At 65.5% G+C, this 56,963-nt stretch carries 57 protein-coding genes, 1 tRNA gene and 1 pseudogene (1 of these 59 only partly in view); 26 read left to right on the top strand and 33 right to left on the bottom strand.

The genetic code is table 11. From position 1 onward, the window contains the following. Positions 1-422, bottom strand: partial view of a hypothetical protein gene (locus ACGFH6_RS30375; RefSeq protein ID WP_393390827.1) — the 5' portion only. Its footprint begins 28 nt before the window's first position; only the first 422 of its 450 coding nucleotides appear in the window; the start codon lies at positions 420-422; its stop codon lies beyond the left edge, outside the window. 400 nt (positions 423-822) lie between these two features. Here ACGFH6_RS30375 and ACGFH6_RS30370 point away from each other — a divergent pair, with 400 nt between their 5' ends. Beyond that, positions 823-972 (top strand): hypothetical protein, encoded by a 150-nt coding sequence (locus ACGFH6_RS30370; protein WP_393390825.1) that lies wholly within the window; start codon positions 823-825, stop codon positions 970-972. 559 nt (positions 973-1,531) lie between these two features. Here the strand turns inward: ACGFH6_RS30370 and ACGFH6_RS30365 are convergent. From ACGFH6_RS30365 to ACGFH6_RS30350, 4 genes are all read right to left on the bottom strand, one after another. Continuing rightward, positions 1,532-1,861, bottom strand: coding sequence for an Lsr2 family protein (locus ACGFH6_RS30365; protein WP_393390823.1), 330 nt, complete (start codon positions 1,859-1,861; stop codon positions 1,532-1,534). A 104-nt stretch (positions 1,862-1,965) separates the two neighbouring features. Then, positions 1,966-2,604, bottom strand: a complete 639-nt coding sequence (locus tag ACGFH6_RS30360) for a hypothetical protein (RefSeq protein ID WP_393390821.1) — start codon at positions 2,602-2,604, stop codon at positions 1,966-1,968. A 560-nt stretch (positions 2,605-3,164) separates the two neighbouring features. Then, on the bottom strand, positions 3,165-3,413 hold the full coding sequence (locus tag ACGFH6_RS30355; RefSeq protein ID WP_393390820.1) for a hypothetical protein: 249 nt from the start codon (positions 3,411-3,413) through the stop codon (positions 3,165-3,167). 195 nt (positions 3,414-3,608) lie between these two features. Next, a complete protein-coding gene (locus tag ACGFH6_RS30350; RefSeq protein WP_393390819.1) occupies positions 3,609-3,815 on the bottom strand; it encodes a hypothetical protein in 207 nt (68 codons plus the stop codon). A gap of 378 nt (positions 3,816-4,193) precedes the next feature. On the opposite strand from ACGFH6_RS30350, the gene ACGFH6_RS30345 reads away from it, so the two are divergent. Then, the gene (locus ACGFH6_RS30345; RefSeq protein ID WP_393390818.1) at positions 4,194-4,826 is read left to right on the top strand and encodes a helix-turn-helix domain-containing protein; all 633 of its coding nucleotides are present in this window, start codon (positions 4,194-4,196) and stop codon (positions 4,824-4,826) included. A gap of 735 nt (positions 4,827-5,561) precedes the next feature. On the opposite strand, the gene ACGFH6_RS30340 is transcribed toward ACGFH6_RS30345, so the two are convergent. Beyond that, a complete protein-coding gene (locus tag ACGFH6_RS30340; protein WP_393390816.1) occupies positions 5,562-6,713 on the bottom strand; it encodes a hypothetical protein in 1,152 nt (383 codons plus the stop codon). Positions 6,714-6,872: 159 nt separating this feature from the next. After that, complete coding sequence (locus ACGFH6_RS30335; RefSeq protein ID WP_393390815.1) at positions 6,873-7,901, bottom strand: hypothetical protein; 1,029 nt, start codon at positions 7,899-7,901, stop codon at positions 6,873-6,875. A gap of 239 nt (positions 7,902-8,140) precedes the next feature. Here ACGFH6_RS30335 and ACGFH6_RS30330 point away from each other — a divergent pair, with 239 nt between their 5' ends. Further along, complete coding sequence (locus ACGFH6_RS30330) at positions 8,141-8,284, top strand: hypothetical protein (protein WP_393390813.1); 144 nt, start codon at positions 8,141-8,143, stop codon at positions 8,282-8,284. Positions 8,285-8,356: 72 nt separating this feature from the next. Here ACGFH6_RS30330 and ACGFH6_RS30325 read toward each other — a convergent pair whose 3' ends face one another. The 3 genes from ACGFH6_RS30325 to ACGFH6_RS30315 all read right to left on the bottom strand — a co-directional run bounded on the left by ACGFH6_RS30325 (position 8,357) and on the right by ACGFH6_RS30315 (position 11,296). Beyond that, positions 8,357-9,292, bottom strand: a complete 936-nt coding sequence (locus ACGFH6_RS30325) for a hypothetical protein (protein WP_393390811.1) — start codon at positions 9,290-9,292, stop codon at positions 8,357-8,359. A 115-nt stretch (positions 9,293-9,407) separates the two neighbouring features. Further along, positions 9,408-10,157, bottom strand: a complete 750-nt coding sequence (locus ACGFH6_RS30320; RefSeq protein ID WP_393390810.1) for an SOS response-associated peptidase — start codon at positions 10,155-10,157, stop codon at positions 9,408-9,410. A gap of 848 nt (positions 10,158-11,005) precedes the next feature. Then, entirely contained in the window at positions 11,006-11,296 is a 291-nt protein-coding gene (locus tag ACGFH6_RS30315) for a hypothetical protein (RefSeq protein WP_393390809.1), read from the bottom strand. Positions 11,297-11,513: 217 nt separating this feature from the next. Here ACGFH6_RS30315 and ACGFH6_RS30310 point away from each other — a divergent pair, with 217 nt between their 5' ends. The 3 genes from ACGFH6_RS30310 to ACGFH6_RS30300 all read left to right on the top strand — a co-directional run bounded on the left by ACGFH6_RS30310 (position 11,514) and on the right by ACGFH6_RS30300 (position 12,779). Next, complete coding sequence (locus tag ACGFH6_RS30310; protein ID WP_393390808.1) at positions 11,514-11,864, top strand: hypothetical protein; 351 nt, start codon at positions 11,514-11,516, stop codon at positions 11,862-11,864. Further along, positions 11,861-12,031, top strand: coding sequence for a hypothetical protein (locus ACGFH6_RS30305; protein WP_393390806.1), 171 nt, complete (start codon positions 11,861-11,863; stop codon positions 12,029-12,031). The genes ACGFH6_RS30310 and ACGFH6_RS30305 overlap by 4 nt, the downstream gene beginning before the upstream one ends. 442 nt (positions 12,032-12,473) lie before the next feature. Then, positions 12,474-12,779, top strand: coding sequence for a hypothetical protein (locus ACGFH6_RS30300; RefSeq protein WP_393390805.1), 306 nt, complete (start codon positions 12,474-12,476; stop codon positions 12,777-12,779). 431 nt (positions 12,780-13,210) lie between these two features. Here ACGFH6_RS30300 and ACGFH6_RS30295 read toward each other — a convergent pair whose 3' ends face one another. After that, entirely contained in the window at positions 13,211-14,593 is a 1,383-nt protein-coding gene (locus tag ACGFH6_RS30295; protein WP_393390803.1) for a cytochrome bc complex cytochrome b subunit, read from the bottom strand. A 628-nt stretch (positions 14,594-15,221) separates the two neighbouring features. Here ACGFH6_RS30295 and ACGFH6_RS30290 point away from each other — a divergent pair. After that, positions 15,222-16,163: a hypothetical protein gene (locus ACGFH6_RS30290; RefSeq protein ID WP_393390801.1), complete on the top strand. Its 942-nt coding sequence runs from the start codon at positions 15,222-15,224 to the stop codon at positions 16,161-16,163. 191 nt (positions 16,164-16,354) lie between these two features. Next, entirely contained in the window at positions 16,355-16,777 is a 423-nt protein-coding gene (locus ACGFH6_RS30285) for a hypothetical protein (protein ID WP_393390799.1), read from the top strand. Here ACGFH6_RS30285 and ACGFH6_RS30280 read toward each other — a convergent pair. Both ACGFH6_RS30280 and ACGFH6_RS30275 read right to left on the bottom strand, forming a co-directional pair. Continuing rightward, positions 16,725-16,964 carry a hypothetical protein gene (locus ACGFH6_RS30280; RefSeq protein ID WP_393390798.1) on the bottom strand — a complete coding sequence of 80 codons (240 nt, stop codon included), beginning with the start codon at positions 16,962-16,964 and terminating at the stop codon, positions 16,725-16,727. The genes ACGFH6_RS30285 and ACGFH6_RS30280 overlap by 53 nt on opposite strands. Then, a complete protein-coding gene (locus ACGFH6_RS30275) occupies positions 16,964-17,170 on the bottom strand; it encodes a hypothetical protein (RefSeq protein WP_393390797.1) in 207 nt (68 codons plus the stop codon). Before ACGFH6_RS30275 ends, ACGFH6_RS30280 begins: the two co-directional genes overlap by 1 nt. 154 nt (positions 17,171-17,324) lie before the next feature. Between ACGFH6_RS30275 and ACGFH6_RS30270 the strand changes: the two genes are divergently transcribed. Further along, positions 17,325-17,660 carry a hypothetical protein gene (locus ACGFH6_RS30270; protein ID WP_393390795.1) on the top strand — a complete coding sequence of 112 codons (336 nt, stop codon included), beginning with the start codon at positions 17,325-17,327 and terminating at the stop codon, positions 17,658-17,660. 13 nt (positions 17,661-17,673) lie between these two features. Here ACGFH6_RS30270 and ACGFH6_RS30265 read toward each other — a convergent pair whose 3' ends face one another. From ACGFH6_RS30265 to ACGFH6_RS30250, 4 genes are all read right to left on the bottom strand, one after another. Next, positions 17,674-18,600, bottom strand: coding sequence for a hypothetical protein (locus ACGFH6_RS30265; RefSeq protein ID WP_393390793.1), 927 nt, complete (start codon positions 18,598-18,600; stop codon positions 17,674-17,676). 73 nt (positions 18,601-18,673) lie between these two features. Continuing rightward, positions 18,674-19,138, bottom strand: coding sequence for a PPC domain-containing DNA-binding protein (locus ACGFH6_RS30260; RefSeq protein ID WP_393390792.1), 465 nt, complete (start codon positions 19,136-19,138; stop codon positions 18,674-18,676). Beyond that, positions 19,125-20,543, bottom strand: a complete 1,419-nt coding sequence (locus tag ACGFH6_RS30255) for a hypothetical protein (protein WP_393390790.1) — start codon at positions 20,541-20,543, stop codon at positions 19,125-19,127. The genes ACGFH6_RS30260 and ACGFH6_RS30255 overlap by 14 nt, the downstream gene beginning before the upstream one ends. Positions 20,544-20,553: 10 nt before the next feature. Continuing rightward, positions 20,554-20,931, bottom strand: coding sequence for a hypothetical protein (locus ACGFH6_RS30250; protein WP_393390788.1), 378 nt, complete (start codon positions 20,929-20,931; stop codon positions 20,554-20,556). A 127-nt stretch (positions 20,932-21,058) separates the two neighbouring features. On the opposite strand from ACGFH6_RS30250, the gene ACGFH6_RS30245 reads away from it, so the two are divergent. Beyond that, the gene (locus ACGFH6_RS30245; RefSeq protein ID WP_393390786.1) at positions 21,059-21,802 is read left to right on the top strand and encodes a multiprotein-bridging factor 1 family protein; all 744 of its coding nucleotides are present in this window, start codon (positions 21,059-21,061) and stop codon (positions 21,800-21,802) included. Continuing rightward, positions 21,802-22,278: an NUDIX hydrolase gene (locus ACGFH6_RS30240; protein ID WP_393390784.1), complete on the top strand. Its 477-nt coding sequence runs from the start codon at positions 21,802-21,804 to the stop codon at positions 22,276-22,278. Before ACGFH6_RS30245 ends, ACGFH6_RS30240 begins: the two co-directional genes overlap by 1 nt. Here ACGFH6_RS30240 and ACGFH6_RS30235 read toward each other — a convergent pair. Both ACGFH6_RS30235 and ACGFH6_RS30230 read right to left on the bottom strand, forming a co-directional pair. Next, the gene (locus tag ACGFH6_RS30235) at positions 22,275-22,823 is read right to left on the bottom strand and encodes an HD domain-containing protein (protein WP_393390782.1); all 549 of its coding nucleotides are present in this window, start codon (positions 22,821-22,823) and stop codon (positions 22,275-22,277) included. The two genes, ACGFH6_RS30240 and ACGFH6_RS30235, sit on opposite strands and share 4 nt — an antisense overlap. Before the next feature lie 483 nt (positions 22,824-23,306). Beyond that, positions 23,307-23,888, bottom strand: coding sequence for a helix-turn-helix domain-containing protein (locus ACGFH6_RS30230; RefSeq protein ID WP_393390780.1), 582 nt, complete (start codon positions 23,886-23,888; stop codon positions 23,307-23,309). Positions 23,889-24,233: 345 nt separating this feature from the next. On the opposite strand from ACGFH6_RS30230, the gene ACGFH6_RS30225 reads away from it, so the two are divergent. The 9 genes and pseudogenes from ACGFH6_RS30225 to ACGFH6_RS30185 all read left to right on the top strand — a co-directional run bounded on the left by ACGFH6_RS30225 (position 24,234) and on the right by ACGFH6_RS30185 (position 33,092). Further along, positions 24,234-25,271 carry an ATP-dependent DNA ligase gene (locus ACGFH6_RS30225; RefSeq protein ID WP_393390779.1) on the top strand — a complete coding sequence of 346 codons (1,038 nt, stop codon included), beginning with the start codon at positions 24,234-24,236 and terminating at the stop codon, positions 25,269-25,271. Between the two features lie 188 nt (positions 25,272-25,459). Next, positions 25,460-26,332, top strand: a pseudogene (locus ACGFH6_RS30220) (integrase core domain-containing protein); the annotation flags it as partial. 543 nt (positions 26,333-26,875) lie between these two features. Continuing rightward, positions 26,876-27,979, top strand: a complete 1,104-nt coding sequence (locus ACGFH6_RS30215; protein WP_393390777.1) for a tyrosine-type recombinase/integrase — start codon at positions 26,876-26,878, stop codon at positions 27,977-27,979. Positions 27,980-28,041: 62 nt separating this feature from the next. Continuing rightward, the gene (locus ACGFH6_RS30210) at positions 28,042-29,919 is read left to right on the top strand and encodes a tyrosine-type recombinase/integrase (protein WP_393390776.1); all 1,878 of its coding nucleotides are present in this window, start codon (positions 28,042-28,044) and stop codon (positions 29,917-29,919) included. Next, complete coding sequence (locus ACGFH6_RS30205) at positions 29,909-30,310, top strand: DUF6262 family protein (protein ID WP_393390775.1); 402 nt, start codon at positions 29,909-29,911, stop codon at positions 30,308-30,310. The genes ACGFH6_RS30210 and ACGFH6_RS30205 overlap by 11 nt, the downstream gene beginning before the upstream one ends. Before the next feature lie 3 nt (positions 30,311-30,313). Continuing rightward, positions 30,314-30,940: an NUDIX domain-containing protein gene (locus ACGFH6_RS30200; protein WP_393390773.1), complete on the top strand. Its 627-nt coding sequence runs from the start codon at positions 30,314-30,316 to the stop codon at positions 30,938-30,940. Positions 30,941-31,059: 119 nt separating this feature from the next. Further along, positions 31,060-31,503 (top strand): NUDIX domain-containing protein, encoded by a 444-nt coding sequence (locus ACGFH6_RS30195; protein WP_393390772.1) that lies wholly within the window; start codon positions 31,060-31,062, stop codon positions 31,501-31,503. A 155-nt stretch (positions 31,504-31,658) separates the two neighbouring features. Beyond that, entirely contained in the window at positions 31,659-31,997 is a 339-nt protein-coding gene (locus ACGFH6_RS30190; RefSeq protein ID WP_393390771.1) for a hypothetical protein, read from the top strand. Between the two features lie 957 nt (positions 31,998-32,954). Further along, entirely contained in the window at positions 32,955-33,092 is a 138-nt protein-coding gene (locus ACGFH6_RS30185; RefSeq protein WP_393390770.1) for a hypothetical protein, read from the top strand. A 553-nt stretch (positions 33,093-33,645) separates the two neighbouring features. Here ACGFH6_RS30185 and ACGFH6_RS30180 read toward each other — a convergent pair. From ACGFH6_RS30180 to ACGFH6_RS30170, 3 genes are all read right to left on the bottom strand, one after another. Next, positions 33,646-34,323, bottom strand: a complete 678-nt coding sequence (locus ACGFH6_RS30180; RefSeq protein ID WP_393390769.1) for a hypothetical protein — start codon at positions 34,321-34,323, stop codon at positions 33,646-33,648. Between the two features lie 581 nt (positions 34,324-34,904). Beyond that, a tRNA-Ser gene (locus tag ACGFH6_RS30175) sits at positions 34,905-35,009 on the bottom strand. A gap of 475 nt (positions 35,010-35,484) precedes the next feature. Next, entirely contained in the window at positions 35,485-36,192 is a 708-nt protein-coding gene (locus ACGFH6_RS30170) for an XRE family transcriptional regulator (protein WP_393390767.1), read from the bottom strand. Positions 36,193-36,396: 204 nt separating this feature from the next. Here ACGFH6_RS30170 and ACGFH6_RS30165 point away from each other — a divergent pair, with 204 nt between their 5' ends. Together ACGFH6_RS30165 and ACGFH6_RS30160 are read left to right on the top strand one after the other, a co-directional pair. Continuing rightward, positions 36,397-36,588 carry a hypothetical protein gene (locus ACGFH6_RS30165; protein ID WP_393390765.1) on the top strand — a complete coding sequence of 64 codons (192 nt, stop codon included), beginning with the start codon at positions 36,397-36,399 and terminating at the stop codon, positions 36,586-36,588. A 50-nt stretch (positions 36,589-36,638) separates the two neighbouring features. After that, positions 36,639-36,905: a hypothetical protein gene (locus ACGFH6_RS30160; RefSeq protein WP_393390763.1), complete on the top strand. Its 267-nt coding sequence runs from the start codon at positions 36,639-36,641 to the stop codon at positions 36,903-36,905. A 336-nt stretch (positions 36,906-37,241) separates the two neighbouring features. Here ACGFH6_RS30160 and ACGFH6_RS30155 read toward each other — a convergent pair whose 3' ends face one another. The 6 genes from ACGFH6_RS30155 to ACGFH6_RS30130 form a co-directional block, all read right to left on the bottom strand. Then, positions 37,242-37,772, bottom strand: a complete 531-nt coding sequence (locus ACGFH6_RS30155) for a hypothetical protein (RefSeq protein ID WP_393390761.1) — start codon at positions 37,770-37,772, stop codon at positions 37,242-37,244. A gap of 76 nt (positions 37,773-37,848) precedes the next feature. After that, on the bottom strand, positions 37,849-38,766 hold the full coding sequence (locus tag ACGFH6_RS30150; RefSeq protein ID WP_393390759.1) for a DUF3560 domain-containing protein: 918 nt from the start codon (positions 38,764-38,766) through the stop codon (positions 37,849-37,851). Between the two features lie 48 nt (positions 38,767-38,814). Continuing rightward, positions 38,815-38,943, bottom strand: coding sequence for a hypothetical protein (locus tag ACGFH6_RS30145; protein ID WP_393390757.1), 129 nt, complete (start codon positions 38,941-38,943; stop codon positions 38,815-38,817). Further along, on the bottom strand, positions 38,940-39,155 hold the full coding sequence (locus ACGFH6_RS30140; protein WP_393390755.1) for a helix-turn-helix transcriptional regulator: 216 nt from the start codon (positions 39,153-39,155) through the stop codon (positions 38,940-38,942). Before ACGFH6_RS30140 ends, ACGFH6_RS30145 begins: the two co-directional genes overlap by 4 nt. A gap of 376 nt (positions 39,156-39,531) precedes the next feature. After that, a complete protein-coding gene (locus ACGFH6_RS30135) occupies positions 39,532-40,410 on the bottom strand; it encodes a hypothetical protein (protein WP_393390754.1) in 879 nt (292 codons plus the stop codon). Positions 40,411-41,817: 1,407 nt separating this feature from the next. After that, positions 41,818-42,048, bottom strand: coding sequence for a hypothetical protein (locus ACGFH6_RS30130; protein ID WP_393390752.1), 231 nt, complete (start codon positions 42,046-42,048; stop codon positions 41,818-41,820). 1,064 nt (positions 42,049-43,112) lie between these two features. On the opposite strand from ACGFH6_RS30130, the gene ACGFH6_RS30125 reads away from it, so the two are divergent. Further along, positions 43,113-44,024 (top strand): hypothetical protein, encoded by a 912-nt coding sequence (locus ACGFH6_RS30125; protein ID WP_393390751.1) that lies wholly within the window; start codon positions 43,113-43,115, stop codon positions 44,022-44,024. Between the two features lie 745 nt (positions 44,025-44,769). Next, positions 44,770-45,252, top strand: a complete 483-nt coding sequence (locus ACGFH6_RS30120; protein ID WP_393390749.1) for a DUF6650 family protein — start codon at positions 44,770-44,772, stop codon at positions 45,250-45,252. 227 nt (positions 45,253-45,479) lie between these two features. On the opposite strand, the gene ACGFH6_RS30115 is transcribed toward ACGFH6_RS30120, so the two are convergent. The 5 genes from ACGFH6_RS30115 to ACGFH6_RS30095 form a co-directional block, all read right to left on the bottom strand. Then, positions 45,480-46,844 (bottom strand): SAVED domain-containing protein, encoded by a 1,365-nt coding sequence (locus tag ACGFH6_RS30115; protein ID WP_393390747.1) that lies wholly within the window; start codon positions 46,842-46,844, stop codon positions 45,480-45,482. A gap of 85 nt (positions 46,845-46,929) precedes the next feature. Beyond that, entirely contained in the window at positions 46,930-47,433 is a 504-nt protein-coding gene (locus ACGFH6_RS30110) for a Mov34/MPN/PAD-1 family protein (RefSeq protein ID WP_393390745.1), read from the bottom strand. Next, positions 47,430-48,962 carry a ThiF family adenylyltransferase gene (locus ACGFH6_RS30105; protein WP_393390744.1) on the bottom strand — a complete coding sequence of 511 codons (1,533 nt, stop codon included), beginning with the start codon at positions 48,960-48,962 and terminating at the stop codon, positions 47,430-47,432. Before ACGFH6_RS30105 ends, ACGFH6_RS30110 begins: the two co-directional genes overlap by 4 nt. Beyond that, the gene (locus ACGFH6_RS30100) at positions 48,962-50,008 is read right to left on the bottom strand and encodes a hypothetical protein (protein ID WP_393390742.1); all 1,047 of its coding nucleotides are present in this window, start codon (positions 50,006-50,008) and stop codon (positions 48,962-48,964) included. The genes ACGFH6_RS30105 and ACGFH6_RS30100 overlap by 1 nt, the downstream gene beginning before the upstream one ends. Positions 50,009-50,579: 571 nt before the next feature. Beyond that, a complete protein-coding gene (locus ACGFH6_RS30095; RefSeq protein WP_393390741.1) occupies positions 50,580-51,815 on the bottom strand; it encodes an IS110 family transposase in 1,236 nt (411 codons plus the stop codon). A gap of 354 nt (positions 51,816-52,169) precedes the next feature. Here ACGFH6_RS30095 and mobF point away from each other — a divergent pair, with 354 nt between their 5' ends. Next, complete coding sequence (gene mobF, locus ACGFH6_RS30090; protein ID WP_393390739.1) at positions 52,170-55,790, top strand: MobF family relaxase; 3,621 nt, start codon at positions 52,170-52,172, stop codon at positions 55,788-55,790. Positions 55,791-55,967: 177 nt separating this feature from the next. Beyond that, on the top strand, positions 55,968-56,963 hold a 996-nt coding region (locus tag ACGFH6_RS30085), incomplete at its 3' end, for a trypsin-like peptidase domain-containing protein (protein WP_393390737.1).

The following is a 56,963-nucleotide window of genomic DNA, read 5'->3' as shown; positions in this document are numbered from 1 at the left end:
CTGCTCGACTCGGTCGAGATGACCACGAGCGAACCTTCTAGCTCACCGAGCTCCAAGTTGCCGAACAGCTTGCCGCCAGTGGCGATATCTAGTCGACCGCCCGGCAGGTTGCGTAGGGAGCGGTTCGTCTTCGGATCGTCGCCTGGCTCTGCGCTGTGCTCTTCATCGAAGAGAGCCTCGTCCAGGTGCTCGAGAGCGTTCCTAACATTTCGAAGCAACGGATCTTCGTCGGGGATGGGTTTACCACGCTCTTTCGCGAGGCGGCGTGCCCATCGGTCGAGTTGATGGATCGACCACACAAGGGTGTGATCTTCTGTCCACCGCTGCCGCCAGACCCGACTTGCCACCTCACCGAGGTCTCGATCCCATTCACGGTCGAGCTGTCGGTTGAGCCTCGCCGATTCCCGGCCTACCTCTCGCACCCGATCTACTTGGCGCAGAACGGACTCACTCCAGGAGTGCACCATGAGCACAACAACGTCATCCGCGTTAGACACCACGGAAGCCTCTCATTTAAGAGTGGTCTCTCGTCGCTCGGCCGCAGGCCAGCGGGTGGGGTCGTACGGCTGGCACGACCCACCTCGCTGCTAGCCACTGCAGTAGCGCTGAACCGCAGGGTGAGGTACGTGCTTGCCGTCACTGCGGCGCAATGAGGGCGACCGCGCCAACCCGTGCGCTCACGTAGTGGACCCCGACCACCACCTGTCTGCGACGCCAGCGGCTGGGAGTCGTATCAGGAGCCAGGTATCTCGCTCTGAAGATCATGGCGGCCATCGGCCGCGACGTCGCGTGCTGCATTCGGGTGTGTCTGGGGAGGAAGCTTTGAAGAAGGTGCTGGTCGGTCTGGCCGTCATCGCGATCGGTGTGGTGCTCCTCGTGGTCAAGATCAACTACGAGCAGGGCAAATCGAGTCGCCAGCAGGAGCAGATCGACAACCAGAACATGTGCCAGATCGTGGGCTGCAGTAAGTGACGAGGGGGGACTGGCACTGGCTGTCTATCGGCTGGTGTGCTCTGGTGTCAGTCGCGATCGCAGCGGTGTTTGGGCACAAGGTCCACTGGGCGAAGGACACGCTCTGGCATGAGCGGCTCCGGCACTACGTGGTGATGGCTCTGGCCGGGACCGCTGTGGGGTGGGCGTACTTCTACGTCGCCCTGCCGCTCGGGGCAGCCGGGGTAGGGGTCATGGTCGTCCCGCTCGGGGGTGGATCCTCGGGCTGTTCATCCTCTGCTTCGTGGTCTGCCTGCCGTTCACCGGGACCGCCTGGCTGCATATATGGATGTTCGAGCACATCCTCCAGCCGAAGATCCGCCAGCGGTGGGACGATCAGCGCAAGGTCGAGCGACGGATACGCCGTGCACAGCTTGGGATCCCGCCGGAGGACAACTGATTTGGGCCCCTGGCCCGACCTCGCCCAGGTAAGTGAACGGCGGGGACTATCGGAGGCGGCAAGGCGTTCGTGGCCTCACGTGTCCAGTCCACGCGCACAGTCTGCCCTCCACCAGTGGGCCGATCATGCCCTGGCTCGAAGTCAGGACGCGGCGCTGTAGGCGTCGCGGATATGGCCCGGCACGCGGCCGCGGTCTGCGACCTCGTACCCGTTCTCGCGTGCCCAGGCCTTGATCTGGCGGGCCTCCGGGTCTCCAGCTCGTTGTGCACTCCTGCCCCGCTGGGCCTTCACAGACCGGGCTGCTGCGATGTACGGCGCAAGAGTCTTCCGCAGTTTCGCCGCGTTCTTTGCCTTGAGGTCGATCTCGTACGACGTGCCATCGAGCGCGAAGCGGATCGTTTCGCCTTTGCCCCTGGCGATGTCGGAGCCGTCCAGGTCGTCGATTAGCTGGATTTCGGTTCGTCGGACCATCCTGGTTCTCCTGCCGGGCTGAAGCGGATGCTGCACACAGCATCGGGCATTGTGGGCTCCGCCAAAGATCAGGCGCGCGAGCCAGCGCCGAGGCGGAGCAAACCTCAGCCGTTGTCCTCCTCCGATGGCTCCTCGTACTGCTCAGTGAAGTACTCGTAGAAGGCGGCGTTGTCCCACGTCGCCGGAACGAGCTCGGGCGTTGGCCCAATGGTCATTGCCGCGCGTGGCTCGCTGAACCGAAGCAGATCGAGCAGGTATTGGTAGTTGCGGTTGACGAGGGCTGGATCGGTTGACCAGAGGCCAAACTCGATGTGCTGCCGTGCGGCATAGGTCCAGTTCGCCGAACCCATCCAGGTACGGGTGGGGGTGAATCGCATGATGTCGCCGGCAAACTCTTCGTCGTCCTCGTAGTAGGTAGTAACGCCCAGCACGAGCAGCTTTGAATGGAGCAGCGGCCGCGGCCGCTCGCCTTGCCCGGGTGCCTTCCATCCTGCAACTCGCACTGGTCCGAGATCGACGGGGTCGAGTGGGCCGCTGTATGGGTGGATGATCGGGCCGGCGCCGTGCTGGTCCGGTAGGGCGAGCTCTTCGAAGCCCTCGAGGTACGCACTGGACAGAGGCACTCCGGTCTGCGCGAGCAGCTCAACGGCGTCGCGGCGGGGTTGTTGCTTGTCGACGACGACGCAACAACGCCCTAGACCTCCAAGCGCCGTGGCAACCTGCCTGTCGGTGAAGTAGGGCACGCACCCGATGCCTGCTGGCGTGGGCAGGAGCCGAGACCAATACCCGCTGGCAGCTGAGGCTCGATGCTCATCGATTCCTCTGATCAGATCTTCGACGACGCCTGACCCGTGCGAGACGCTGCAACCAGGCGTTGTTCCCCAGTCTCCCGCTGGCATCGTCGGAAACATGTCGAACGTACCTGGGAGCTCCGATTCCATATCGCTGACGCTACCGGCGCCCGCAGTGTCGCTGTATCCACATCTTCGCAAGTCACCGTACCCGGGCGGCTGCAGCTCGCCGCTCACGCGCTACCGACCCGGAGGGCCCGGACCGGCGGGCTCTACGCTCTACCCCCGCGGTCTATTCAACGAAGCTCGGAGCGACCATGCCGACGATCAACTGGGACACCGTAGTCACCTCTGGCGCTACGGCCGTCTTTGTCGCTCTGGCGATCGAGTACCTCGTGAAACCGCGGCTGGAGGCGCGCAAGGACCGATTCCTCGGAGTGCTGCTGGCACGCCGGGAGCTCCTGGCGGTGATCACCAAGCTGACGCTGGAGGCAAAGATGTATGGCGAGGAACTACCCGCCACCGCACCGCCGGACCTTCAACGAGCGTGGCGAGACGAACGCACGCGGCACTACGAGGCCCTGCAGAGCGAGTCCCGACAACTGCTCGACAACGTCGCCCGCTACGCACACGCCTGCCCCCGCCAGCTCGACGACGTCCTGATCGGGTACGTCACGACCGTCCACCGGCATCATGATCTCGATGCGGCCGCGCCACCGAAAGGCCGCGCACGTCGCCGCCCTGGGGATCCCGATAGCCATGGCTCTCGAGGTGCCACCGGGGTGGAGAATTTGGTCTCTCGTGCGGATGGGCCTTGCACAGCAGGAAGTACGGCGGATGCTCACCAAGATCCAGGACGACTCGGTCGCACCGAGGTCGACACCGGCCGAGGACGCCAGCCGCCCGGCTCCCCGAGCGAGTTCATGACGCCGCACACCAACTCTCGACACGACCCGCTAGCCCTCGTTGCGACGGGTCAAGGACGCCAGCGGAGCCGCCTGGCAGTCCTTAGGAGCGAGCGCGGTCGCCCACTCGATGCCGTCCGGCCCGAACTGTTCAACCACCCAACGCATGGTGCGCAGGTATGCCAGGTACCGCAGATAGCCGAACAGGCCTGCGGAGAAGATGGTGACCGCTGTGACGATCAGCATGAGTGTGGGCATGGGAAACCACCCCTCGGGGGTCGTTCCCGGTTCCCAACTCCGGGGAGCTGCAGCGTAGTGCCGGATCGGCACATACACACGCCTGAGGCAGCAGGGGGTCAATCTGAAGTTGCGCCGCAGACTCTACCAGCGCGGCCCTATTTTCCCCGCCAGCGTCGGGGGTCGGGGTGAAAGTTGCGCGAGCTGATCTACAAGCAGGAACGGGTCGCATCGGCCCGGCAGTCGGGGAAGACCGCGCACCGGCCCCGAAAGCTCACGCCCTAACTCGAGGAGGACCTGGCCGGCGAGTTCGCCACTGGTCAGGCGCCGGTCGAGGAACTCGCCACGACGTACGGCGTCTCCAGGGCCACGGTGTACCGGATCGCTCGCGACCACCAGGTGAAAAACAATGCCCGCCGCACGTTCACCCCGACCGGCCGGGGCAAGTCACTCACGCCCGGCCAGATCGGCACCGCGCGGCGGCTGAAGGCCGACGGGCTGTCCATCCGGGCGATCGCCGAAGCGATCGGCTCCAGTCGCGCCACCGTGCACCGCGCCCTCACCGACACCAACGGCCCCATGGCAGTGATCACCACCGATCTGGCGGCAACCCTGGCCAGCACAACCGCGGAAGGCCCCGCCGGTCAAGGACGCCTCGTATGTCCGGGCTGTGGCAGCGTTCCGGACGGAGAGATCGCCGCCGCGCGGCTGCGAGACGAATTACAGACTGAGTCGTGGTCAACCGCGGGAACCGATCCCGGCCGGGTCGAGGTCACGCGGCACTGCGGCCGGTGCCAGCCCCACACCGTCTACGCAATCGCTTGCCTGGCCTGCGGCGACGGCCCACTCCTGACCGGCGAACTCGTCGAGCTCGCCCGCGAAACCGAACCCCAGCGACCACCCGAAACAGTCGTCGACCAGCTCACCGCGACCGGCTGGCGCTGGGCCACGACGACGTCCGGCGACGGCTGGGTCTGCCCAGAACACACCGGGTCGCCGATGGCTGACCGGATTGGATGGACTGGGCCATGAGCACCGACTCCGACGCCGAACAGCACTACTGGCACATCAACGACGGACGCGGTCGCGGCCGCCGGTGCCCCTACGAAGGAGAGGGCCGATAAACTCAACACGGGGCGTCTACGCGTTCGTGTGCGCCAGGTGCGAACCTTGCCAGCGAACACGGCCTGCGACCCGACGCCCCCGAGCGTCGCCGGACCGTACCGCTGCCAGCGGTGCGGCTGCGAGATCCAGCAACCCTCAACACGCTGGCCGGGGCTGACCACCGAAGACCACGCCGAACTGACCGGCCAAGGTCCGCGACGAGTTAGCCATGTGATCGACATACTCGACTGCGGCCAGTGCCAGCTACACACCGTCTACGCCCTGGCCTGCCTCGTGTGCGGCGACGGGCCGCTCCTGACCGGGCGGCTCGCCTAACTGCGCCCGCGATGACGGCCCCCAGCAGCTGCCAGACATCGTGAGCAACGAGCTCATCAACGCCGGGTGGCACTGGTCCGAACAGGCCTCATGGCCGCGGGTGGGTCTGCTGCCAGCCTGCGCCTCGACCTGCGGCCGCAGACATCGGCGGCTGTGCGCGACGAACGCCCTGGCTGACTTGACGCTCACTTCCCCCGTCGGCAGCGAGAGCCTCGGCCTGGTTGCTCCAGCGCGACTTCCACATGCCGCCGTGGTGTGGCGCTTTCGCTGGCCGACCGTCGCCGGTACCGCGGCCGTCCCGGATGTCGATGCGCGACTGGGCTGCTGTCAGCGCCAGTCGAGGACGAAGAGCTTGTCGATCATCTGCGCGAACTCCGCAGGTGGCTCCACCTTCGTGGGCGTGGAGCCCGGCTTCACGTCGGACACGTAGTAGTCCCGCTTCTCCTCCTGCACGGACAGGAACGCGAACTTCTGCCCGTCCGGCGCGATCGCCAGGAGGTAGTTGTTGCGGTCGTTGCTCGGCAGGATCGGCGTACCCTCCTTCGCGTTCGATGTGAGGTCCAGCGTCGAGAAGCGCTTGTCGGGTCCGCTGCACAGCACCGTGTCGTCGTCGATCCAGCCGACCGAGCTCGATTCCACACAGGGTGCTGGCTTCGCTTGCTCGATCGCGTTCGGGTCGATCACGCCGCCGGGTTTGGCATCGAGCAGCTTCTCCTCGGCCAGAACGCGTCTGCCTTCCGGTGACAGCCGAGCGCTGCTGCTCGCCACCGCGGTACCGGGCGTTCCGACGACGAAAAGGTGAGCCTCGCTGAGATGCTCGATCGGCTGGTCACCGACCGGCTTGTGGTCTCCGTCGACCGGCCGGTTCGCGATGTGGTCTTCGCCGTCGACGTCACTGGTGAACCAGACCGCCTCACCGTCCAGCGCCATGGCCGCGTTGTCCTCGTGTGGCGTGTTGCCGAAGTCTTCTTCGCCGGTGAGGTCGGTCAGCTTGCCCGAGCGGTCGACGTAGCCCACGTGCGTCGCCATGCTCTTCGGGTCTTGAATCACCACAGCCAGCTTGGTGAAGTCCCGATCGAAGAGCGACCTGACCGCGAGGATGTCATTGCTGCTGGTCAGATTTGTCGGTGCGCAGAGATCCTCGAGCGCGGTGCCGGGCCGGACCTTCTCGGACTTGGTCAGCACGGTGTCCGGCAGCTGGAATTCCGCGTGCGCCTTCTTCTCCAGGCTTTGCGCGTCCCAACCGTCGAGGGTGACGGTTCCGCCACCGCTGTCACCCGCCGGCGTGCACTGCGCCGTGACAACCATGCCACGTTGAGAGAAGTCGTCATCGGCCTTCGGCGTCGACGAGCTCTCACCCTGGCTCTTGCCGCCCTCTGCCGCAGGATCGGGCTGATCCTTTCCGGACGAACAGGCAACGAGACTGACCGCCAGCCCCAGCGAAAGAAGAACCGCACTCACCTTCGGTGAATTGATCATGCAGCTACCCCAGATACTCATGATGGACCGAACAGTTCGCAGGATTCCGAACCCTAGCGACCGAGCCGGTCACTGCAAGCGGTCCAGCGCGCATCCCAGGACCGGCCTCGATAGCCCGATGCTGTCCAGGCAACGGTTGACACCCCCGGGGGGGCAAGGTCAGCTCGCGAGTAGGTCGAGGAGTGACCCGGCGATGAAGAGATACGCGGCGGCCCAGCGCAGCGGATGTGCAGGCTGCGCTCGGTCCATGAGGTGGGTAATGAACCGCGCAGGCAGGACCGGCAGGTGCTGGACGAGCGCCCACAGCCACATGAGCGCAATCGCGGCTGAGCGTCGTTGGTCAGGCTCGGAAGCTATTATCGCGAACGCCGAACCTGACCAGAAGAGCAGAAGCGCCGGGGTCACTGCGAGCGGAAACGGTACGACCGGCATCAGGAATTTGAGGATGAGCATGGCCCCGCCGACTCCTACGAGCAGGCCAAGGCAAGAGCCTCCGAGCGCCCACCGTTGCACGCCGCCTCTGCCGGAGTAGCGCCAAGCCGCCTTCTCCTCGTTCGTCAGGTCGTCGAGGACCGCTGCTTCGACGTAGGGACCCAGGATCGTCCGCCCGTGCAGGCAATCCCATTTGGATGGATGCTCACCAGGAATCGAGACGCGTTGCGGTTGAACCTCCGTGGTCACGACGCTCTTGGTGCATGATCGGCAGGTGAGCTCCCCATCGAAGGCTTCGAATACGTCGTCCAACAGCGTCTGGTAGGTGTCGTCATCGATGCTCAGGGGCGGCGGTTGTTCGCGCTCGCCTGTCGGTGGAAGGTCCTTTTTCACACGATTCTCAAGCACCTGCATCTTGTCCAGTACTCGTGCCGCGACGCGTGTGTACGTGATCCGTCGACGGGCCGTCGTCAGCCGTCGGCGACCACGCGTGCCGTAAGCCCGCAGCGCGTCAGGACCGATGAGGTCGAGGATGATCACCAGACCCGCAGCGAACTGGAAGACCTTCCCGAAGCGCCCCCAGGCGAGGATCGACAATCCCAGCAGTTGACCATCAGCAGCCAGCGGGCCCTGCCACCAACTCGCCCACCACGGCCCCCACCGGTCGTGAAACAACGCCGCGAACACAAGCAGCGCCGCAGCGACCAGTACACGCCCCGCTCCCCGACGCCGCCGCCTACCGGATCGTCTACTCATCAGTCCAACGTCTACCAGATCTCGGTGGCACGCCGGCCCGCTCCCAGCTCCGTTGGCTTACGGCAGAACGCCGTGACACCCATAGCTGAGTGCCCAGCTGTTCTGCAGGGCGGCCGAACTCTTACGGCCACATACGCAGCCCCTCCTGCGGCTGGGCGCTCCGCGCCAACGCCGAGCATGTCAATGCAGCGGTTGCAGATGAGTACGGACAACTGTGCAGCCGACTTCGAACATCGACAGTGTGCAGCTCGACCGTCATCCTCGGCAACGAACTGGCCGACGCCGAACGCATCCCCGACGCGGCCGCGATGTGGCTCGTCGGGCACGGGTGGAGCACCGATACCCGAGGCTGGACGTGCGGAGCGCACGCGGCAGAGAACTGACCGAGCCTGCTCCCGCGGCCGAGAGCCGACGCCTAGCGTGCTGACTCACCCGGCCGCTGCCTGGTGCGCCGATCAGCCGGTGATTGCCTTCTGAGCGGCCTCGGCGGCGGCGAGCAGCATGGTCTTGGCGACAGTTGGTGCGGCGGCGTTCACGCCTGCCAGGAGGCGATTCACCAACTGACGGAGCCGGCCACGGTCAGGAGTCACCGAGGTGGCTTCGGCATGTAGGTCGTCGGCGACGGCTGCGAGGTCGTCCTGGGCCGCCTGGTCGATCCCGAGCACGGGCAGCATCTGACGTACGCCGCCGGCGAACTTGACCAGATCTTCGACGTTGATGCCGGCGTTGTAGTTCTGAGTGAATCGATCACCGTGGATGACGAGGTTGCCGTTGTTGTCGCTGATGTGAACCGTCGTGCTGTGGTGGGTGGTCGACGATCCTCCGCGCCGTTCCCGGAGGAATTCGGCGACGTCACCGCCGTGGTCGGTGATGTACTCACGACCATGCGGAGTCAGGCGAGGATGGATCCACCCGTCGGTCGACTCCTCGACATGCACCGCGTCAATAAGGTCGTTGTGGTGAAGGTAGTCCGCGGCGCCTCGCAGTTCGCGCTCGCTGAACATCTCGCTGTTCTCGGTCAGGGCATCGACGAACTCCTGGAAGCTGGCCGGTTCCTGCCCGTCGTCCTCCCGCCTGTCGAGCCACTGGAGCATTTCGGCTCGCAGCAACGCGGCTCTGACCTTGGGGTCTGCGCGCTTGGCGTGCAGGCTCTGAACAGCGTGGATCCCGTCAGGCGTGATCCAACCGCGCGGTGTTCCCGCCGTGTGGTGGGCAGCGACCAGGCCGCGATCGGCGAGGAAGTCGACTAAGTCGAACCCGGCCTGGACAGGGTCGAGGCCGGCCTCTTCGAGATAGCTGTCGACTGCCGCGTCTTGGTCGGCATCGGCCTGGTGTGCCTTGTAGAGCGCCTCGAGCAGATTGCTGGCGTGGGTTTCGATCTCGGTAGCCACGGAGGACTCCCCTTTCACTCGATGCGTTCCCCAGGCGCATCCATTCTCGACACGGCCGGGCGTCCGGGGTTCCTCGACACCCCGCCTGGGCGGAGTCCGAACCCGTAGTGCGTTGTCAGTCCTCAGCGGGCAGCGGCTGCAGCAGGTCGGGGCCGTTGTTCTTCACGTTGTTGACGGCCTTAGACACGGCGTACATATCGAGACTGCCGTCGACCGGCGGCGCCATGAAGCCGCGGAGCTGGTCGACGTCGTGGTTGCGGGGATCGAGCCACTCGTCCCAATGGTCGGGGGTGATCGCCATCGGCATGCGGTCGTGGATCCGGCCGACGCTGTCGGTCGCGGTGGTGGTGATGATCGTGTACGTCGGGACGACCCGGTTCGGGTCGTCGTCGGGAAGCGACTTGTCGTACCAGACCTCGTACAACCCGGCCAGCGCCAGCGTCGACCCGTCCGCAGGCCGCAGCACGAATGGCTGCTTCAACTTCTTGCCCGACTTGCCGACCTGGTCGGTCTCGAGCCATTCGTAGAACGCGTCGACCGGGATCAGCGCCCGCTGCGACTTGAACGCGCGCCGGTACGCCGGCTTCTCGTGGACGGTCTCTGCCCGGGCGTTGATCATCTTTGCGCCGGACTGGATGTCCTTTGCCCAGAACGGCAGCAATCGCCAGCGGAACGCCCGGAGTTCGCGCGCCGGTTCTGCGTCCTCGTCGGCGTCCTGTGGGACGCGGGCGATCACCACCGGGTTGTCCTTGGTCGGTGTCACGTTGAAGTCCTGGCCGCGCAGATCGTCGGCGTTGTTCTCGTCGACGACGAACCGCTCCAGAAGCTCGGCCCGGCTGGCCACGGAGGCGTATCGACCACACATGTCTGCCAGCCTGCCACGCGACACAGACAGCAGCTGTGATGCCGGCGGCATCACAGCTCGTCGGGCTTGCCTCCCCTGGGCCCTTCGGATCCCGCCGCGCGCAGTTGATCCAGAAGATCTATCGCCAGCTTGAGGGTCGAGATCGCAGGGATCACCGCTCAGGACGAGATTCGGCGCATGTCCTCGTTCTTCACCGTCTTCGCCTCGGGGACCTGCACGAGGAGCCACGGTTTAGGAAACAAACGCTCGACCGCAGCTCGCGGCCGATGAGTTCTTTCATGATCTCGAGGGCCGTGAGCACCCAACGCCTTGCTGACACATCTCACGGACATCACCGGCGGACCGCCCTGCCAGGACTTCTCGGGAAACCCTCAGGTTCTGTGCGTCGTCGGCCTGCCACGATCCAGAGACGTCGTCGTGGCTCCACATCAGGGATTGGCGGCGGCCCGAGATGAATCGGGACCACAGCGGTGTCCGGCGGTTTGAATTCCAGTCCGTCTGGCCCGATATCTAGCAGTGGAGGAAGACCGATTGGTGCTGCGCGAGGACGGCCAGATCGCATACCTGCAGGTCGAGCACGCCGGGGCCAGCTGACCCCACTTGTAGGCGACACGACGAGGTCCCACCACGGCTGGTCGCTCGACGCGACGTTAACCGTGCAGCCAGGGCAGGCTGCTGCTCGAGCAGCGGAAAGGGGCTGCCTGTCCGCGCCGCTCAGGGACCGCGCCGGCCCCACCAACCACATCCGGAACCACCGGAGGAAAGGCAGTTCACCATGATCGTAGAAACGTCGACTGCGAGCGAGGCATCGCTCTCACACCACCTGGTCATGTACCTGCGCTGGCTGTCTACCGGGGTCGCCGGCTGCCCGCGCCGAACCTCTCGTGGACTGCTTGTTTGCTCACCCGGCCGAACTGCTCGCCGATCTCGGACCAGGATGCGCCGGCGGCTCGTGCTTGCTCGATGTACCGGGCGACCTCGTCCTCAAGGAGGTCGAGGACCCACCGAGCTCCCGCGACGTTTTGCAGCTGGGTCGTCGGCGCCGGCGGCGCAGAGCCACCTCGTGCGATTGCGCGGCCGGCTTTGTCGATCGCGGTCCGGAGCTGCCGCTGGATATCCCGGATCTCGCCGTCAAGCATTCCTTGCCGCTACCTCGAAGCCGGTGTACCGAGATACACCCAATTGCGTCCTGACCTGCGGATTTGTGGTCCGGGAAGTGTCGGCACTTCTTCCTAGTGTGGCTTGTTGGTGGGACGTGTCAGCGCCCACCCAACGAGGAACGGCCCCCTGTGTCAGCAGAGAGCCGTTCGGAAGCGCAACGCCATGGGAGGCTGCAACTCAAGTGAAGAGTACGACTTGCCGGCGACAACCGGCTATCTCGGATCCCGCCGCGCTCTGTCGGGTGTCATCGTGCTGACCCTCGTGCTGATCGTGGCGGCGATCGCTGGCACCCCGTTGCTCCTGCTTACCTTTGCGGTCCTCGTCGTCGCCGTACGGTCGCAGAAGCTCGATGCATCTGGCCAGAACCACTCGCTGCAGCTCGTGGCGGAAATGACTCGCCTGGCGAGCGTCCTCGTTCCGCATCGCCGCCGGCCGACCGCGGCGCGGACAAGATCCGCGACCTCAGCTCAAGGCCGTCCCGGCGGGGTGCTTGTAACAGGTGCGGAGGTAACCCCGATTCCCTTGAGGGGAGGGGTGGATCCGTGACGCGACGCTGCCGATACCGGCGCAGTGAGCCAGATCCGTACGCCGCGGATCTGGTCCGTCGGCTGCGCGGGCTGCTGGCGCTCGTGGTCGTTCCGCCGGTTCGCGGGCCGGGCGCGGTGCGCCGCGACGACGAGCTCCTCGATCGCGTGGCCGCAGGTCGGCCGTAGCCTCGCAGCTGTCTCACAGCCACCCAAAACATGTGATGGGATTCAGCTTGCCCGGCGAGTTTTTCTGGGTAAGGTCCATAGGGTCGAGGCCCCGATATGCGGGCTCGATTGGTCTCACTTCTGGGGGCGGCTGAGGTCTAGGAAGGTTTCCCAGCCCGTCGTCGGGAGGCTCTCCGACGATGACGGGTTCACGGTGGAGGCTGGGGTCTGACTAACCCTTCTGCCGATATCAAATGCGAGCGGCTCCCCGCTGGGTTAGGGCAAGGGAGCCGCCTCGTCGAACAGCTCAAACCACCCCAGTTGACTAGGCCAGGGGGTTCGGCATGGATCCTACGACCCGTACAACTCATACCCAAGGGCTTTGCAGAAGAAACGGCGCGAACCTTGGGGCGGTGTCATGTTCTCGCTAGCGGGGCTCTGGCTCCTGTTCGCACTGCGAGCGATGGCGGTCGCAGTCCCGGTTCTGGTGCTCGTTGTCTTTTGGAGCATCTACTGCTTGATCGCGGTGTTCTCGAAAGACCAGGGAACACGGGAGTTCGTACTGAAAGCTGGGACCCGGGTGGAAGGCATCATCGGGCGGATCGTCGGCGAAGCTCCGAAGCGACAGCCCACATCGAGCGTGCCAGCGAACCGGAAGCACGGCACCGGTCCCGAGCTCGCTGTCGTTCCCGAGCTGGCAGCAGAGTCCACGGTGGAGGCCGCCGCCCGGCCGCGGACCCCGCGTCGGCGCACACCCAAAAGCGAGTGAAAGTTGCGCATCTGGCTGGCCAGATGCGCAACTTGCCCGCAAGACGCTGGCTCAGCCTCCGGTGATCGCCTTCTGCGCGGCTCTCCGGCGGCGAGCAGCATCGTCGTCACTCTCCCGTGCTGCTGTACAGGGCGGTCTTGGCTTGGTCGATCTTGTTCTTCGCCTCGGCGATCAGCCGGCCCGCCTCACGGCGCTGGTCGTGGTCGACGGGCCGTGTCCCTCTGCCCAGTCGGACTGCAGCCAGTCGCGGGCGTCACTCAGTCCTCGCCGGCCGGTGTTGAGCCGTCGATGGCACTATCGACGATCGCCGCCCCAGGTAGCAGCGGCGCACTGCCAGTACGGCGGCCGGCGCTCGGACCTCCGAGGAGACGGCGATCTCGATTGCGGCCGGGATCATCGCGACGCGCATCGCTGCGAGCGGCCAGCCGCTGTCAACGACGACCGGTCGTATTCAAGCGGCTGCCTTCGGATGGGGTGAGTTGGAGGTGGGCCGGGCGGTGCGTTTCGACGTAACCGCCTATCGGGAGCCGGAGGATCCGGCCGGTCTCGATGCCGTTGGTGGCGATCTCGGTGTCGCGTTGCTGCAGGCCCAGGCAGATCCGGCGGGTGATGCTGAAGGCGACCGGTGGGCCGAGGATCAGCAGTGCCTGGAACAGATGGATCAAGGCGTTGACCGAGAGGTGGAACTGCACGGCCATCGTGTCGGCGCCGGCGGCGGCCCAGAGCGTGCCGTAGAAGACGACTCCAGCCACGCCGATGCCGGTGCGGATCGGGTTGCTGCGCGGGCGTTCGAGCAGGTTGTGTTCGCGCCGGTCGCGGGTCACTCGCTCCTCGATGAACGGGTAGATCCCGACCAGCGCGAGGAACAGCGTGCAGACGGCAACCGGGAGCAGGATGGCAAAGCTGATGGTCCTGCCCCACCAGACCGCTTCCCAGCCCGGCGCCAGCCGCAGCGCACCGTCCAGGAAGGCCAGGTACCACGCCGAACCGACTCCGGCCGAGGTGTTCGCCGGATCGGCCGGGCCGAACAGCCACACCGGGTTGATGGTGGCCAGCGCGCCCATCAGGCCGACTACTCCGGCGACGAAGCCGAACAGACCGACGCCCTTCACCACGGCAACAATCGCCGGACGTCCCACCACGTTGTCCTCGGTTCGCCCGGGGCCGGCGAACTGCGCCGGTTTGTTCCTGAGCGCGAGCGCCCCGCCGACGATGAAGAGCACACCGAGGAGTGCGGGGAGGACGATGACGTGCAGCGGGTAGAACCGCGTGATCACATCGCCCGGGAAAGCCCCTCCGAACAGCAGCGCCGAGAGCTGCGTTCCCACGAACGGAGTTGCCTGCAGAACGCCGTCGAGTACTGCGAGGCTCGTGCCGGACGCCATGTCGTCCGGGAGCGTCGTACCGGTCAGGCAGGCGCCGAGCGTGATGATCAGCACCCCGAAGACGACCACCCAGTTCAGCCGCCGCGGCCGGCGGAACCCAGCGGTGAAGAACAGCCGCAACAGGTGCAGCAGGATCGCCGCCACCATGATCAGCGCACCCCAGTGGTGCATCTGGCGCACAAGCAGGCCACCGCGCAGCTCGAAGCTGATCGCCATCGTCGAGTCCATCGCCTGTGACATCTGTACGCCGTGCAGCGGTGCGTACGGGCCGTCGTACACAACGTGTTCGGCCGACGGTTGGTACGGCACCATCAGCACAAGGCCGGTGACCGTCACCACAACGAAGCTGTAGAAGGCGATCTGGCCGAACAGCAGCGACCAGTGATCAGGGAATACTCTCGCTCGCAGATTGCTCCAGGGACCTCGCATGATTCGGCCCTCCTCATACATACGACCCCGCAGCGACCGAGACTGTGACACCTCGTGCTGCACATCACAGAGGTTCGCCGGGACCGGCAGCGGGACGAGCGCGTGGTACACGAGGCTGGGCGAAGCGAGGTTGACCGTGCCGACCGACTTGCCGCTGTTGTCCGTCGCGGTCTACGTGACAGTGGCGGTCGGCGCTGTCGTCGCGTCGCCCAAGACGGCCGGATCCCGGCCATCGAGACCGCGAAGTGCTGGAGATTCCGCCGCGACCTGCTCGAGCTCGTCGCACGCGCCGCCGACGCCGCAGAGTCGAGAACGCCCCGATCACTGAACAACTAGCTGGCATGCCGTGCCCGTTCCCGCGTTCCGGCCTCAGCGGGCCGAACCGGAGCCGTCGTCCTCGCGGCCGAACGGCGGCCACACCACGCGGACGATCCGCTTGATCCGCACGCGGGGGTCCCGTTTCGGGCACAGGCGGTGATGCTCCGGGACATCGGCCCCTTCACACTTTCCGCAGTGCCACTCGGCCACGACACCAGCATGCGCCAGACCGCCGGTACCGGCGCACAGCCAAGTCGGGGCCGCCATGCGGCCGCCAGACCCAGCGTTGCCCTGGCCGCTGACTGATCGCATGGTGGGTGACGTGGATGTCGCCGCGGCCGCGCTCGAGCTCTACGGGTTGCCACCCGAACAGTTCACCGCTGCCCGCAACCAGGTCGCCAAACAAACCAAGGACGCCGGCGACACCGGCAGCAGCGCCGCGCTGAAAGCGCTACGCAAACCGACGCTCGCGGCCTGGCTCGCCAACCTGCTCGTCCGTGTCGACCCCGACGGCATCGCCGAGCTCACCGACCTCGGCGAAGAGCTGCGCCAGGCGCACGTAGCGCGCGACGGCCGCCGACTCCGCGAGCTGACGCTGCGCCGGCACGGACTCGTCCACAAGCTCGTGACCGCCGCCCGGGCGCAAGCCCGCACCCGAGGCCACACCGTCAGCGCGTCGACTGAGCAGCGGCTGACCGAGACCCTCGACGCCGCCGTCATCGACCCCGGCGCCGCGCAACTGCTCCGGACCGGGCAACTCACCAGCGCCCTGCGACACGTCGGGTTCGGCGTCGTCGACGAAACCGGCGACCCCGCCCAACTCGCCCCGGTGAAACCCCGCGTCGTCCGCACCTCCACACCGAAACCACCGCGCAAGGCCACCATCCGGCGTACGCCGCTGTCGACGCCGACAGCGACACCGGCGCCGGCGGCGGCGGCGGCCGCGGCACGCAGTCGCCGCGCCGAGCTCCGAACCCGCGCCGAGCAGGCCGAACGCCAGTACGCCGAGGCCGAGACCGAACGGGCCCACGCCCAGAGCGAGCTCGACGCGCACGAGCACCACCTCGCCGACCTGGCGGCCACCATCGAACGGCTCACCGAAGAGCTCGAGCAAGCCCGGCAGCAGCTGCACGACGCCAACCGCCGTACCCGGGCCCTTCAGGTCGAGCTGAAGCGCACGACCCGCAACGTGACCGTCGCGCAGCAGCGACGCGACGCCAACCAGCAACGCCTCGCCGACCTCGACCGGTGATTCCGCCGGCATCGAAGCCGCGCTGTGGCAGCATGCTACCCGGACCAGGAGGTGCACGACACAGATGGAGTTCGGCGACGCCGACGGCCACGGCCGCCACGGAATGCTCGACGAACCAGCGACGGCCTGGTGTGCCACGAATGCGGCCGCGCGTTCCCCAACCTCGGCCTGCACGCCTGGCGAGGCACGGCATGACCGCCGCCCAGTACCGCGAGACCCACGGCCTCCAACGACGCCGCGGCCTGGTCAGCAGCCAGCTGCGGCAACGGATCCAGACCAACGCGAAAGCCCGGATGACCACCCCCGCCGGCCACGCGTTCGCGGCCGCCCGGGATCCGCAACGCGCCCAGACCGCCCGCCTCAACCGGCCACTCCCCTGGACCGCCGCAGCGCGCGCCAGCAACCGGACCGCCCGTGCCGGAACCGGCCGCTACGGCACCGAGGTCACCTGCCACAACCCCGCCTGCAGGGCCGTGTTCTGCCCGCTGCACTCCGCGCGCCGGCGCAAGTTCTGCAGCCGCAGCTGCGCCAGCACCTACAACCGGAGCTATAGAGGCAGCATCAGTCGATCGGGTTCGGATGGCAGTTCTGCCCCGGACGCCACACCCAGATGAGACCCGACATCGGCCGCTCGTAGGACAGCGGCCAGCTCGAAGGGTGATCGATCGGCCGACCATGCAGCTGGCCCATGATCTGGGCGGAGCGGACGCAGTCGAGGAAGTCCTGCTCGTAGTACTCCCACCTGTCCCGCGGACCGCCCTGCATCCGGATCACCGGTCCCCTGTTGGTCGCTGCCGCCATCAGAACTGCTCAGCCTGGCGGAGCTCGATGCCCGGGATCCACGAGTACCTGTTGTCCATGCCCGTGACCCGACCGATCCAGGTCCCCTGCTCGAAGATCCACGCATCCACGAAACCGGCCGGCACCCACGCCTTCTCCACCGGCACCGGCGGATCCACCCGGCGGACATGATCCGGTGACCGCGGCCCGTACACGTCGTACTGCAACTCAAGATCAGCGGCCTCGGGTCCCGTTCGCAGCGTTGTCCCATACTGACCAGTGCGAATCGCCGGCGCCCTCGCGCACATTGAACCCTCCCACCATGCCCCCAGAAGGCCACGCACTCGAAAATATGTTCGAGTCTAGGCTATCCTCGTTGGCATGTTAAGGCGGTTCACGGTGCGGCCGACCGAGGACGGATCGGGCAGGTTCGGCGTTTGGGACGGCGAGGTCAACGGATGGCGAGCGGCCGATATCGGCGACGAGTCGGAGGCGCGGCTGGTAGCCAGTGATCTCGATGTTCAATACGACGCACACGGGCCGCGTCCATCGGACGCCGTACGAAGAGTGGATCCCCCGCAGCCGGTGCAGCGGGCTGAGTGGCACGACGGTGAGTTGGACATCTGGATTCGTGACAACGGCGAATGGTTAGGCCGCGTCCGCAGCCAGGACGGTCAGGTCACCTGGGTTCCCGGCACCGAACTACGGCCTCTCTAGCCGGCACCCTTACTCACAGCGAGGGAGTCTCATCGGAGAGGGGCGGCTCCGCTGTGGACAGAGATCGCGGCCGACGTGGTGTTCGAGCCCGCCTGTAGTCCGAGAGCGGTCGTGCACACATCAGTGCGTCGTGTAGCCGCTGCAGACCATCCCCGGATGAATACAACGTTCGTGCCGACTGGCCGTTCGGCAGCTCGACAGCCCAAACGCGCGGGAAGAAGCGAGTCAGATCGTCCAGGAATCCGACAGCCGCGCGCTGGCCGGCCGTGTCGTCCTTCAGCAACACAATTGCCGTGTCTGTGGCTGCATGCGTGCCCAGGATCCGCGCCTGCCCAGCAGACAGGAGGGAGTCACACAGCGGTATCCCGGCCCATCGGCACATCGACCGTCGGCTGACCTGTTCGATCGCTATAGCGTCCAGCGGATCGTTGACCAGCACAGGAGCAGCGCCCTCCGACAGGAGGTCGAGTTGCTCGGCGACGCCGAGGATGGTGGCGGAGCGCCGATGAACCTGCGTCGCCGGCGATGTCGAATAGTACGGCGCTTCGACGCCGCGCCGTACGCCGACGAATCCGACGGCCTCCAGCCCATCGTTTCTGGCCGGAAGCATCAGCTGATCCCGGAATCGGTCGACAGTTCGTCCTTCAGGATTGAGAAGGCCCAGGCCGGCGCGCCGTACAGTCTCGAGGTCGAAGCCGCGCGACCTCAGGTGGTCCACCAACCGCGAGCGAGCGTCCGGCGCATGGCCAACCGCCCATGCCGAACCAGTCTCCAAGAGATCACCCGCTCCCCCGCGCCTCAAGTACTCTCCAACCCAGCCATCCGTTGCCCGAAGCAACTCCCGACGGAAGAACCTCGCCGCAGCAGCATTGGCCTCGAGCAATCGCCGACGCTCGGCAATGGTCGGGACAGAGTTCGGATCACGTGGACGTTGGTTCATGGGTTCGACGTTGACGTCGACAACGTCAGGTCGGAACCCGGCTCCGAAGATCCAGGACTAGGTGACGCCAGCGCTAGACCGAACCGAACGACAGCAGTGGCACGTTGAACAGGTCAGGCCGGCGTGGCCGCGAGAAGCCTGGTGACGCCACCTCGACCAGATACATCTCGGTCAGGAACTGGATCCTGGCGCCAAGGAGGTGGCTGGTGTGCGCTGTCGCCGAGTGAGCCTTGAGACCCACAGACACGTGGACGTGCGGCAGCACGGTGCCGGTCTCCTCGTCGTACGCGAGAGTGCCACCGCCGACCGCCTCTACGTTCTCAAGGTGGACAGAGCTCCACACCGGCGCATCCGGGTTGTCGAGCTTCTCGCAGGTGCCGACGAGTTGGACGTCTCGCAGGCCGGCGATGAACATCGGGATGAAGCCCTGTCGCACGTCGTACTCGGCACAGAACTCCGCGAGCGCGGTATAGAAGTCGTCACCGTGATCGAAATGGACGGCGAAGGTACGGCCCATGGTCAGTTCAGCGGCGCGCAAGATCATCTCCCTCAAGGCTGTCGAGATAGGCAACGTAGCGAACGGCAGTGTTCAGGCCGAGAGTGGACAGCAAACGACTCCGAGGATGAGCGATGTCATCGACACTCGCCACGGCAAGCTCCTCACACCGCCGCCGGAACCACTGCCAAGACACATCCAAATAGCTGGCCATCGCCGCGAGCCGACGCGCCGCAGTCGGTTGATCGATCAGCGAGCCCGCGGCCAGGTAGCCATCAATCTCGCGGTACACCGATCTGCGCGGCGGCGGGGCACTCGCATCGACGTACCAGAGTCCCGAACCACCGAGCCAGTTCGCGACGATCGCCTCATTCGCCAGGACAAACCCCTCGACACCACCGTGCTCACGCTCAGGACTCAACTCCACCCTGATCCCGAACGCTTCCATCAGCGCCATCGCCAGCAACAGCATCACCCGCTCGTAGCGGGGAGATCCTGCCACCTCCTCCTCCGGGATGCAGAAGCCCCGGCGCATGCCCGTGAACCACCGCGACGTACGCCGGAGGTACTCGAACTTGTGAGACCACAGGAGCCATGAGGCAGCCTCCTCACCGCGCTGTTCACGCGTCCAGAAGAACGGCTCGCCAGAGAGCCGATCCATATGCCTGGTCAGGTGACGCGAGCAGAATCTCGAGCCCAGCCACTGGCTCGCGACCGGATTCAGCGTAGGAACCTCGGTCGGCACCGCCTCCGACGACAGCTTCTTCTCGTAGTGCGCCAGCCGGCTGTGACTTCTTGCAAGCTGAGCATCGTCGGCAAGCAGCGCAGTGTCTGCGTTCGTTGTGGCCCAGATGATGCCAACAGTCAGGTCGTCGATCACGGTGGCTGACGAGATCGGCTCTGGACCGGTACGGCGGCCGGCACGGTCGACGAACCGTCGACCATCCGAGATGTAGTGACGTCGATCGTTGTCGACGGCCACCACCATGGACCGGCGGTCCGGTCGCGCAAGGGAACCGATCACATCCGAGCTCGGCGTAACCATCAACCACTCCTGACCCGCCTTGTTCACGTCGCAGTAGTGCGCCGCGACTTCAGCACCGGCGAACGAGCGCCCGGCAGGAAGCGCGAGCGTCTCTGTCGCACCTTCGGACCGGTAGTCGTCCATCAGATCCAGGATCGAGACGGCGCGATGCGGATCGACTCTCCGGACGCGACGCTTCTCGAAACCAAGCTCGGCCGGAGACGGCGCCCTCAGGACCTGGCACAGCGCTCCTCGGACATCTGCCGACGGCCATGAATACCACCCACGCTCCCAGTCGGAGATCGACTTGGAGGTAACCGCGGACACCCGCCCGGTGGCGCGGTAGATCTCAGCATTGACAAGCTCCGCCAGCGTCGCCTGCGACAAGGAGCCACGCGCCCGGCGCAGCAGCTCGTTCGGCATCCGGTCGCGGTCAGCCACGATCTCCCCCCGCACGTGCCAAAGCTGCTGGCAGGTACTCATCGTGCCCTCCGAACGGCGAGCCGACGCGGTCCTGGTCCCGATCCACACCGACGTACGCGGCCGCAAGCAGGTAACCGTCCAGCCGGTCGAGGATCCTAACCCGGACGCTCGCGTCGAACCTTCTCGGAGGCGTGCGCCGCTTGCCCAGGACAACGAGCCGACCACCGCGGAGCTGGCCGGCCTGCTCGTGGATCCAACGCTCGGCGATGCTCCGCGCGGTCGCTTTCGGGGGCCTGCTGAAGGTGCCTGACCTCGCGGCGACCACCTGCCAACTGCCGTCTCTAGCGCGCATCGCGATCTCGAACGCGTAGCTTCTCCTGCCTGTCATGACCCCTCCTAGGGTTCGTGAAGGCAGGATGCTCCTGACGCGGCGGACAGCGTCACGGCGTGGAAGGACATTTCCAGGATGTCTCGCCTCGCCTCAAAATGTCCCGAAATGTCCTAAGTTAGATCCCGTGCCTAACGAACGACTGCGAGCGGCGATGGTCGAGCTCGGCCTGACCCATCATGCCCTGGCGGAGGAGCTGGAAGTCAACGTCAAGACGGTTGAGCGGTGGGTGGTAGGCGACTACGTACCGTTCCCGCGCAACCGACACAAGTTGGCCATCCGGCTCGGCCGGGAGGAGTCCTACCTTTGGCCGGACGCCCTTCCCCGCGATCGGGCCGCGGCTGTTTCCGAGAGTGAGATCGTCAAGGTCTACCCACAGCGATCCGACGTACCGAGAGACGACTGGCGTCTGCTCTTCGATTCGGGCACGGAAGAGATCGGCGTACTCGTCTATGCGGGTCTCTTCTTAGCTGAGGATGCAGGCATCCAGCGAATCCTCCGCAAGAAGGCTACGGCCGGCACGCGCGTACGAATCCTGCTCGGCGATCCGGACGACGAACATGTGGCCGAACGCGGTCGTGAGGAAGGCGTCGCCGACGCGGTGGCGGCCAAGATCCGCAACGCCGTCGTCCTGTACCGCGGCCTCCGAGAGATCACGGGCGTCGAGTTCCGGATGCATCGGACTGTGCTCTACAACTCGATCTACCGAGCCGACGACCGCCTCTACGTGAACACCCATGTGTACGGCCTACCTGCCGCCCAAGCTCCCGTGTGGCACCTGCGGAAGGTACCGGGCGGCGAGCTCGCCAGGCACTACCTCGAAAGCTTCGACCGAGTCTGGAACGACGCCACACCGATGACGGAGGCCTGATGCCGAAGCGAATCGACTACTACGACGATCCGAACGCGCCGGCCGCGAACAGCATGGTGCCGTCGGTGAACGTCGTCATCGAGAACGACGCAGGCGAGATCCTCATGATCGAACGCTCCGACAACGGCAACTGGGCTCTCCCCGGTGGAGCGATCGACCTCGGTGAGTCCATGTCACGAGCCGGGGTACGTGAGACCAAGGAAGAGACCGGCATCGACTGCGAGATCCTCGATGTCATCGGTATCTACACCGACCCGAAACACATCATCCTCTACACCAGCAACGGCGAAGCCCGGCAGGAGTTCTCGATCCTCCTCCGCGCCCGAGCCACCGGCGGCCAACCCACCACCAGCAGCGAGAGCACAAAGGTCCACTGGGTCCCACAGTCAGAACTCAGCGGGCTGCAGATGGATCGATCGATGCAACGCCGGATCGCCCACTACCTCGAGCCGGGCACCACGCTGTACTTCGACTAGGCGCCAGCGTCCCCAAGCCGCCGCTGCACGTTGCGCGCCGCCCTCCGAAGCGCCGGACCCGACCGAACGATCGAGCGGTGCACCACGTGCTCGCTCGGATATCTCAGGAGGATCTCGCTGAGGCGCTCCTCCACGCTGACCTGACAACCGTCGACGCCTGCGGTCAGGTCGCAGTACGACAGCGCCTCGAGCAAGTCCCCATCAGGCAGAGCAAACTCATCCGCCAGCTCAGCGATCCCGCGCTCATCAGCCTCGACCAAAGCCCCCGTATGGTGCGCCACGAGGCGACACACCAACTCATCGGCGACCACGACATCGCGCAAGTACCGCGCACCATCCAGCGGATGAAACCCGGTCACTCGGACGGCCGGCGCATAGCCGATGTCATGCAACCACGCAGCCATCTCAACTAGTTCCGCCCGCTCCCCCAGCATCCCGGCCAGACCTCCAGCCCGCCCAGCCACACCGCAGGTGTGCGCCCACCGACGCGGCAGCTCCCTCTCGAGCAGCCTTGCGGCGACCGCTCGCGCCGTCTCGACATCCATCACCCGACAGTACGGCGACAGCCTCCGACATCGCAGCGACATCTCACGACATCTTGGCGCCGGTACTTGTCTGGTTCACCTCTCGTCTCAGCAGCGCATGACCAGCGAGGTCAACATCGGACTGTCAGGTGGGACATGAGACATCAGGTTCGCTCCCTTCTCGCGGTCGCTACTGACCGCCCTACGCCAGCAGACGTACCGAAGTCGGCTTTGATCCTCGTTGCCAGACAGGCCAACAACTAAGGTCAGGCAGGCGAAGCCGCGGCCATCGCAGTCCCCTGCAGTCTGAAGCGGACCGAGATTCACCGTCATGTTCCTTGGCCTGTTCCCAACGACCAATCTCCCCGTCAAATGCGGGAGTCCATCCGAGCGTGGCGTGCCCGTGGACTTGCGCGGACTGGCCGCACGCCTGGGCGCTTGGCGACGACGAAGCATCATGGTGGGATGCGAGTCCATCTCTCCTGCGCACGCCGATGAATGGAGTCAGCTCCCAGGAGCGAGAGTTGTAGGGAGCACTCCAAGTCCTTCAAAGGAGTCCTCAGCGTCTCGCGTCCGCACGTACATCGTGAGGTGCTCGCGCCGAAACCAATACTGTCCTCGCGAGTCGCGGTCACAGGGAAGCCGGCCAGACCTGGCGAGCCTGTGGACCGTGCTCTTGGAGAGTCCGAGCATCTCCGCCGCCGTCGTGACGTTCAACCGGCATTCTCTGCCGCTGGGCGGCGGGTGGGCGTCGGCGTAGCGTTCGATCTCCCGCCGGAAGACAGGGAAAGTCGCGTTTGCGAATGGACCGAGCTTGCCTGCTGCGTGCAGCTGGCGGACCTCGGCAATCGATCGGTGCAGAATGCGGCCGGCCTCGCTGAGGGACATCGGCTCCCCGCGATCGCGGAGCACTTCCACGGAAGGACGATGGTACCGGCGGTAACCGCTCCCGAGTTCGATGAGGCCGCGGTGCGCCATCCGGTGAACGGTGCTCTCACTCACCCCGAGGACGTCGGCCGCCTTCTCCGCCGAGATCCATTCGTCATCACGCGGGCAGGCGGCACCCACCGTGTCCTTTGTGGTCAAGACTCCAGCATCGGGTCGACCATTTTCGAGCCGCCTGGCTGCAGAAGCGTACCGGCCACCCATGTCTCCAGCCTGCCACGCCAAACGTCCACGGCGCCGCCGATCCGGGGTTTCGGGCGGGTACCGGGGCTGGAGGCAACCGAATCGGGCGCCGTCCGGCGACATGAGCTGAGGTCTGGGCGCATGCTGGTGATGTGGCCGGCGTCTGGCGGTGCGGGAAGTGCGACGGGGCAAACGTTCCGGAGCACCATCGGTTCTGCCCGTACCGCGACCGCCGACTCACGGTCCGAGGCGTGAAGATCATCGTGTGGCCGCCATTCCACCGACCGGGGGACAGGAATAGCGATGACACCGGCCAAGCAACGCACTGACCCGGGGGAGGTCCGGATCCCAGCCGATCTGGCCGGGCCAGTTGAGGTTGCCCTAGCGCGTTCGGTCGACGAGATCCCAGGACCGCGCGCACTACCTGGCGGTTCGCGCTACGAGGTGAAGTGGGACGGCTACCGGGTCGCGATCGTGCGCCGCGGTGACCAGGCACGGCTGTGGACCCGCAACCGTCATGACATCAGCGACCGGTTCCCCGACATCGTTACCGCCGCGATTCAGCAGCTGCCCGCCGGCCTGGTCCTGGACGGTGAACTGGTCATCCTGGGAGCCGATGGCCGGCTTAGCTTCGATGCACTCCAACAGCGGCTCGTGACCAGCCCGACCAAGGCCCGCGCCAAAGCCGCCCAGCTACCGGCCGCGTACGCGGCGTTCGATCTGCTGGCGAACGGAGGGGTCGACCTGCGCACCCAACGCTGGACCGTGCGCCGAACGCGACTCGAGGAGCTCGCCCGCCGGTGGGCGCCACCGCTTCAGCTGACCCCTGTCACCGATGACATCAACGAAGCCCGCGAGTGGTTCGAAGTCCTCCCGGCCGCGATGGGAGTCGAAGGCCTGGTGGTAAAGGGCGCTGCCACGCGCTACGGTCCCGGTCGCCGAGATGGCTGGGTGAAGGTCAAGCACCGTGAAACCCGCGAGGTCATCGTGGGCGGTGCCCTCGGCTCGATCACCCGGCCGGAGGTTCTGATTGCAGGTCTCTACACCGCCGACGGTGAGTTGACGGTCGTCGGCCGAACCGTCCCGCTCAAGCCGGATCAGTCGGCCCAGTTGGCCGCCGTACTCGAGCCAGCCGACGACTCGCATCCGTGGCCCGACGAGATCACGTCGTACCGATGGGGCGGCCTGGACTCGAACAAGCCACTCACAAAGGTCAGCCCTACCGTTGTTGCCGAGGTCAGCGCCGACGCCGCCACCCAAGCCGGCCAGGTTCGCCACGGAATGCGCTACGTACGAGTCCGAGCCGACTTGTCACCCAGTGACCTGCCGCAACTGGCCTGAGACAGCCTGCAAATGTTATGTCTCAGGACATAGGTGACAGTTCTGCATCAGGACATCGGTGACGGTTTGGGTGTTCTTGGTGGTGACACTTCAGCCCCGACGGTTCGGGGATGGCTGCCAGTGAACCCATCGATCCTCGTGTTCGGCTCGCGATCTCGCAGTGGCCCGATGATGCTCCTCGCGGGGCGGTGTCGACGTTTTGTGCCGAGCACGGCATCTCGCGCAAGTCGTTCTACGAGCTGCGCAAGCGCGCCTTGGTCGACGGGCCGGCCGCAGTGCTCGAGCCTCGGACCCGCCGGCCGAGGACGAGCCCGTCCAAACTGAGCGACGACGTCAAGGAGCAGGCCGTCGGGGTGCGCGCCGCGCTGGAGGCCTCCGGGCTGGACCATGGGCCGGTCAGCGTGCACGACAAGATGCACGCGATGGGCTTGGACCAGGTGCCCTCGGTCGCGTCGCTAGCGCGGATCTTCCGCGAGGCTGGCGTCGCCCGTCTTGAACCGAGGAAGAAGCCCCGCTCGGCATGGCGCCGGTTCGTCTACCCGGCCCCCAACGCCTGCTGGCAACTGGATGCCACTGAGTACGTCCTGACCCGTGGGCGCAAGTGCGTGATCTTCCAGCTCATCGACGACCACTCCCGCTACGCCGTCGCCTCCCACGTCGCGTGGGGCGAGACCGCCGAGGCGGCGATCGCCGTGTTCGACCAGGCCGTGGCCACCCACGGCGTTCCGCAACGGCTGCTGTCGGACAACGGGTCCGCGCTCAACCCGTCGCGCCGTGGGCTCCTGGGCCAGCTCGTCGTCCACCTAATGGCCCTGGGCGTCGAGCCGATCACCGGCAAGCCCTACAAGCCGACCACCCAAGGCAAGAACGAACGCTTCCACCAGACCCTGTTCCGCTACCTCGACAAACAACCACTCGCCGAGACACTCGACGAACTGCAAGCCCAGGTCGACGCCTTCGACCACATCTACAACACCCAGCGACCCCACCAAGGCCTACCCGGCCGCGTCACACCCCTGACCGCCTGGGAAGCCACCGCGAAAGCCGAGCCGCCACGCCCCACCCACGACCTTCCCCGTCGTTCCAACCGTCCCGCCAACCGACCCCGACCGCCCACCATCGTCAAGAAACTGACCCCCGCCGGCATGTTCTACCTGGACAAGGTCCAATACCTGGTCGACGGGCGACGCGGCTTCCAGCAGGTCCTCGTCATCAGCGCCGGCAACAACGTCGGCGACAAGATCACCGTCACCGACCTGGAAGGCGAGATCCTCATCGAGCACACCAGACCCGCACCAGGAGTGACCTACGTCGGCAACGGCCACCCCCGCGGCCCACGCCAAGACCCCTGAACCGTCACCGATGTCCTGACACATCGAGTGTCACCGATGTCCTGAGGCAGAACTGTCACCGATGTCCTGAGACATCACAGCAGCCTGCAAACCGCTGGCCCCGAATAGAACATAGGTTCCCTTAAGCCTTCGTAACGATGTCTTTGATGTAGCCGACGAAGGTCAGGGGGTGTGTAGCCGCGGTCACCGACTGTCGTTATCTGGGGTGTTGTCGACGCTCCGGAGGCGGTTGTGGGCTTGGTGGTGCAGCGAGTGGATCTGCCGGATGGCGAGGTCTCGTGGACGGTGCTGGATGATGAGTTCTCGGTGGTCCGGCCGGTTGAGCGGTTTCTGGCGCATCTGAGTGCGGTGGACCGGTCGCCGCAGACGGTGCGGTCGTACGCGTTCGATCTGCGGGATCTGTTCGCGTTCCTGCTGCAGGCTGGGCTGGCGTGGGATGCGCTGCGGCTGGAGGATCTGGGGCAGTTCGTGGCCTGGCTGAGCCGGTCCCCGTCAGAACGGTCGGGGAACGTGACCCGGCTGCCGCAGGCTCACAGCCACTGCTCGCCGTCGACGATCAACCGCAAGCTGGCGGCGGTCGGGTCGTTCTACGAGTTCCACCCGCGGCACGGGGTGGAGTGTGAGTTCTTGTGGTCCTTACGGCCGGGTGCAGCGCGTGGAGGGTCATGGCGCCCGCTGCTGGCGCATCTGGGCGAAGGCCCTCAGCGGCGCCGCGAGATCAAGCTGAAGGCGCCGAAGAAGACGCCGCGGACGCTCACAGCGGCCCAGATCGTCGCGGTGCTGGAGGCTTGTGAGCATCTGCGGGACCGGTTCTTGTTCGCGCTGCTGGCCGGCGCGGGGCTGCGGATCGGCGAGGCGCTCGGGCTGCGTCATGAGGACATCGACACCGCCGGCGGCCTGATCCGGGTGCAGCCGCGGGGCAACGTCAATGGCGCCCGGGCAAAGACCGGCCCGCGGGACATCCCGGTCGCTGCTGGGCTGCTGCGGTTGTATGCCGACTACTTGTTCGACGAGTACGGCGCACTGGACAGCGACTACGTGTTCGTCAACTTGTGGGCCGCCCCGATCGGGGCACCGATGGGCTACTGGACGGTGACGGATCTAGTCGCGAGGATCCGCAACCGGACAGACCTCGTATTCACGCCGCACTGGTTTCGTCACACCTACGCCACCGAACTGCTGCGACGCGGCGTTCCTGCCGAGGTGGTGCAAAAGCTCCTCGGGCACGCCTCGGTGGCCACCACGATCGACACCTACGAACATTTAGAGGTCGAGCATCTGCGGATGGTGCTGCACGATGCCGGCTGGCTTTCCGACCCTAGCCAGGTCACGGCACTGGCCGGTGAACGCCGATGAGCAGGCCCGCAGGACGGCTCCTGGTTCGGTCCCTGGACAGCGGCGACGGAGCGCTGGCGCGGATGCGGCTGGCGCTGGATCCGCGATTCGACGTCGAAGTCATCACCTTCGACACAGAACAGGCCGCAGCTGCGGTGTTCTCCATCTGCTGCGCAACCGGATGCCTACGGGAGGCCAGATCACACCGGTTCTGCATGACACACCGCGACCGGTGGCGAACGGCGAGCGCGGCAGGGCGAACGCTGGAAGAGTTCATCGCGTCTCCAGGAGCGACAACGAAACCGGAATCGCTGCGCCTCACCGGGTTACCTGAGCTGGTACGGGTCGAGATCGCGCTGGCTCTGCAACTGGCGGCAGGCAAGGATCAGCGGTTCTCCGTGGGCGGGCTGCGCAAACTCATCTCCACACTGCGGGATCTGCAGACGCCGAGCCTGCTGGGTGATCTGCCCGACGACCTGCGCGCAGCAGTGGAAGACCGGCGTTCGATCGGTAAGCACTTACGGGTTGCACGGCACGCGGTCCTGGCGTCGCTGGAAGAGTTCTGCCACCCGAGCGATCCCGTCGCAGAGTTCGAGCGTGACACCTGGCGATTGTCGGTCATGGGGCTGCCTGGGACGGCGGACGGATTGCTCCGGTTCGACCAGATCCCGCAGCAATGGCTACGGCATCTGGTGAAGCGGTTCTTGCGTTGGCGGATCTCGACGGGCAAGAGCTACCACCAGGTCAACCGTGACATCACCGCCCTGCAGCGCCTGGCCGACGCCTTCACTGCCCAGGCCGGGCCGGATGCTCAACCGGGCGACTTCAACCGGGCCACGATCGAGACTTTCCTGAGCCTGCTCGTCGAGCGGGGCCTAGGCCCGGCCAGCCGCGGCTACGACCTCAGCTCGGTCAGAACGTTTCTGCGCACGGCCCGGCAACAGGAATGGACGCCGCTGCTGGCAGTCTCTGCCGATGTGTTCCCCGGCGACCACCCCCGCCGCCCACTTGCTGCACCGCGGGCGCTTCCTGAGTTCGTCATGGCCCAAATCGAGGCTCCAGCCTCCCAGGACATGCTGGACCCGCCCGATCGGGTGTTGCTGCGGATTCTGATCCGCACCGGGCTGCGGATCAACGACGCCGGCCGCATCGAACTCGACTGCGTCGTCCGGGACAACCAGGCCGCGCCCTATCTGCGCTACTACAACCACAAGATGCGCCGCGAAGCGTTCGTCCCGATCGACGACGAACTCGCCACCGAGATCCGCCAGCTCCAAGAGGCCGTCCTGGCCACCCGGCCGAAGGCGACCTGCCTGTTCCCTCAGGCCACGTCGCTGGCCGGAACCAAGCCCCGCAGCCAGCCGTTCGCGCCGATTGCTGCCTGGCAAGAAACCATCGACCTGCGTGACGAACTCGGCCGGCCGTTCCGCTTCACCGCCCACCAGTTGCGCCACACCTACGGCACCCGCCTTATCAACGCCGACGTCCCACAAGAAGTCGTCCGCCGTCTCTTGGACCACGAATCCCCGGAGATGACCGCCCGCTACGCCCGGCTGCGCGACGACACCATCCGCCGGCACTGGGAAAGGGCCAGCAAGGTCAACATCGCCGGCGAAACCATCATCCTCGAAGCGAACACGCCGCTCAGCGACGCTGCCTGGATGAAAGAGAACCTCGGCCGCGCCACCATGGCTCTGCCCAACGGCTACTGCGGCCTCCCGCTCCAGCAGACCTGCCCCCACGCCAACGCCTGCCTGACCTGCCCGGTCTTTGTCACCACCCCCGACTTCCTCAGCGAACACCTCAACCAGCTGCGAGCCACGAAACGGCTCATCGCCACCGCCGAAGCCCGCGGCAACAGCAGGCTGGCCGAGATGAACCAGCGCGTCGCCGCGAATCTCGAGAACATCATCGACGCCATCCAGGCGCCCGACCCCGCGGAGACCGGCGATGCGAGCTGACAACACCAAGCACCTACTCGCCGCGGCCCAGCACCGCAGCGACGATGCCCGGCGGCGCGCTGCGCACGCCATCGAGCAACTCATCGCCGACCGGCAACCCCTGACCGTCGCCGGCCTTGCCCGTGCGGCCCGGGTCTCGCGCTCGTGGCTCTACACCCAGCCCGACCTGCTCGACCAGCTCCAGCGCCGCGCCTCCGACAATGCCACCGTCAGCACCTCCGCCACCCGTGCCTCGGACGCCTCACTCCAGCGCCGACTCGAACTTGCGCACCAACGCATCAACCAACAAACCGACGAGATCACCAGACTCCGCGCAGCGCTGGCTCGAGCCCACGGCGACCTCCGCGCCGCAACAGTCCTCGCCGCACCGACTGCTCGCCCGCGGCCGTGACGGATGGCGTCACCTGGACTGTCGACGGCCCTGAGGCGATCAGCTCAGTGCCCAGGCGTCGTTATCCAGCAGGGTTACCCAACCCTGCGGGGTCTTGGCTGTGACGGTCAGGCCCTCGCCGCCGAGGACGATGTCTGTGTGGGAGCAGCAGGACCAGACGCTCCGATGGCTCGAACGCACCGACGACGTGTTCCGCCGCAGCAAACCGGCGACCCCTCGCCGCACCTTGTCTCCTTCGTGCTGATCGACCCCAGCGACGCCAACACTTTGCTGGTCAACCACATCGTCGCCCAACGTTGGGTCCCGCCTGGAGGTCATGTCGAACCAGACGAGCACCCAGCCGATGCAGCGACCCGCGAAGCCCAAGAGGAGCTCGGCGTCATCCCCGTCTTTGCTGATCCGACCCGCAGACCCACCTTCGTCTCCATCGTCGACACAGCCGGGATTGATCACGACCACACCGACGTCAGCCTGTGGTTCCTCTTCGTCGGTCAACGAGGCATGCCTCTCGTCACCGACCCAGCCGAGTTCACCGAGGCCCGCTGGTTGACCCCACAGCAAGTCCACGCCGCCAACCGGGCCACGATCGAGACGCACTACCCCAGGTTCATCACCAAAGTCGCCCACTGACCACAAGCTCCGACGCAGACACCGCCCCCAACCCAAGGACCCGACGCCCGAAGCCGCGCGACCGTCGTTAGCGTGGACACGGCCCGATGGCCTAAGCACCGACAGCGCGGAGGAACGACATGCAGGAGCGGTACACCACGGTCGTTGACGTCTATGCCCTGCTCCAGCGCGACGACGGCAGCATCCTGCTACTGGAACGCGCGAACACCGGCTACGCAGATGGCCAACTCTGCCCACCCTCGGGACACCTCGAAGCAGGCGAAAGCGTCATCGACGCCGCGATCCGCGAGGCAAAGGAAGAAGTCGGCGTGATCATCCGGTCAAACGACCTCACCTGCGCGCACGTCGTCCACTACCGCAGCCCCGAAGGGCAGGGGCGCATCGGCATCTTCTTCCGCACCAGGCAATGGCTTGGCGAGCCAACCAACTGCGAACCAGACAAGTGCGCGGGCCTGCTCTGGGCCAACCCCGACAACCTGCCGGACAACACCGTCCCCTACAGCGCCGCAGCGATCGCTCAAATCCAGGCCGGAGCTCAATTCTCTGTCGACGGCTGGACCTAGAACCACCCAGCCACAGCCACTGCCTTCTGAGAACGGGCTCGCTGCACGACACCCACGTCGACGACACCGTCCACCACGCAGACCCGCAGGTCACAGCGCCGTTCCAGTCTCCGCGCTTAAGGGAAAGCATGTTCGATTAATGTCATCATGAGGCCATGGTGGGACGGTTCAACGTACGTGGCGGCACCGGCGATGACGACTGGTCGGTCTGGGACAACGCCGCCAACGGCCACCGCGGATCGGACCTGTCCGAGGAGGCGGCACACAAACTGGCCGCTGACCTGGAGCTGCAATACGACGTGTACGGGCCACGCTCACCAGACCACGTGCGTCGGGTCGACCCACCCGTCCCGGTCGAGAAAGCCTGGCAGCCGGCGGGCTTTCTAGACGCCTGGATCTTCGAGAAGGGAACCTGGGTCGGCCGGGTCCGCGGTCCAGGCAACAGAGTGTCCTGGATCCCGCAGGCCGAACTCCGCCGAGCAGACCAGTTCTAATGGCCAGCAACAGGGGGCCGATCATCCGCCTACAGGGCGGCCCGGGTGACAAATGGGCCTACTACGAGGACGACTTCCTGGACTGCCTGCGCGCCGCACAACGCATGGGCCGCACCGTCGATCACCCATCGGGATGGGCGCTGGCATATGAGCGGCCCACGTCCGGCCACACCTGGACCTGGCGCCGAGGACACAACTGCCACCCAGACCCGATCGATTGATCTGGCGAAGCCAGCGGCTAAGCCGCCCGTCCTCTACGAATCAGACCAGAGGTAGCAGGCTGCAGAATCTCTGCGCCGGCCGGTCTACCCGGTCGCATTGTCCCCGCTGTCCCCGCCTCAGCTCTGACCTGCGGGTTTCGCGGCAATCAGCCGGGGACACCACCTGGTGCACCTGTCCCCGCTGTCCCCGAGCAGTGACGTGACTGCGCAGCGGCATCGTCCTTCGCCGAACGCGCCAGGATGGACTACGAACTGGTGCCGATCCTCGACAACCCGATCGCCGAGGAGCTGACCATGAAGGTGATCCAGTCCATCGACTTCGAGGCAAGATCGCGAACGTGCTGCACAAGGCACACCACTAGTCACGCCTGTGGACAGCCCTGATTTGTTGGTGTGGACGGTCTGCCACGTATGTAATTCACAGACTTTTCCTTCTCCACAAGTGCGCGCAGGCGTTTCCGCAGGTCAGAGCCCTGCACGGCCAACATTCCACAACCTGTGCACAAGGTTCTCCCCAAGATGTGCACCGCAATTCCCGGGGTCTTCCACAGCTCGCCCACACCCTCTGTGGATAGGGAGCTATGCGTTTGTCACCACGTTGGTCCACCATCACTGGAGCAGTGAAGCTCCGGCGGCCGAACACCAACCGCAGAAGTGGGGGCATCCCGGAGTAGAACAGCTATGTCGACGGACTCGCGACCACCATCGATCGAGTCCACAAGAGGAAGGTCCGCAAGTGACCACACCACACCCGCCCAGGCGGCGGCGCAAGAAACGCGAGGCCAGGACCAACCCGATCAGTTGGTTGGACATCTTCCGGGCGATCCTGACCCTCGCGGCCCTGCTTTACCAGTGGTTGCACGACCACACGTAGAAGTAGCGCTCCAACTGGTGGGGGTGCTGATCTGCGCCAACAGATCGGCACCACCCCGCCACGATAGAACGCGCCCAGCTCCGCTGGCGAGCGGCCCCGGATTCCGCGCCGACACGAGGGGGATCTGCCCCGTACACAAGTTCACGTCTCCCAGCGGCGCAGGGGACAGCGGGGACGCCACCTGCTGTCCCCGCTGTCCCCCTGTCCCCCGCACTGCTCTGACCTGCGGTTTGTTCTGGATTCACGGGGGGACAGTGCCGCAATCCACCTGTCCCCGCTGTCCCCGACGCCCTTGGGCGTTGAGATGCCAGCCCCACTCATCGCGCCAATCTGGATGGTTGCGCCAGGGGGTCGAGAGTTCCTGGATAGCGTTGCGGATCACGATTGACGCGGCCGGGTCGCCGTCCCTCATCTCGCCATGCTGATCGAGCGCATCAGGCGGACCGCTGCACAGAGTCGGCGGATGTCGAGCGCGTACCGCACCATCGCCGGTCCGAGTGGTCGGTCGCGATAGTCGGCAGCAGCCGTCTCGACCTGAGTCTCCCATCCCGGGTCACGATTGCTCGATTGGCAAGGTCGGGAGGTCATCCGTGTCGGGATCTGGGCGGAGACGTGGAGGCAACTTCTTCAACGCCCGGCCTGCGCTGCCTGATCGCCTCCGCCGTCGCGAACGAGACCAGTGCTCACGACTGACTTCATCGCGGAATCTCTCGAACAGAATCCTCAGCCCTAGCGACCCCTCGCGCGAACCAGAGAGAGCCTTCGCCCGCCGGGTCACCAACTCACCCCTCACGACCTCGAAGACTTGACTGCGCTTGTCTTCCTCTCTGCTCATCCGCCGAGTCGTACCCAGGTTCATTGCCCCGACCGTGATGGCGGCTAGTTCGTTGATCCGCTCGGCCAGTTCCTCGGCCAACTGCGATGCCTGGGGTGTCGGGGCGGTTGCGGCCGAAGCCCGAAGCAGACTGGCAGCATCAAGTGCCTGCGCTACTCGCCGCTCGTGCTGGTCCATCGACTGACCCGCTGCGCTAGCGAGCTCGATGGACCTGATATCGCCACTCACCATGTTCTCCGCGTGCCGGCCTGCGGCGTAGGCCTCGGCCGCGCGCTGACTCCACTCGCGCCTTGCTGCAAAGCGCGCCAGTCGGCGGGTCGTTATTGGGCCAAGGGTGGCGGCAGTCAACGTGGTTGCAGTTCCGATCAGGGCGACCACGGTCGTATCCAGCGACATGCGCGAACACTAGCCGAGCCGTTGCCGTCCGACCGCGGCGAAGCAGCCACTAGCAGGGCAAGGCGAGGTCACGCTCTCCAAGAGGGATGTCACCGGCCCGGACCTGCCTCCCAGTAGGGCCTCGCGCCTCGACGCCTTGCGGGCTGCGGCAAACCTGCCGGTGGCTCCGGGTCGGGGCCGGCGACGCATTCAGTTTGTCGCATCTCGGTTTGGCTCGACGGAAGTTGTCCACAGCCCGCACCCCGGGCCTGTCTCCGAAGTCCCTGGAAGCTGGCCCCGCTGTCCCGAGCGCGCCGCGCACAACTCGGCAAACCCGCGGCTGGATTGCCGGCTGGTTCGCAGACACGCCCGGCTGCTACAGCAGCGGCGCCTACTAACAACCGTGATCTGCTGCCCTATGTTCCAGCCCTCGCGGCCCGAGTGGTAAGGGCTGGAACATAGGGGAGCATTGCACGCATTTTGCACGGTCAACCGAAAGCAACCGACCGCAATCAGACATGGCCGGACTCGGCCAGACACTTGCCCGTGTGACCACCACGCTGCGTTTCCGCAGGTCAGAGCCACCTTCTAGACGAGTTGAGCGGAGGGTGTGGGATTCGAACCCACGAGGACGGTCACCCGCCCTACCGGTTTTCAAGACCAGCACCATCGGACTCTGCAGACAGAAAAAATGGCCGCTGAGCACCATCTCGAAGATGCAAACACCCACGGCCCGGCGCCGATGCTCAAGACCGCCGCCGCAATATGACCTGAGCTGACGAGCTCGCGCCGAGGAAGTTTCCATGACAGTCCGACGCAACTTGAGCAGCACACACAGAACGAAGCCCGGCCGCGCTCGTCCGTGACGGCACAGTCGTGTGCCATGGTCGAGATCTCGACGTCGCGATTCGGGTTACCCACCGACTGCGAAATCGACCTTCGAGTGCACGACAACGGCGGCACCTGCGGCCGCTTCCTCATCGTCGCGTCTCATCCTTCCGCCACAATGACAGTAGCAGTCGCCCAGGCAGAGCAGGTCGGTGCGGTCCTGGCGACGCACGACAGATCGTCGTGACTAAGCGGTGACCCGATAGACGACGCCGTCTCCGGCCGCTGACGGGTTCGTCGCTCACCGAGGTATAGCGCGTGAACGCCATCAACTGGCGATCTGGAGGAGGCTGCTCACCCGCGGGATGGGACTCCTTTCGCCCAGATCGCATCGAAGCTTGCGAAGTACGAGCGGAGCATTTCGCTGTCGCCGGAGTGGCGGTAGTGGTAGACGGGTGAGCTGGCCGCAGGGACACCGTAGGCGTGCTGGTTGACCAGCAGTTGATCATCGGCGCGGTACATCGAGTTGTAGAGAACGGTGTCATGCAGCTTCAACTCGACACCGTCACGCTGGACAAGCGAGCTCAGGAGCGCCAGGGAGTTTCGGATCTTTGCCCCCATCGACTCGCCGATCTCCTCCTCTGCCCCTCGCTGGGCGATGTTCTCACCGTCCGGGCATCCGAGGGCGATCTTGATCTGCACGCCGGCTTCGCACTTCTCGGACAGCAGACGGACGATGCGGGCGTCCTCTGCGAGGAAGAGCGCGCTGTAGGCGAGGATGCCGATCTCCGACTCGGCGGCACCGAAGAAGGACAGCCAACTCGTCTGGCTGATCGCGGATCGCCGTGGATAGACACCGGCGATTTCGGCAGGTCGAGTCGTCGCCGTGGCCAGGGCGCTGAGCTCGGGCCAGATCGCTTCTGCCTCGGCACCCAGCAGCCTGGCCAAAGCCTCGCGACGATGCGGATGCGGTAGCTGACCGCGCATCCAGTTCCGGACCGTCTTGGGGTCGACGGACAGTTTCACCGACAGGTCGAGCTCGGTCAGATCTGCGTCGTACATCAGACGCCTGAGCACTTTGTTCACTGGGATCGTCACCTCTTACCAACCGGTAGATGTCGGTAAATGTCTGATCGGACAGTAGCACGGAAATGTCCGCAAATGTCCGTAGACGGGGTCCCGGTGTCCCTGCGCTCGCGGGCAGTCTTAGCAAGGTGCTCGACAGTGCCATCGAGCCGTCCCGGAGCTAACAAGGAGTGCTAAGCGGTGAGCCAAACAGCCGTCGACGAAAGCCGGCTCGTCCGTGTACGAGTGTGGTTCGGCCAGCTCGCCATCATCGATCGAACGACCGCGGTAGAGCCAGGTACGGAGTTCGCACGTGCGATCGGCCGCCGGTTCTTCGGACTACCGGTGACGATTGAACCGATCCGCGGTTCGCGCGAAGGCGTCGAGTGGTGAGCGGCAGACTGCTGCCAGTGGTTGCAGGCTACGTCCGCAGGTATCCGTCGATGAACGATGACGATCTCGGTGGCCTGCAGCAGCGCCTCGCCGAGGTCGCCAGCCAGCACGGCCGCACATTAGGAACGGTGTACGTCGAGGATCTCCTCACCGATCCGGAGGCGTTCAACGTTCTGCTCAGCTGCGTGAAAGACCTCGATGCGCCAGCAGTCATCGTCCCGTCGAAGGCGCATCTCGGCCGATGGGATCTCGCGGACTCGAAGTACTCCCAGCTGCAACAGGTCGTGACGACCGAGGTCATCGTCGCCGACCTCTGAACGAGCGCGCCCGGATCCCCTTCCGTTCAGGCCTTACCCTGCGCGGGCCGGGCCGCTTAACGGAGTCCTCGCCCGCGAGATCCCTGAGCGCCTCGCGGGCGAGGCCTCCACCCTCCAAGCCGGCGGGCGAGCGTTCGAAGCCAGAGTCCAGCGCTCGTCAGCCGTTCCACCTCCGGGGCGAGCGAGTCCCTGGACCGCCCTGCCGTCTCTCGTCGGCTGCGATGAGAGACAGCAGGTGAGCTTCTTCGTTCCAGTCGAACGGACACAAGATTGATCGCCAAGGCCACCTATTCGGCGCAAGGCCTGGACGAACAAATTGGTCTCCACACCGCGCGCCTAGTCATGCGTGCGCTTGTTAGGCACTGAGCCAATCGTCGGCGACGCAGTGGGCGTGGCAGCCGTGCAACAGTCGCGCCGAGCGCGATAGGAACTAGCTTCAGCGAGCAGCCATTCCAGATCTGGGAATGGATGCGAGCCTGAGCCCCTGGCCGACTTGCGCGCGTCGCAGAAGACCCGTGCCGGAGATGTCACCTCGCGCAAACTGTGATGCCAGACGTCCAGGGCTGCTCGCCGATCAATGTGATGCTGTCGAACGTAATATCCCAGCGTGTCGTACATGGCCAGGGATCGATTGATGAGCTGGTGCTCACGACTGTCTCCGGCCGGCACATCATCCAAAGAACCGATCCCGAAGAGAAGCCGTCTCCCTTCCTGTACATCCGGTGCGAGGAGGGCTTCGTGGATGCGCATGAAGCCGTCTCGGCGCTGCGCCGATCTGGCGAGCCGCACAGTGTAGGCCGTCACCAGCAACCCGATCAGCGCGAGACCGATACCCACGACGTCCTTGTTGTTAGTCAGCCACGACATGGTCAGCTCCCCTCCGTGGGCCCAGCCACTACATCGCGCGGACGGGCAAATCGTTTCACCCGCGGGGCAACGAGCCTCAGGGCGATGGCATTCGCGATCGTTGAGGATGTTGGTCGTCGACCGACATGCATTGGAGTCCGCTTGAGCCCGTGCCACGGCCGGTCGTTCTTGGCACAGCAACGCTCCTCCGCGTGCACAGGACGGCCGACGCAGAGGTCAGAGCTCCGGACCAGCGACCTCCTCGTACGGCCTGTGCTCTGTGATGTCGTGGTACGGCGCTGTCGGTCCAGGAGTATCCGGTCTCGACGCTGACGCTCTTCCGGTTCACCCGGGCTACCTTGCGCCAGTGTCCGCTGACCCGGACGTAGTCGCCCTTCTTGATCGTCTCGTGCGAGTACATCGGCTGATCCGCGGCAAGCTCGTCGCGGACGCCAGTCCAGTACTCAAGTTGGTCCTTCAAGTCGATGCGCTGCAGCCGCAGACGGTCGGCCGAGGCATCGGTTGCGGGCGGGTGGATCTGTGTGTATCCGCCGACGACGCGGGTGCAGCCGTCCAACTGGCTTTCAACCTTCCGCAACTCGGTCTCCAGCCGCGTGATCCGACGCCCGACTGCCTTGCCTGAGTATCGACGTTCCGCCTCGCCCGACAACACGTCGGCCCGACGCTCGTCTGCGTCGGCTGCCCGCGTCTGTTCGACCGATCTACTCGCCAGACTCTGAATGCGCTCTAGCTCCCGGCGGTGGCGCCGCTCTGAATGATGGCCGACAAGGATCGGCTGGCCCAGTGGGATGCCGCCGGCGATCTGGCGGGACGCGTCCCACGAGGCATCGGCCGATTCCCGTCGGTGCCGGGCTCGATCGCGCAGGAGCTCGGAGCGCGCCTGGGCACGCGTCGTCCGGTTGGCTTCCCGCTCTTCCACAGACCTGGATTCCGCATCATCAATCTCGACAGACACCTCGAAGCCCGCCGCTGACAGCGCGTCCTGTGTCGCCATGATGATGCTCGTCTTGGCCAACTGGTCGCGCGATCTCGGGAGGTACCACTATTCGAGCTGACGAGACCACCGCCAGTTGTTCGCCTTCAGGATCTCCGCCGACCCGTCGCCTCGCCTCGTGCCGATGGCCAGGCTGCCCTCGACGTGGGTGTGGACGATCTCGATCTGAGCGTTCACGTGTCCCACCTGTCGTCGAGGAGGTGATCATCGAGACTGGCGAACCAGTCGATGACTTCGCTGGCGCGATAGCGGACGTATCGGCCGACGCGTCTGCCTGGAGGGCCGTAGCCGAGGGTTCGCCAGCGGTACAGCGTTCGCTTCGGCACGCGGAGGTAGGCCGCGACCTGGTCTACGTCCCAGAGCGGGTCCGAATCAAGAGCGGTGGACATCGGTGCCTCCATCCCTTGACGAGATCTCATCGGAGTTGTGGCGAGCTGGCGGTGCAGCTCCGGTTTCTCGTTCTCGCTCGGCTTTGACTACTCGTCTGAGGTCTCGGACGGACCATCCCAGGATCTCGGCGGCGGCCTCGGCCGATCCGCAGATCTTGGCTAGAGCGGCCGCCTCTCTGGCGGAGACCGCCTCGGCGTCGGCGACGCGTTCGTCGTACCGGTCGATGGCCAGAGACCTGGCTTCGATCGCACGGTCCAGCGATGCCTGCGCTCTGATGGTCCGCGCGGTCGCTGCTTCGATCCGGGCCTGACGTTCCCGCGCCCGTCGCATCGCCGCGACCCGCTCGCTGGCTCCCATAGCTGCTCAGATCCGCAATCAGAGCGTCAGGCTGTCGAGGTCAGGCGGAAGGAAGGCCGAGTCGAGGGGCCGTGCCGCCACAGGAGCCAGCGGCGGCCGGTTGGCCTTCAAGTACTTGTTCGTCGAGTCGATGAGCTGCCGAGCAGTGTTGACCACACGTGCGCCAGTTGCCTTGACGACGTTCGCCGGCTCGTCAGGATCTATCAGCTTCGCCCAACCTTGGACGTAGTCGAACGACGATGCATTGAAGCTGAGACCGTGGTGTGCCAAGAGGATGTACGCGACCGATTCAGCCTCCACTTCCCGTACCCCCCGGCACATCACACTGCCGGCATCCGCCAGGTCCGGGGCCGAGTGCATGCGCATGTGACCGACCTCGTGTGCCAACCGTGCGATCGCGGTGTGATCGTCGAGGTGATCGGCGACCACGATCTGCTTGGCGTCGTAGTCGGTGAACCCCTCGGATGCATCTCCAGTCGGTCGGACATCGACCGCGTACCCGTCGGCGGATACCTCGCGTGCCAGTGCATCCCACAGGCCTGTAGGGGCTGGACGGCCTGGGGCGGGTGCCGGGGGCAAATGAATGGGCGGGCCGACGGTGTCCGTCACGTCGTAGACGCTCGCGACCCGGAACCCGATCACCTGCTCCTGGACTTGACCGTCTGTCAATGGGGTCGGTGCATCAGATCTCGGAGACGTCCGTGAACGGACTGGCTGGAGGATTCTGATGGCGTTTTGCCTCATCACTCGCCGTCCGAGCTTCTCCCAGGTGTGCGCACGCGAGACCCAGTTCGCCTGCGGCATCTGCAAGTTGATCAGGACGACATTGCCGAACCCGAACGTTGGGAACAGCGCCGCGACTTCCAACCACTTTGTCCACTCGGCGCCGGTCTTCATCTTGCGCACCTCCGCCTCCAAGACTCGGTGCAAGTCCTCCACACTCACTCGCTCATTGCCCACAGCAACCTCCAGAGGATCCGAACGTCAGCAGCTCAACGGTCGAGGCTGATCGGCTCCTGTCCTGGATCCGGGGTTCCAGGGCTGTGAAAGGGCCGGAGTGGAGCGGGATGCCTTGTGCGTCGCTCGCCGGCGGGACGCGCGTGGTGCGCCGTACCGGCAAGGCGACGTGCGACTTCGGACGCCGCACTCAGATGGTCGGCACTCCATCCCAGGGCATCCGTCAACTCACTGAAATGTGTCGGGAGATTAGTGCGTACCCATCGAGCCTGGAGTGGTCTCGATCCGCCGCCTGGTCTGCGCAGGTAGGTCAGCTCGAGCTTCGCAACCTCACGTCTCGGAACAAACAGCCGACCCTCCAGGATGAGTCCGCCAACCGCTTCCTGCTGTCTTCTAGACACCTGGTCCGCTGACCACACAAGCTCGTCCATCACGTCCAAGATCCCTGCCGCAACACGCCGATTCGGCACCAGCTCGGCTGATGGCAACAGAGCGCCGTCAAGTCGTACGACGCGATCAAGCGCAGCCTGTAGGTCGAGAAACGCGCCCTCGCCTGGCGTGTCACTCCCCCCGCTCAAGTCGGACACTCGGCGCCGCCAGGACTCCCCGACCCTGACAGCGCCGGCATCAAACGCCCGCAACCCGGCTTTGAGAGCCCTCAGATCGCGTTGCTGGCGAGCATCGAGATCAGCCGAAGGCGCCACGAGCAGCTGGTCGGCCAGATGCCACACGTGTCCGCAGACGGTTCGCAATTGTGCAGTCGTCGAGCGAAGATCCCGGGTCAGCAGGGTCCGCGGTGGCATGGATTGGTGCGCCCGTTCCCACCTCGCGGCGTACCGAGGCAGCAGCGACAGATCATCGACCGGCGCCGATGGTCCACCCGCCGTGAGACCACCGAGTGCTCCCAATCCGACGCGCCGAACGTCGGACTGGGCCAGCAACTCGAGTTCTGTCATCACGGTGAGGAGGTGGTGGTATCCAGGAGTTCTGGTGCGGATGTTGCGCAGCACCGCTCGCGCACCGATCAGCATGATCGCCCCTAGCTCCGCCCTCGCCGCGGTCAGGTCGTCAGGCTGGTCCAGCGCACTCACGGTCGCTGGATCCTGCGTGGCGAGCAGGTCGCCCGCCGCTCCAATGACCACGGCCAAACGCCCGAGCGAGGTATCGGAACACCTACCCGACAACCGAGTGGTGCGCCCGACGCTCCTGAGGCGGCTACGCAACCAGCGCAAGTGGCTCGCAGTCGCAGCTATGACTGCGTCCCAATCAGCCATCAGGCCGGCTTCATCCGCGTACGACCCGCGGTGCGCATTCACCGCCATGCGCCGGGCGGTGCGGAGCAGATCCTCATACGTCGCGCGCATCCCGAACCATCCGGATGTCCGCCGCCGCAGTCCGCAGAGCGTCTCCCAACGCCAGCCGCCAACTGAGCTCCTCGACAGCCACGTCGAAACCATCGACGGCGAGCGCAGCCTCCTCGAGCAACGCAGCCGGCTCACCCTCGAGATCCCCGTCGTACGGCCCGTACGGCACAACATCGAGCAACTCACACACCCGATACCGACTGAACGCCGTCATAGCCCACCGCCCATCGACGGCCGCCATCTCCCTCGCCTCAACGATCGCCTCAGCCCTAGTGACCAAGTCGACCACTCGACTACGTACGTCATCACTGTTGGGCAGGTTGCTGTCCACGCTGTTCCTTCCGCCGAGTCTTGATCATTGGTCCGGGAAGCGTGTCCCAGACCGCAGCCACTCAACGGATGCCGCCGACAACTTTGCCATCCGCCTCAGAGGGCAAGGCACCTGTGGCCCGGACAGGGCGGAGACGTGGATCCAAACGGCACCACGACGCGGCGCGAGGGATCTGTTGATCGACGCCAGATCAGTCCCGTTGTAGTGCACGCGCGAACTCGCCTACCTGTCCGAGATCAAGCTCAGTCCGAGGGAGTACTGATCGCCTACGCGACGACCGCGCCAGCGCGCGCTTGGGCGTGACGACGTACGGCGCTGATGTGGGCGGCAACGCGCGTCCCGACGGAAGGCAGCCGCAGGCTACGCATGTAACCACGGAGCCGCGGCAGACGGCGGGCTACAGATGCGCCTCCGGAGATGGCGAGGATCTCGGAGACCTTCGAAGATGGTGTAGATCTTCTCAGCCTCTTGGGGATCCTCGATCAAGGGCTCGATGGTCGCTCTGACCTATGGTTTTGCCTCTCATCAGTTGTCACTGATGTTCATCGCTTGCCAACGTCTCACGGAGCAGTGACGGAGCAGCGCCGCGCCCCGCTCGACTCCTGCTGCACTGCCGACACAGCACGACCAGCGCAGCGTCCCGAGCAATAACCGACATCGTCACCCTCGTCCTGTCCAAGGGCTTGACACAACGCTCGGAGGCGCGGTCGCTGCTGCCGCGATCCTGTGGGTTCGCGATCGGTGATGCCATGACACCGGCACCAGGACAAGGTTGAGTCTGCGTTGCAGAATGCCGCCTAGTTGACGAGATCGCCGATCGCGTTGGCGCTTTCCCCACCCGCGCGCCGACAACGGGTCAGTCGTCAACCGTTGCGGTCAGGAGTAACGCATCGCCTCCCATCAGCGATAGCGCAAGGGTGATCGGCTCGCAAGCGGACGGGTGCGCGATGGGCAGGTACAGGCTGGTCTGGTATCCGGCAAGAATCAGCTCGTCGCGAGAGCACCCTGGGAAGACCCACGTCATCGACGAGTTCCACGACGGCACGGACGAACGTCCACACGCCAAGCTACTCTGCGCCAAGAAGCTCACCGCCAAGTACTGGACCGCCGCCAAGTGCCGAGAGCAGGGGCTTGGCCTGGAGGACGAGCCGTCCAGGACGGCGTGGCCGACGTGTGATGGGTGCCGCGGGAGCTGGTTCGCCATCCTCGAGTCGGCCGGCCACACGGTCGAGGAGCACTCTTACTGGTGGAGTTACTACTGGGAAGAAGAGCAGGGTCTACGGCCAGCGGGAGAGACGGCAGCGCGGCTGGCCAAGCGAGACAACATGTTGCGGGGCCAGTGGATGTATCCCTCCCTTCGGTCGGGTGACTCCGAGAGCGCGAACCCGTCCGCTGCAACACATGCGCAGCGCGCAACAACTCGCATGATTCCAGTCGTCAGCGATGTCGCCTTCGAGGCGCAGTTCGTCGACACGTTTCCCATCGAGGCGAGGGAACCCGCGACGGCCCGGCGGAACGAAGCCAAGCTCGTGCAGCGCTACGCCGAGGCACTCGATCGGGAGGGCTCAAGAGCCACACGCAAGCAGATCAAGCTCCCAGATGTCGACCGCGCCCTCTACACCGACCTGTTCGACAGTACGCGTGCAGAACTCGTGGAAGCCAAGGCATCCGCCTCCCGCGAAGCAGTGCGCTACGCGATCGGCCAGCTACTCGACTACCAGCGCTACGTCCAGCCCGAATCCCTAGCACTCCTCGTCCCGACCCACCCAAGTCCCGATATGATCGAGCTCCTTCACAACCATCAAATCACCTGCATCGTCGAAGACTCTCCCGCCCACTTCACCCGCCTAAGCCCCTGAAATCGGGAGCCCAGGCAGCAGCAGGTGTCCGTAAGACGGGCATCCCGATTGTCTTTGGAGGCTAGGGTCACTTCGGGAATGTCGGTGGCCGGCCCTAGCCTTGGTCTATGGAGATCAGCGAATTCGGACTCGTAGGCGGCGTTCCACCGCGGGCCGTGGATGTACTGACGACGGTTACCGGTCATCAAGTCAGCGACTCAGGACGGCAGGCCTTCTGCGAGTGTGGACAGCGCGAGCCGGCCGACTGGCACGGAACCCTTGGCGAGTGGCGTATGTCGCATCTGCAAGCTGCATGGCCGCTCCTCTCCCCGCTCTTCTGCTGAGACCAAGGAGGAGTTTCTGAGTCGCCTGTCTCAGCTGTATGTCGAGGCGTCGAAGTTAGAGCAGGGCATCGTGAACTCTCTCGGCCTGAATCGCCCGGTCTCCCCAGGTCAGGTGTTTCCAACTCTTACAGACGATGCGGAAGCTGCCGGTGAACTAATCGAGGTCCTTCGCCATCAGATGGAGTCGGTTCGCGACAGCCTGCTCGATACAGCGTGGAGTGAGTGACAGGCTTCAGCGAAGCGGTCAGCGCCCCTGACGCGCTAGGTGCTGGACTGGATGACGGTCAGCAGGGGTCTGCGCGACGCAATTCGCCCGGCTCTTAGCCAGCTGCACGGGCCGCCTCGAAGTCCTGACCCGTTGCCGATCGGGCTAGACTGACGCGCTGCGACAATGATGCCTGGCTCGGCAGGGGGAGGGTCCGTTGAAGAAGATCAGGGTCCGCGTTACGGGAATTGGCGGGCAGGTCGGCCCTATCGGCGGTTCCTTAGAATGGGAGTACTTAGAGTCCAACTACGAAGTCGCACGCAGTGTTCTCATCGATCTGGAGAGCCGGCGGGTGTTGTGGCAGCAACTTGGTCGAGAAGATCCAGTCGCGTGCGTCATGTCAGCGCAAGAGATTCGCAGACTCATGACCGAGAGGCTGCCGGCAGTTAAGCACGGAGACGACTTCGACTCTGCGCTCCGCGCAATTCGACGGGCCGCGACGGAGTTCGTGAGTGCCGCCGGGCAGAATCGCGACTTCGGCAACCATATCGGCACGTTCGTTGAGCATCTGGAAGCGATGCGATTCGCAATGGCGCCGCACATCGCCGCCCTGGCATTCGCGTTCGGCATTCCTCTTGAGCCGGAGCTCAGGGAAATCCTTCCCCGGCAGGATCTCTCATTCGTACCTGGCTTCGACTAGGCGTTACCGTCGCGTCCAGCCCGGTGCGAGCCGTGTCCGATCGGCATTGTCCACGCAACTAGACTCGCCACGATCGCCTACGCCGGCCCTCAGGCGCAGATCTCGGAACCGTCCGACGAGCGGGACAGAATGGCGTGGTTGATCTCATCGTTCAAACCACGTCGACCGCCGGACGGCCCCCACTGACAGCGCCGGGCAGCTATATGCCTGGCGTCTATAGTGCCCAGCTAGGCAGAGACGCGGAATGCCTGTACATACTCCGTCGTGCCGAGGTGCTCATAAAGAATGGTTGGCATGACTCTGTTCCAGTGATGTCCAAGGAGGACGGCGAGACCGAGTGGTCCTGCGAGAAATACGTGGAGAGTTCCCGTTTGGGTCGCGATTTGGCGTGCGAGGTCGCGGATGCCGATCGCGAGGGCGCCTGCTGATTCTGGATCTGGCACGGACCCCGGACCGACCTGTCCTCCCCTCGGCAGCGCGGTGTGAACCGTCCCGATAGCTACCCCTGCTCGTTCGATCCAGTTGACCACCGCGCTGGTCGCGTCGGTAGTCACCGAGACGACCAGCGCAGGGTCACCGCCGAGTCTGAGATCTCGTTGGTGATGGATTGGCTCCATGGCCGTCGTGGTGACGTCACTGGACCAGAGCTGTTCGCCCTGTCTGATGCCGACCTCGTAACCCAGGACCCGTCGCAGGACTGTCCCTGCCTTGAAGCCGGTGGCCTGTCGCATCGTCCCGGTGAGCAGGAGGCGGCGGTGTGCACCCAGGTGGCCTGGGATCTGCTCGATCTCACTGGCCAGTTGGTCCCATGTGGCCGGGGGTTTGGGCGCGACCTTGGTAAAGGCGTCGTTCCCATCCATCCGATCCACCCAATCCAGGGCGCACTGAGCCTGGTCAGCCAGTGGGTCGTGGCTGAGCGTGGCGATGGAGATGGGCGTCCAAGGGGTTCCCGCACGCAGGTGCATCATGGTGATGGCGTTCCCGATGTCGTTGAGGGAAAGGCGCTGGTGACCATCTTCCACCTGCCTGGCGACCCAATCTGCCCCGGCGTCGATCGCTCCGTCGTCGGACTGGAGTCCGTTCGCGGTCATGAGCAGGCTGACCTCGCGTCGGAGGCTCACGATGTCCTCGGAGGTTTCGAGGTAGAAGTCTTCGAAGAAGGCGAGCAGTTCCGCTTCGGTGACGCCCGCTGTTTCGGCCCACTTCTTGCGGGCCAGGCCACGGTCGGATTTCGGGCCACCTTGTGCGGCACGGGGTACGAGCCGACCGTCTCGTGCATCGCGGTCGCGAAGAAGGAGATCGGCAGGGTCGATGGCACGATTCGTCATCAGGGCAACCCGGACGAGGTCACCGTTGCGGGCGACGTGGCGGTGGCTGGTGACGAGCTTCTTGAGCAGGTCGTTGCTCGTCAGGTACTCCAGGTTGACCGGAGTGCGCGCGTCGACGGCGTACTTGACTTGCGCATAGTCGTTCGGCGGTGCGACACGGTAGTAGATGACGTCGTCGAGGTTCCCAGCATCGTCGGCTTCGACACCGACACCGGTTCCGGGATTCGGGGTGTTGTGGGTCCGCTGCTCGTTGAGGACGCGCATGCAGAGCCGCCAGGCGTGTAGCCACTGGTATCGGTCGCCAGCGATGCGCACCCCGGTAGGCCGCGGCATGTCACGGCGTGCGTGGTCACTCATTCGGTTCCAAGGGGTAGTGGGTGGTGGGTCTCGGCAGGTCGCCCGTGACCCTGATGGCACAACGCATGGGATTGACGGCAGTGATACGCCGGGCGTCAAGTTCGTACTCGTCTTCAAACGTGCGCCGGAGCACGAGCAGTGTCGGGTTCGGCAGGCGGGGGTGCAGGTAGGAGATGAGCCGGAGGCTGGCGAGGTCCGTCCTGCTCGGTGGAGTGTCCGCGGGATGCGAGTGCCAATCCCCGATGTACCCGAGTCGGGGGTCGATCGCTCGCGTGATCAGGACGGCGGGCCGGGTCGCACCGCCGGGGAGGTGATAGTGGGCTCGTCCGCGGCTGGAGGAGGGCAGTTCGACAGCCATGGTCGCCCACGGCTGCTGGACTGCATGGACACCGATCAGAATGCCCCCTGTCTCCAGCGGATGGGACAGGCTGGCCGCTCGCTTCAGCTGGTCGATGGCGCTCTCGGCGATGAGAAGTTCGGGCTGAACCCACGTCACGCTGTCACGGGACCGATCACGACGAAGGGCGCAGCCGCCAGAGGGCGGAGAACCGTGACCTGCTCGTCCGGCAGTACACGGCGCTGCAGTAGTTGGTCGGTGGCCGCGGCCACGATGTCGGCGGCTGCCCGCTGAGCCGCCCAAGGTGGAGCGCTGTTCACAAGCGCCGTGCAGCCGAGTTCGAGGAACGCGCCCAGGGGCTGAGGGTCGTCTGGCGGCAGGCCCAGGTAGTCGGTCGACTTGTCGCGGTCGGAGATTGGGGTGTCGTCTTCGGCTTGGCGTCGTACTCGCAGGAGGGCTCCCTGATGGAACAGGGCGCCTGTGATGAGCGGGACACGTTCCTGAGCGCACACAATGCTGAGGGCAGCGGTCATCGGTGCGGATCCCGTGCAGTCGATGGCCAGGTCGAAACCTCGCACGCTGTCGGCGAGTTCGGCCGGCGCGAACGGCAGGTCCTTATCCACCATGTCGAAATCGCTCCAGGGCGCGTGACATTCGATCTCCGCGGCAACGCCGATGGCCTTGTTGTATCCGACCGAGTACTTGTCGGCGACGTGTCGGACGAGATTGGCGCTCATCAGGGTGTCTCCGTCGTAGCCCTTGATGTGCGCGACGCCGCTCTCGGCCAGCAGCAGTGCCACGCTCCCTCCGATCGATCCGAGTCCGGCCACCAGCACGCGCTTGCCGGCGAGCAGGTCGGCGTCGGGTCCAGCCCGTCGCCTGCGGCCGGTGAAGTCGGAGGGAAAGGCAGCGTGGGCCTTGGCCAGGACCTTGGCGCCGTACCCCGAGAAGCCGAGCGCGATGGCATCTGGCTGTCCATCGAACCTGGGCCAGGTCAGGACGGCGAAGTCGAGTCCACCGCTCGGTGTCTTCATGTCCGCGTCTTGCCGGGCCGCAAGTCCCCTCTCTAGGTGTTCGCGCTGCCGGTGGGCAAGGGCGTCCCGAAACTGGTCAAGGTCAACGGGGGGGTTGATGATTTTGCGGCGGTGGTAGAGGACCCCCATGAACGACGGCGTGTCTCGCTCGACCCCCACCTGGAACAGGATGTTCCGCAGATGGGCCGTGAGGTCGATGATCGTGCCGTTGGAGGCGCTACGAAGCAGGTCGCCGAGCGGGAGTTCGAGACGGTAGCCGCTCGTTCCTTCGAAGAGCATGTACGAATCGAGCGCCCGGTCGGCAACGCCGAAGTTGGTCTGCGTCGCCTTCGCCCACGTGTCAAGTCGGGCCCAGAGCGCATCAAGGTTGCGTCCTTCGACCTGAGCGGGGTCGTCGTCGGCCCACAGGCAGATGGTTCCGGTGTAGACGTGCGGTGCCTTCAGGCCCTCGACGCTCACGTGGGCATACCGCAGTGGCCATCCGTCGTAGAAGACCACCTGCATCCGATCCCGGTCGGTGAGCGGCCTCAGCGATTCCCGGATCGGCCCTGTCCACACCTTGAGGTCGGTGTCACGGACCGGGCTGAAGCCGGCGGCCACGAGACCGGAGCAGAACCGCTCGAAACCGCCGGCATCGAAGGTTTCGAACGCCATCACGCGAAGCCGCGCGGCTGGTTGCTTCCCACTGCCTCGACCGCAGCGATGCCGGCGATTGCGAAGCCGTTCGCATCACAGCCGTCCGGCAATGGGAGGACCTGGCCCCGGTCATTCGTCCCTAGAATGCCCCGCCACAACTTGGCCGCCCGGCACTTGTCGGCGTCGAGCGCCTGCTCCGCCAGCCCAGCGAGTTCACGGAACTTCGCGGCTCCCGACGCCCACTGGTCGGCGTACAGCGCGGGCTTCAGTTGCGTCCCGAGAACGGGGTCGAGCACGCCGTCGGTGACGGCCAAATCGAACTCGTTCGCGACCGCACCGAGGGAACCGGCGAGTAGTTCGGCCCACGACGAGCCGGTCACCCGCCCGTCCGACCACGCGTAGTACGCCGCGATCTCCGTGTAGAGGCCGCCCGGCCTGTTCTCGCCGAGATGCACGTGGCGGACCTGGCGCAGCAGGCGCACGATCGGCCGGTAGGTCGGGCGGTTGCCGACGGTCGGGGTCGACTTGGCCGTGGCCAAGGTGTTGGTGCGGGCAGCGAACTCAACCGGGCTGGTCTTGACCCACCGGTCTTCCTCCTCGTCCCAGCGGTCGCGATTCCGGTTCGGGATCCCCCAGTGCTCGCCCCACGGGACGGCCGGGACCGCGTCCACACTGAACGCCAGGTCGTCCGGAGCGTCCGAGTCCTCGAAGTCAATCTTCAGGCTCCGCGCCTGCTCGGTGACCCGACCGTCGAGATCGTGGTCCTTGAGCCCGTAATGCTCGACCAGAACCCGCTTGACCTCCTCGTAGATCCGCGCTGGGTCGTGTCGCACGGAGAGGTTCTTGAACCGCAGGAACACGTCGACGTCCTTGCCGGGGTAGCGGCCAGTGAGCCGGGCGTAGGAGCCGATCAAGATGGTGTCGATGCCCCACTCACGTAGTTGCCGATCGGCCTCCAGCAGTTCACGCACTTCCGTGTGCGCCTCGGACGCACGCTTCTGCTTCTCCCCGTGGACAGTGACGTTGGTGACGGCGGACTCGAACTCTGCGCTCAGGGTCTCCATTGTGACTCCTCCTCAACGGTCCCTGAGTTTCTTGGCGGCTCCCGTGGACCAGACTGTCGCTATGTTGTCGACGTCGACCGTATCTGCCGCCACCGACAATTTCGATGTGGACGTCGTACTGCATATCAGCGCGCCAGTTTAGCGACCCGCAATGCGCAGGGAGGAAAGATAGCTCCGTATGCACACAACTCCCCACCGTCAGACGTGTCAAAGAGCGCCGATTGCCTCAAAGAATCAAACGCACGCTTTTACCGTGATAGTGACCGCTGATTGCCTCGTCTGCGACACGACCTTCCGCGGTCACGTCAATCGACGCGATCCACCGTCTACGCCTACGTCCGGCGTCTGAGTGCTTGTTGAGCAGTCGGCTTGTCGATTCCCCCGGTCCGCGAGCGCAGTCGCCCAGACGTAGCTGAAGACTCAACGACCAGTCCCGACTCGCCATGCGGTCCAACTCACCCACACCAGCCAAATGATGCGGGTATCGCCGTCACAGACCCGTGAATCACCTGTTGGGGCGCAGGCGTGTCAGCGCATCGGGCTTTGCCCGACACGCTTTGGGTGGCTGGCGTTAGGCGACAGGGTCGAGTTGGACGGTGTGTCCGAGCCTCTCGAGTTGTGCGACGAGCCGGCGGGTGTGTGCCTCGTCGTTGCGGCGGGCGAGCCATTCTGCACCGAGGTCGCGGTAGGGCTCGTCCCGGGTGAGCATGTGGTAGGCGGCGACAAGGATGGAATGTGCGACGGCGATCTGGGCGCGCCCGGCGCCGCGGCGTTTGGTGAGCCGTGCGTGCTGTGCGGCGAGGTAGTTCTTACCGTGCATGCGTGCGACCGAGCCGGCGGCCTCGACCAGCATCGCGGTCAGCCACTTGTTCCCGTGCCGCTTCCGGGTCGGGGTGCGCTTGCCGGCCGACTCATAGATCCCGGGCGCGACACCGGCCCAGGCCGAAAGCTTGGCCGCCGACCCGAACCGGGACATGTCCGCGCCGGTCTCGGCGATGATGACCTGGGCGATCTTCTCCCCGACCCCGGGAATGGTCTGCAACAACTCGAGCTGGTGAGCCCAGGGCCGGCACTCGGCCCGGATCGCCTCATCAAGGTCGGCCAACGCGCGCTCGACCAGCTCGAGCCGATCCAAGATCGCACCGGCCATCCGCGCGTGGTGGTCATCGAAGTGTCCCTCGAGTGCTTGGGCGAGATCGGGGATCTTCGAGCGCATCTTGCCCTTGGCCATCTCGGCCAGCACGCGCGCGTCACGTTCGCCGTCGATCATCGCGCGCAGCATCACCCGCGCCGACACTGTGGTCACCGACCATGCGACTGTTGACAGCTTGATCGAGGCGTCCTCCAACATCAACTCCAGCCGGACCGCCTCGCGGGTCCGGTCTCCCATCAGCTGCACCCGGTACCGGGTCAGCATCCGCAACCGACGGATCGGTGGCGGCGGCACGAACGACGGCGACAACAGCCCGTGCTCGAGCAACTGGGCGATCCACTCGGCATCGCGCACGTCGGTCTTACGGCCCGGCACCGCTTTCATGTGTGCGGCGTTCAACAGCCAGACCTCCATCGACTCCTCAAGGCAGTAGAACGGCGGCTTCCAATAGGTCGAGGTCGACTCCATCGCCGCGATCGTCACGCCGTTGTCGGCCAACCAGTCGCGCATCACCTGCAGCGACCCGGTCGTGGTCTTGAACGTCCGCGTCACCGAGGAACGACTCCCCTGCCGCTTGCCCGGTACCCGCACGCAGACCGCGATGGACCCCTTGCCGACGTCCAAGCCGGCCACCCGTTCGAACAGAACCTCCATCGAGGACACCTCCGATCGCAAGCTGGCCGCGACGCCCGCGGCCGCGCGCCGTCCGGAGGGCCCTCTGCTAGGACACAGACCCACGTGCTCGCAGCAACAATCCACCGGCACCCGAAGACCCCGCGCCCTACACTTCGACGGGCTCACCCGCACCAGTATGACCCGACGTCGCCGGACGGCACCCACGATTCTCATCCACCACCGCAGCGACGAAGTCGCAAGCCGTTACACTTCTTGCACTCAAGGAGCTGCTGCCGCCGAGGTGTCAGGTGCAGGCTCTGCTGCGGTGAACCGTTGATCTGGCATGAGGCACCAATCACGGCTGTTCGCCGGCGTCTTCCCCTTTGAGGCGGCGTGCTGAGTATCCACCGGCTCACTGCCGGAGACGGATATCTGTACCTACTGCGACACGTTGCCTCCGGCGACGTTGACCGGCGCGTGGCGACGCCGCTCAGGTCGTACTACACCGCGTCCGGATACCCACCTGGACGCTGGCTAGGTACCGGCCTCAGCGGCCTAGGCGACGGTGAACTCGCGGCTGGGAGCGAGGTGTCCGAGGCGCAGATGACGGCTCTGTTCGGTCGCGCGGAAGACCCGCTGACAGGCCGGGCACTCGGACGTCGATACCAGATCTACAAGAATCCATCAGAGCGGATTCAAGAGCAGATCCGCGCTCTCGACCCCGGAGTGGACGAGGCGACCCGGCAGAGCGCGATCAAGCAGATCCGGCGGTCGGAGATGCGGCAGAAGACGCGACAGGCGGTCGCCGGGTTCGACCTCACCTTCTCCCCGGTCAAGTCCGTCTCCGCACTGTGGGCGACAGCCGATGCCGGCGTGCAGGAGCAGATCGTGGCCGCTCATCACGAGGCCATCAACGACGTCCTCGCCTTGATCGAGCAGCATGCCGCGTTCACCAGAACCGGCGATCACGGCATCGCCCAGATCGACACCCGAGGCCTCATCGCCGCTGCCTTCGACCACTGGGACACCCGCAGCGGAGATCCACAACTCCACACCCACGTCGTCGTCGCCAACCGCGCCCAAGGCCCAGACGGTGCCTGGCGGACGCTCGATGCCCGGGTTCTCTACCGGTGCGCCGTCGCGATGTCGGAGATCCACAACGTGTTGCTGGCCGACAATCTCACCCGTCGACTCGGTCTGAATTGGGAGCTCCGCGAACGCGGCTCGCAGCGAAACCCAGCGTTCGAGATCGACGTCGCACCCGACGAACTTCTCCGCGAGTTCTCAGCCCGGACCGAACAGATCGAAGCCAACCTCGCGGCACTTCTGGAGGAGCGCGGAGACGAAATCCACCCGCCCAGCCGACGCGAGATGTACGTCCTGCGCCAGCAGGCGACCCTTCTCAACAGACCACCAAAGCACCTCGCCCGCCCACTCGCGACACTCATGGCCGGCTGGAGAACGCGCGCCGAACAGGCCATCGGCCGCGACGCCGTCGCCGCAATCCGGCGATCTCTCGACCACTCCAGTCGACGCCCGCTGGCCGCCGCCGACCTCAGCCCGGAGACCATCGAGGCGTACGGCGCCGCAACGGTCCTCACCATGCAAACCAAGAGGGCAACCTGGAACCGCTGGAACCTGCTGGCCGAAGCCGCCCGCCAGACACGCCTCCTGCGACTCGCCTCCTCCAGCGACCGATTCGCCGCACTCCAGGCCATCATCGACTGCGCCGAACACCACTCCATCAAGCTCACCGCGCCAGATCTGGTCCCGGTCCCGGTCAGACGAGCCAGTGGCGAGAGCATCGTCACCATCCACAACGGCGAGATCTTCACCTCCCCCGTGATCCTCGGCGCCGAGGCCCTGCTCCTCGACCTGGCCCACGACTCTAGCGGCCCCACCATCGACCGAGACGCGTTGCGCACCGACGACCTGAGCGCCGACAAGGTCCGCGCGCTCCATCGAATCGCGGCCAGCGGACAGAAACTCGAGGCCCTGATCGGCCCAGCCGGAACCGGCAAAACCAGCCTGCTCTCCGCGCTCACCACCAGCTGGCAAGCCGTGCACGGCGAAGGATCGATCATCGCCCTCGCCCCCTCTTCGGCCGCCTCGACCATCCTGTCCGACGCCATCGGCACCCCCACGGAGAACATCGCCAAATGGCTCCACGAGTCGAGCGGTCGCGGCGCCGAACAACGCCGCCAGCAAACCCAGCACACCCAGTACGCCGCCAACCTCGCCCACCGCAGCGGCCGCCGGCGCCGTCACCAACGACTGACCGTTCTGCTGGCCGCACTCCGCGCCGAACAAGACCGCTGGACCTTCCGCAACAACCAACTCGTCATCGTCGACGAAGCCTCCATGGCCAGCACCATGGAACTCGCCACCCTCGCCCGCGCCACCAACACCGCCGGCGCCAAACTCCTCCTCGTCGGCGACGACGCCCAACTCAACGCCGCCGACACCGGCGGAGCCTTCCGCCTCATCGCCCACGACACCAACGCCGCCGAACTCAGCGACGTCTGGCGCTTCACCAACCACTGGGAACGCGACGCAAGCCTCGCGCTGCGCCGCGGCGACCTGACCGCCATCGACCAGTACGACGACCACCACCGACTCACCGCCGGATCCAGCGACGACATGGAAACCGCTGCCTACAAGGCCTGGCGCACCGACACCAACGCCGGTAGAACCAGCCTCCTCATCGCCGCCGACAACACCACCGTCGCCCGCCTCAACGCCCGCGCCCGCCTCGACCGCATCACCACCGGACAAGTCGAACCCGACGGCATCGAACTCCACAACGGCAACCACGTCGGCCTCGGCGACCACATCATCACCCGCCTCAACAACCGACGCCTCCACTACGGCCCCCGCCAGTTTGTGAAGAACGGCGACCACTGGACCGTCATCCACCGCTGGCCCGGCGGCTCCCTCACCGTCCAAAACCACGCGGGCGAAACCGTCACCCTCCCCCGGACCTACGTCCAGCAATCCGTCGAACTCGCCTACGCCACCACAGCCCACCGAGCCCAAGGCGCCACCGTCGATACCGCCCACCTCGTAGTCACCGACCGACTTACCCGAGCCCTCCTCTACGTCGGCCTAACGCGCGGCCGCGACACCAACAGCGCCTACGTAGCCACCCACCAAGCAACCACCGACCTCCACGAACCCCACCCCGAACAAACCATGCAAGACGTCCTAGAAGCCGTACTCAACGACCCCGGCACAGAACAATCCGCCCACGAAGTCCTCGGCCAAGAACTAGACAACGCCACCCGCCTCGACCGCCTAATCCCACTCCACGAACACCTCTGCCAACTCGACGCCCGCGGCCGATATGGCAACGCCTTAGCGACCACTGGCCTCGACCCCACCGCCCAAGCAGCTCTCAAGGCGTCACCTGCCTACGGTCCCCTTGTTGCCGCTCTCCGCCGAGCGGAAGGGGTGAACCTCAGCCCCTCGGCAACCCTCCGACGAGCCGTCTCGCAGTCCTCAATGAATAGCGCACATGACATCGCGGCTGTCCTTCACACCAGAATAGGTCGATTCGTTGCTCGGGCTGAACGACGCGCACCCAATCGCCGGATCCTGATCGCTGGCCTCGTCAGACCAACCGACCAACTCGGCGACCCCACACTTGGCGCCCCACTTAGGGAGATCGAGTTCCAAATCGTCGAGCGCGCAAACTGGCTAGCCGCGAGGGCGATCGCCGAGCAGGAGCCCTGGTCTGAGACTGTTCTCCGCGCTCTCGTCGACGCTCCCGAGGAGAATCGCTACGACGCCCTACAAGAGATCGCTGCCTATCGAGAGCTGTACAACGTTCGTACCGACACTCCGCTCGGACCCGCGCCGCCGACGACGGTATTCAATCAGCAACGGCATTACTCGCAGATCATCAATCACATCCGACGTCTACAGCCACCAGACCGCAGACAGGACGCAACGGCTGAATGTCGCTGGCCGCCGGCGCGATCCACGGCGAACTTCGAGGCCGACGTATCGAAATGAACTGCAGGCCAGTAGTCGAGACCGGCCGATGGATCTGGGGAACTCTGCCTACGCCGGGGCGACGCTTGAAGATCGAGATCTCGACCACTTCCGTTCGGGCCGATATGACCGGCACGATGTTGTTCGGGGACAGGGGGAGCTGATGATGTCAGCAGTTTGCGATGTAGGCATTCGACCATGATTGCCGGACCGGAGCATTCCCGGGTCGCGCAGGTGAGATCCGACGGTGGCAACGGGTTGGTCACGGGTTCGGGATATCTGGTGGCCCCCGGCCTGGTGGTGACGGCGAGCCAGGTTGTTCGAGGCGCAGAGAAGATAAAGATCCTCTTGGCCCAATCTGACGGAAATCACGCGAACTCCGACCCGATGGACGCCCGGATCCTCTCCGGCATGGTCGCGATGATCGATGACCAAGTGGGCGTCGCTGTGATTGCCCTGCGACCAGACGCCGTCGCATGGCCAGAGATGCCGCCTGCGCGCTTGAGTAACGTGCCGGCAGCGGACCTAGGCGGTGCGAGCGACGTCGTTGCGGTCGGTCTCCTCGACCAAGCATCACTTGGTGGATCACGCGATTTCGTCAGGATCACGGGCAAAGTGCTGCACCAGGAAGATCGGTCTTCAGGGACGCTCACTTTCGAGATCGACCAGAAAATGCTGGACACCGACGGTGCACCATGGACCGGGATGGCCGGCGCGCCGCTGTGGATCGACGATCAGATCATCGGAGTAATACTCGCCGCGTCCAGAGATCGCCGAGCTCTCATCGCCGCCTCCTCGGAGCGTGTACTCGCGAATCGTGACTTCGTTCGGCTTCTGGAGTCAGCAGGTATGCGTGAAGGTGGGGGCCTAGCGGAGCAGGGCGGGGAGCTCGCTGAAGCCGAGAGCGCCGCCCACCGCGATGCAGCCAATGCCGACAGTATCGGCTTCCGGGAGCTTGGGCGTATGGCGGAACAGCGCGGAGATCTCGCTGGTGCGGAGAGGGCCTACCGCCAAGCCGCCGACATGGGCAACAGCGCGGCCTTCCGTGACCTCGGACATCTATCAGAACAGCGCGGAGACCTCACCAACGCCGAGCGCGCCTACCGCCAAGCCGCCGACATGGGCAACAGCGCGGCCTTCCGCGACCTCGGACATCTATCAGAACAGCGCGGAGACCTCACCAACGCCGAGCGC

The sequence above is a fragment of the Kribbella sp. NPDC049227 genome, assembly GCF_043197265.1.
Taxonomy (GTDB): Bacteria; Actinomycetota; Actinomycetes; order Propionibacteriales; family Kribbellaceae; genus Kribbella.
The sequence above is the reverse complement of the archived record's forward strand: the minus strand, read 5'-3'. Positions and strand labels throughout refer to the sequence as shown.

Coding starts and splice junctions, on each gene's coding strand:
- ACGFH6_RS30195 (WP_393390772.1), top strand. CDS start 31,060: ATGCAGGAGCGGTACACCACGGTCGTTGACGTCTATGCCCTGCTCCAG.
- ACGFH6_RS30290 (WP_393390801.1), top strand. CDS start 15,222: ATGGTGGGTGACGTGGATGTCGCCGCGGCCGCGCTCGAGCTCTACGGG.
- ACGFH6_RS30135 (WP_393390754.1), bottom strand. CDS start 40,410: ATGAAGACCGGCGCCGAGTGGACAAAGTGGTTGGAAGTCGCGGCGCTG.
- ACGFH6_RS30140 (WP_393390755.1), bottom strand. CDS start 39,155: ATGTCCACCGCTCTTGATTCGGACCCGCTCTGGGACGTAGACCAGGTC.
- ACGFH6_RS30285 (WP_393390799.1), top strand. CDS start 16,355: ATGACCGCCGCCCAGTACCGCGAGACCCACGGCCTCCAACGACGCCGC.
- ACGFH6_RS30210 (WP_393390776.1), top strand. CDS start 28,042: ATGCGGCTGGCGCTGGATCCGCGATTCGACGTCGAAGTCATCACCTTC.
- ACGFH6_RS30250 (WP_393390788.1), bottom strand. CDS start 20,931: ATGACAGGCAGGAGAAGCTACGCGTTCGAGATCGCGATGCGCGCTAGA.
- ACGFH6_RS30320 (WP_393390810.1), bottom strand. CDS start 10,157: ATGTGTGGTCGATACGCCTCCGTGGCCAGCCGGGCCGAGCTTCTGGAG.
- ACGFH6_RS30235 (WP_393390782.1), bottom strand. CDS start 22,823: ATGGATGTCGAGACGGCGCGAGCGGTCGCCGCAAGGCTGCTCGAGAGG.
- ACGFH6_RS30350 (WP_393390819.1), bottom strand. CDS start 3,815: ATGCCCACACTCATGCTGATCGTCACAGCGGTCACCATCTTCTCCGCA.
- ACGFH6_RS30150 (WP_393390759.1), bottom strand. CDS start 38,766: ATGGCGACACAGGACGCGCTGTCAGCGGCGGGCTTCGAGGTGTCTGTC.
- ACGFH6_RS30130 (WP_393390752.1), bottom strand. CDS start 42,048: ATGACGGCGTTCAGTCGGTATCGGGTGTGTGAGTTGCTCGATGTTGTG.
- ACGFH6_RS30170 (WP_393390767.1), bottom strand. CDS start 36,192: ATGTACGACGCAGATCTGACCGAGCTCGACCTGTCGGTGAAACTGTCC.
- ACGFH6_RS30100 (WP_393390742.1), bottom strand. CDS start 50,008: ATGGAGACCCTGAGCGCAGAGTTCGAGTCCGCCGTCACCAACGTCACT.
- ACGFH6_RS30335 (WP_393390815.1), bottom strand. CDS start 7,901: ATGAGTAGACGATCCGGTAGGCGGCGGCGTCGGGGAGCGGGGCGTGTA.
- ACGFH6_RS30095 (WP_393390741.1), bottom strand. CDS start 51,815: ATGGAGGTTCTGTTCGAACGGGTGGCCGGCTTGGACGTCGGCAAGGGG.
- ACGFH6_RS30315 (WP_393390809.1), bottom strand. CDS start 11,296: ATGCTTGACGGCGAGATCCGGGATATCCAGCGGCAGCTCCGGACCGCG.
- ACGFH6_RS30155 (WP_393390761.1), bottom strand. CDS start 37,772: ATGTCGTGGCTGACTAACAACAAGGACGTCGTGGGTATCGGTCTCGCG.
- ACGFH6_RS30240 (WP_393390784.1), top strand. CDS start 21,802: ATGCCGAAGCGAATCGACTACTACGACGATCCGAACGCGCCGGCCGCG.
- ACGFH6_RS30295 (WP_393390803.1), bottom strand. CDS start 14,593: ATGCGAGGTCCCTGGAGCAATCTGCGAGCGAGAGTATTCCCTGATCAC.
- ACGFH6_RS30190 (WP_393390771.1), top strand. CDS start 31,659: ATGGTGGGACGGTTCAACGTACGTGGCGGCACCGGCGATGACGACTGG.
- ACGFH6_RS30205 (WP_393390775.1), top strand. CDS start 29,909: ATGCGAGCTGACAACACCAAGCACCTACTCGCCGCGGCCCAGCACCGC.
- ACGFH6_RS30280 (WP_393390798.1), bottom strand. CDS start 16,964: ATGGCGGCAGCGACCAACAGGGGACCGGTGATCCGGATGCAGGGCGGT.
- ACGFH6_RS30270 (WP_393390795.1), top strand. CDS start 17,325: ATGTTAAGGCGGTTCACGGTGCGGCCGACCGAGGACGGATCGGGCAGG.
- ACGFH6_RS30115 (WP_393390747.1), bottom strand. CDS start 46,844: ATGCGCGTCCTCAACGAGCAGCGGACCCACAACACCCCGAATCCCGGA.
- ACGFH6_RS30200 (WP_393390773.1), top strand. CDS start 30,314: ATGGCGTCACCTGGACTGTCGACGGCCCTGAGGCGATCAGCTCAGTGC.
- ACGFH6_RS30255 (WP_393390790.1), bottom strand. CDS start 20,543: ATGCCGAACGAGCTGCTGCGCCGGGCGCGTGGCTCCTTGTCGCAGGCG.
- ACGFH6_RS30225 (WP_393390779.1), top strand. CDS start 24,234: ATGACACCGGCCAAGCAACGCACTGACCCGGGGGAGGTCCGGATCCCA.
- ACGFH6_RS30365 (WP_393390823.1), bottom strand. CDS start 1,861: ATGGTCCGACGAACCGAAATCCAGCTAATCGACGACCTGGACGGCTCC.
- ACGFH6_RS30265 (WP_393390793.1), bottom strand. CDS start 18,600: ATGAACCAACGTCCACGTGATCCGAACTCTGTCCCGACCATTGCCGAG.
- ACGFH6_RS30300 (WP_393390805.1), top strand. CDS start 12,474: ATGGCGGTCGCAGTCCCGGTTCTGGTGCTCGTTGTCTTTTGGAGCATC.
- ACGFH6_RS30180 (WP_393390769.1), bottom strand. CDS start 34,323: ATGTCGCTGGATACGACCGTGGTCGCCCTGATCGGAACTGCAACCACG.
- ACGFH6_RS30105 (WP_393390744.1), bottom strand. CDS start 48,962: ATGGCGTTCGAAACCTTCGATGCCGGCGGTTTCGAGCGGTTCTGCTCC.
- ACGFH6_RS30340 (WP_393390816.1), bottom strand. CDS start 6,713: ATGATCAATTCACCGAAGGTGAGTGCGGTTCTTCTTTCGCTGGGGCTG.
- ACGFH6_RS30125 (WP_393390751.1), top strand. CDS start 43,113: ATGGGCAGGTACAGGCTGGTCTGGTATCCGGCAAGAATCAGCTCGTCG.
- ACGFH6_RS30160 (WP_393390763.1), top strand. CDS start 36,639: ATGAACGATGACGATCTCGGTGGCCTGCAGCAGCGCCTCGCCGAGGTC.
- ACGFH6_RS30355 (WP_393390820.1), bottom strand. CDS start 3,413: ATGGCTATCGGGATCCCCAGGGCGGCGACGTGCGCGGCCTTTCGGTGG.